Origin of the sequence: Parasphingorhabdus sp. (assembly GCF_036963805.1) — a bacterium.
In the GTDB taxonomy this organism is placed as follows: Bacteria; Pseudomonadota; Alphaproteobacteria; order Sphingomonadales; family Sphingomonadaceae; genus Parasphingorhabdus.
Window position 1 is genome coordinate 57,672 of sequence record NZ_JBALUN010000008.1, and the last position, 57,671, is coordinate 115,342.

Annotated in this window: 51 protein-coding genes (1 of these 51 only partly in view); 36 read left to right on the plus strand and 15 right to left on the minus strand. The window is 53.4% G+C overall.

The window, feature by feature from the left end; all coding sequences use genetic code 11:
* Window positions 1-64 precede the first annotated feature (64 nt).
* From V7676_RS15290 to V7676_RS15325, 8 genes are all read left to right on the plus strand, one after another.
* Window positions 65-496, plus strand: coding sequence for an antitoxin Xre/MbcA/ParS toxin-binding domain-containing protein (locus V7676_RS15290; RefSeq protein WP_335660478.1), 432 nt, complete (start codon window positions 65-67; stop codon window positions 494-496).
* Window positions 493-975 (plus strand): RES family NAD+ phosphorylase, encoded by a 483-nt coding sequence (locus tag V7676_RS15295; RefSeq protein ID WP_335660479.1) that lies wholly within the window; start codon window positions 493-495, stop codon window positions 973-975. Before V7676_RS15290 ends, V7676_RS15295 begins: the two co-directional genes overlap by 4 nt.
* Before the next feature lie 292 nt (window positions 976-1,267).
* On the plus strand, window positions 1,268-5,479 hold the full coding sequence (locus V7676_RS15300; RefSeq protein ID WP_335660480.1) for a strawberry notch family protein: 4,212 nt from the start codon (window positions 1,268-1,270) through the stop codon (window positions 5,477-5,479).
* A 241-nt stretch (window positions 5,480-5,720) separates the two neighbouring features.
* Entirely contained in the window at window positions 5,721-7,766 is a 2,046-nt protein-coding gene (locus tag V7676_RS15305) for a ParB/RepB/Spo0J family partition protein (protein WP_335660481.1), read from the plus strand.
* A 94-nt stretch (window positions 7,767-7,860) separates the two neighbouring features.
* On the plus strand, window positions 7,861-8,802 hold the full coding sequence (locus V7676_RS15310; protein ID WP_335660482.1) for an ArdC family protein: 942 nt from the start codon (window positions 7,861-7,863) through the stop codon (window positions 8,800-8,802).
* A gap of 49 nt (window positions 8,803-8,851) precedes the next feature.
* A complete protein-coding gene (locus V7676_RS15315) occupies window positions 8,852-9,334 on the plus strand; it encodes a hypothetical protein (RefSeq protein ID WP_335660483.1) in 483 nt (160 codons plus the stop codon).
* The gene (locus V7676_RS15320; RefSeq protein WP_162493139.1) at window positions 9,324-9,521 is read left to right on the plus strand and encodes a hypothetical protein; all 198 of its coding nucleotides are present in this window, start codon (window positions 9,324-9,326) and stop codon (window positions 9,519-9,521) included. Before V7676_RS15315 ends, V7676_RS15320 begins: the two co-directional genes overlap by 11 nt.
* Window positions 9,522-9,832: 311 nt before the next feature.
* The gene (locus tag V7676_RS15325) at window positions 9,833-10,336 is read left to right on the plus strand and encodes a hypothetical protein (protein ID WP_335660484.1); all 504 of its coding nucleotides are present in this window, start codon (window positions 9,833-9,835) and stop codon (window positions 10,334-10,336) included.
* Here V7676_RS15325 and V7676_RS15330 read toward each other — a convergent pair.
* Complete coding sequence (locus V7676_RS15330; protein ID WP_335660485.1) at window positions 10,293-10,778, minus strand: hypothetical protein; 486 nt, start codon at window positions 10,776-10,778, stop codon at window positions 10,293-10,295. The genes V7676_RS15325 and V7676_RS15330 overlap by 44 nt on opposite strands.
* A gap of 88 nt (window positions 10,779-10,866) precedes the next feature.
* Here V7676_RS15330 and V7676_RS15335 point away from each other — a divergent pair, with 88 nt between their 5' ends.
* The 5 genes from V7676_RS15335 (at window position 10,867) to V7676_RS15355 (ending at window position 15,105) form a co-directional block, all read left to right on the plus strand.
* Window positions 10,867-11,460 carry a DUF6927 domain-containing protein gene (locus V7676_RS15335; protein ID WP_335660487.1) on the plus strand — a complete coding sequence of 198 codons (594 nt, stop codon included), beginning with the start codon at window positions 10,867-10,869 and terminating at the stop codon, window positions 11,458-11,460.
* 8 nt (window positions 11,461-11,468) lie between these two features.
* Complete coding sequence (locus V7676_RS15340) at window positions 11,469-12,728, plus strand: hypothetical protein (RefSeq protein ID WP_335660488.1); 1,260 nt, start codon at window positions 11,469-11,471, stop codon at window positions 12,726-12,728.
* A gap of 592 nt (window positions 12,729-13,320) precedes the next feature.
* Entirely contained in the window at window positions 13,321-13,638 is a 318-nt protein-coding gene (locus tag V7676_RS15345; RefSeq protein ID WP_335660489.1) for a single-stranded DNA-binding protein, read from the plus strand.
* Between the two features lie 114 nt (window positions 13,639-13,752).
* Complete coding sequence (locus V7676_RS15350) at window positions 13,753-14,271, plus strand: MBL fold metallo-hydrolase (RefSeq protein WP_335660490.1); 519 nt, start codon at window positions 13,753-13,755, stop codon at window positions 14,269-14,271.
* 48 nt (window positions 14,272-14,319) lie between these two features.
* The gene (locus tag V7676_RS15355; RefSeq protein WP_335660491.1) at window positions 14,320-15,105 is read left to right on the plus strand and encodes a rhodanese-like domain-containing protein; all 786 of its coding nucleotides are present in this window, start codon (window positions 14,320-14,322) and stop codon (window positions 15,103-15,105) included.
* A gap of 118 nt (window positions 15,106-15,223) precedes the next feature.
* Here the strand turns inward: V7676_RS15355 and V7676_RS15360 are convergent, their stop codons facing one another.
* The 5 genes from V7676_RS15360 to V7676_RS15380 all read right to left on the minus strand — a co-directional run bounded on the left by V7676_RS15360 (window position 15,224) and on the right by V7676_RS15380 (window position 19,234).
* Window positions 15,224-15,499, minus strand: a complete 276-nt coding sequence (locus V7676_RS15360) for an HU family DNA-binding protein (protein WP_335660492.1) — start codon at window positions 15,497-15,499, stop codon at window positions 15,224-15,226.
* Window positions 15,500-15,636: 137 nt separating this feature from the next.
* A complete protein-coding gene (locus tag V7676_RS15365; protein ID WP_335660493.1) occupies window positions 15,637-16,875 on the minus strand; it encodes a hypothetical protein in 1,239 nt (412 codons plus the stop codon).
* Between the two features lie 328 nt (window positions 16,876-17,203).
* A complete protein-coding gene (locus tag V7676_RS15370; RefSeq protein ID WP_335660494.1) occupies window positions 17,204-17,506 on the minus strand; it encodes a YkvA family protein in 303 nt (100 codons plus the stop codon).
* Between the two features lie 265 nt (window positions 17,507-17,771).
* The gene (locus V7676_RS15375; RefSeq protein ID WP_335660495.1) at window positions 17,772-18,899 is read right to left on the minus strand and encodes a hypothetical protein; all 1,128 of its coding nucleotides are present in this window, start codon (window positions 18,897-18,899) and stop codon (window positions 17,772-17,774) included.
* Window positions 18,896-19,234, minus strand: coding sequence for a hypothetical protein (locus V7676_RS15380; protein ID WP_335660496.1), 339 nt, complete (start codon window positions 19,232-19,234; stop codon window positions 18,896-18,898). The genes V7676_RS15375 and V7676_RS15380 overlap by 4 nt, the downstream gene beginning before the upstream one ends.
* Before the next feature lie 153 nt (window positions 19,235-19,387).
* On the opposite strand from V7676_RS15380, the gene V7676_RS15385 reads away from it, so the two are divergent.
* The gene (locus tag V7676_RS15385; protein ID WP_442955452.1) at window positions 19,388-20,497 is read left to right on the plus strand and encodes an IS110 family transposase; all 1,110 of its coding nucleotides are present in this window, start codon (window positions 19,388-19,390) and stop codon (window positions 20,495-20,497) included.
* Here V7676_RS15385 and V7676_RS15390 read toward each other — a convergent pair.
* The 3 genes from V7676_RS15390 to V7676_RS15400 all read right to left on the minus strand — a co-directional run bounded on the left by V7676_RS15390 (window position 20,492) and on the right by V7676_RS15400 (window position 23,172).
* Window positions 20,492-20,671: a hypothetical protein gene (locus V7676_RS15390; RefSeq protein WP_335660497.1), complete on the minus strand. Its 180-nt coding sequence runs from the start codon at window positions 20,669-20,671 to the stop codon at window positions 20,492-20,494. The two genes, V7676_RS15385 and V7676_RS15390, sit on opposite strands and share 6 nt — an antisense overlap.
* Window positions 20,672-20,827: 156 nt before the next feature.
* Window positions 20,828-21,937: a glycosyltransferase gene (locus V7676_RS15395; RefSeq protein WP_335660498.1), complete on the minus strand. Its 1,110-nt coding sequence runs from the start codon at window positions 21,935-21,937 to the stop codon at window positions 20,828-20,830.
* Window positions 21,938-21,957: 20 nt separating this feature from the next.
* On the minus strand, window positions 21,958-23,172 hold the full coding sequence (locus V7676_RS15400) for a hypothetical protein (RefSeq protein ID WP_335660499.1): 1,215 nt from the start codon (window positions 23,170-23,172) through the stop codon (window positions 21,958-21,960).
* 202 nt (window positions 23,173-23,374) lie between these two features.
* Here V7676_RS15400 and V7676_RS15405 point away from each other — a divergent pair, with 202 nt between their 5' ends.
* The 5 genes from V7676_RS15405 (at window position 23,375) to V7676_RS15425 (ending at window position 29,541) form a co-directional block, all read left to right on the plus strand.
* Window positions 23,375-24,859 carry a lipopolysaccharide biosynthesis protein gene (locus V7676_RS15405; RefSeq protein ID WP_335660500.1) on the plus strand — a complete coding sequence of 495 codons (1,485 nt, stop codon included), beginning with the start codon at window positions 23,375-23,377 and terminating at the stop codon, window positions 24,857-24,859.
* On the plus strand, window positions 24,856-25,395 hold the full coding sequence (locus V7676_RS15410; RefSeq protein ID WP_335660501.1) for an RNA polymerase sigma factor: 540 nt from the start codon (window positions 24,856-24,858) through the stop codon (window positions 25,393-25,395). Before V7676_RS15405 ends, V7676_RS15410 begins: the two co-directional genes overlap by 4 nt.
* Before the next feature lie 37 nt (window positions 25,396-25,432).
* The gene (locus tag V7676_RS15415; RefSeq protein WP_335660502.1) at window positions 25,433-26,413 is read left to right on the plus strand and encodes a FecR family protein; all 981 of its coding nucleotides are present in this window, start codon (window positions 25,433-25,435) and stop codon (window positions 26,411-26,413) included.
* Window positions 26,395-28,800 (plus strand): TonB-dependent receptor, encoded by a 2,406-nt coding sequence (locus V7676_RS15420; protein WP_335660503.1) that lies wholly within the window; start codon window positions 26,395-26,397, stop codon window positions 28,798-28,800. Before V7676_RS15415 ends, V7676_RS15420 begins: the two co-directional genes overlap by 19 nt.
* Window positions 28,801-29,085: 285 nt before the next feature.
* Entirely contained in the window at window positions 29,086-29,541 is a 456-nt protein-coding gene (locus V7676_RS15425; RefSeq protein ID WP_335660504.1) for a hypothetical protein, read from the plus strand.
* 479 nt (window positions 29,542-30,020) lie between these two features.
* Here the strand turns inward: V7676_RS15425 and V7676_RS15430 are convergent, their stop codons facing one another.
* Window positions 30,021-31,361 carry an MFS transporter gene (locus tag V7676_RS15430; RefSeq protein ID WP_335660505.1) on the minus strand — a complete coding sequence of 447 codons (1,341 nt, stop codon included), beginning with the start codon at window positions 31,359-31,361 and terminating at the stop codon, window positions 30,021-30,023.
* A 122-nt stretch (window positions 31,362-31,483) separates the two neighbouring features.
* Between V7676_RS15430 and V7676_RS15435 the strand changes: the two genes are divergently transcribed.
* The 9 genes from V7676_RS15435 to V7676_RS15475 all read left to right on the plus strand — a co-directional run bounded on the left by V7676_RS15435 (window position 31,484) and on the right by V7676_RS15475 (window position 40,961).
* Window positions 31,484-31,831 (plus strand): hypothetical protein, encoded by a 348-nt coding sequence (locus V7676_RS15435; protein WP_335660506.1) that lies wholly within the window; start codon window positions 31,484-31,486, stop codon window positions 31,829-31,831.
* 65 nt (window positions 31,832-31,896) lie between these two features.
* Window positions 31,897-33,147: a TolC family protein gene (locus V7676_RS15440; RefSeq protein WP_335660507.1), complete on the plus strand. Its 1,251-nt coding sequence runs from the start codon at window positions 31,897-31,899 to the stop codon at window positions 33,145-33,147.
* Window positions 33,144-34,382, plus strand: a complete 1,239-nt coding sequence (locus V7676_RS15445) for an efflux RND transporter periplasmic adaptor subunit (protein WP_335660508.1) — start codon at window positions 33,144-33,146, stop codon at window positions 34,380-34,382. The genes V7676_RS15440 and V7676_RS15445 overlap by 4 nt, the downstream gene beginning before the upstream one ends.
* A gap of 14 nt (window positions 34,383-34,396) precedes the next feature.
* Entirely contained in the window at window positions 34,397-37,549 is a 3,153-nt protein-coding gene (locus V7676_RS15450; RefSeq protein ID WP_335660509.1) for an efflux RND transporter permease subunit, read from the plus strand.
* A gap of 53 nt (window positions 37,550-37,602) precedes the next feature.
* A complete protein-coding gene (locus V7676_RS15455; RefSeq protein ID WP_335660526.1) occupies window positions 37,603-38,259 on the plus strand; it encodes a HupE/UreJ family protein in 657 nt (218 codons plus the stop codon).
* Between the two features lie 10 nt (window positions 38,260-38,269).
* Window positions 38,270-38,881, plus strand: a complete 612-nt coding sequence (locus V7676_RS15460; protein ID WP_335660510.1) for a hypothetical protein — start codon at window positions 38,270-38,272, stop codon at window positions 38,879-38,881.
* Window positions 38,882-39,155: 274 nt separating this feature from the next.
* Complete coding sequence (locus tag V7676_RS15465) at window positions 39,156-39,431, plus strand: metal/formaldehyde-sensitive transcriptional repressor (protein WP_335660511.1); 276 nt, start codon at window positions 39,156-39,158, stop codon at window positions 39,429-39,431.
* Window positions 39,428-40,393, plus strand: a complete 966-nt coding sequence (gene dmeF / locus V7676_RS15470) for a CDF family Co(II)/Ni(II) efflux transporter DmeF (RefSeq protein ID WP_335660512.1) — start codon at window positions 39,428-39,430, stop codon at window positions 40,391-40,393. Before V7676_RS15465 ends, dmeF begins: the two co-directional genes overlap by 4 nt.
* Window positions 40,394-40,412: 19 nt before the next feature.
* Entirely contained in the window at window positions 40,413-40,961 is a 549-nt protein-coding gene (locus tag V7676_RS15475; RefSeq protein WP_335660513.1) for a manganese efflux pump MntP, read from the plus strand.
* A 150-nt stretch (window positions 40,962-41,111) separates the two neighbouring features.
* Here V7676_RS15475 and V7676_RS15480 read toward each other — a convergent pair whose 3' ends face one another.
* Window positions 41,112-41,417 (minus strand): hypothetical protein, encoded by a 306-nt coding sequence (locus tag V7676_RS15480; protein ID WP_335660514.1) that lies wholly within the window; start codon window positions 41,415-41,417, stop codon window positions 41,112-41,114.
* Between the two features lie 769 nt (window positions 41,418-42,186).
* Between V7676_RS15480 and V7676_RS15485 the strand changes: the two genes are divergently transcribed.
* Complete coding sequence (locus V7676_RS15485) at window positions 42,187-42,669, plus strand: DUF736 domain-containing protein (RefSeq protein WP_066743772.1); 483 nt, start codon at window positions 42,187-42,189, stop codon at window positions 42,667-42,669.
* 70 nt (window positions 42,670-42,739) lie between these two features.
* Window positions 42,740-43,720 (plus strand): DUF2493 domain-containing protein, encoded by a 981-nt coding sequence (locus tag V7676_RS15490; RefSeq protein ID WP_335660515.1) that lies wholly within the window; start codon window positions 42,740-42,742, stop codon window positions 43,718-43,720.
* Here the strand turns inward: V7676_RS15490 and V7676_RS15495 are convergent.
* Entirely contained in the window at window positions 43,692-43,937 is a 246-nt protein-coding gene (locus V7676_RS15495) for a hypothetical protein (protein ID WP_335660516.1), read from the minus strand. The two genes, V7676_RS15490 and V7676_RS15495, sit on opposite strands and share 29 nt — an antisense overlap.
* Window positions 43,938-44,436: 499 nt before the next feature.
* Here V7676_RS15495 and V7676_RS15500 point away from each other — a divergent pair, with 499 nt between their 5' ends.
* The 5 genes from V7676_RS15500 to V7676_RS15520 all read left to right on the plus strand — a co-directional run bounded on the left by V7676_RS15500 (window position 44,437) and on the right by V7676_RS15520 (window position 51,338).
* The gene (locus tag V7676_RS15500; RefSeq protein ID WP_335660517.1) at window positions 44,437-44,739 is read left to right on the plus strand and encodes a CopG family transcriptional regulator; all 303 of its coding nucleotides are present in this window, start codon (window positions 44,437-44,439) and stop codon (window positions 44,737-44,739) included.
* A gap of 538 nt (window positions 44,740-45,277) precedes the next feature.
* Window positions 45,278-47,146: a type IV secretion system DNA-binding domain-containing protein gene (locus V7676_RS15505; protein ID WP_442955454.1), complete on the plus strand. Its 1,869-nt coding sequence runs from the start codon at window positions 45,278-45,280 to the stop codon at window positions 47,144-47,146.
* Entirely contained in the window at window positions 47,146-50,511 is a 3,366-nt protein-coding gene (mobF, locus tag V7676_RS15510) for a MobF family relaxase (protein ID WP_335660519.1), read from the plus strand. The genes V7676_RS15505 and mobF overlap by 1 nt, the downstream gene beginning before the upstream one ends.
* Window positions 50,512-50,577: 66 nt before the next feature.
* Entirely contained in the window at window positions 50,578-50,787 is a 210-nt protein-coding gene (locus V7676_RS15515) for a hypothetical protein (RefSeq protein WP_335660520.1), read from the plus strand.
* Between the two features lie 68 nt (window positions 50,788-50,855).
* The gene (locus V7676_RS15520; RefSeq protein ID WP_066743822.1) at window positions 50,856-51,338 is read left to right on the plus strand and encodes a thermonuclease family protein; all 483 of its coding nucleotides are present in this window, start codon (window positions 50,856-50,858) and stop codon (window positions 51,336-51,338) included.
* Window positions 51,339-51,987: 649 nt separating this feature from the next.
* Here V7676_RS15520 and V7676_RS15525 read toward each other — a convergent pair.
* Window positions 51,988-53,229 carry a type II toxin-antitoxin system HipA family toxin gene (locus V7676_RS15525; RefSeq protein ID WP_335660521.1) on the minus strand — a complete coding sequence of 414 codons (1,242 nt, stop codon included), beginning with the start codon at window positions 53,227-53,229 and terminating at the stop codon, window positions 51,988-51,990.
* A 6-nt stretch (window positions 53,230-53,235) separates the two neighbouring features.
* Complete coding sequence (locus V7676_RS15530) at window positions 53,236-53,520, minus strand: helix-turn-helix domain-containing protein (protein WP_335660522.1); 285 nt, start codon at window positions 53,518-53,520, stop codon at window positions 53,236-53,238.
* A gap of 734 nt (window positions 53,521-54,254) precedes the next feature.
* Between V7676_RS15530 and V7676_RS15535 the strand changes: the two genes are divergently transcribed.
* Window positions 54,255-55,009, plus strand: a protein-coding gene (locus V7676_RS15535) for an IS5 family transposase (protein WP_335660523.1) whose coding sequence is annotated in 2 segments (ribosomal slippage) — window positions 54,255-54,573 and window positions 54,573-55,009 — 756 coding nt in all. Because the reading frame shifts where the segments join, the coding sequence is not laid out codon by codon here.
* Between the two features lie 319 nt (window positions 55,010-55,328).
* Here the strand turns inward: V7676_RS15535 and V7676_RS15540 are convergent.
* Window positions 55,329-57,671, minus strand: part of the annotated coding region (locus V7676_RS15540; protein ID WP_335660524.1) for an AAA family ATPase (this coding region is incomplete at its 5' end). Its footprint extends 767 nt past the window's final position; 2,343 of its 3,110 annotated nt are in view.

Here is a 57,671-nt window from a genome sequence, read left to right on the forward strand (position 1 = left end):
GTGGAATTTCGCTTGCAAACCAACTGATAGCTACTTTAGTCTCAATTGAGACAAAGGAGCTTTCATGGATCCACAAAGTTATAGCATTGAACAACTTCTAGGTATGTCATCCGATGGAGAAGACCTGCTCGGCCTCGCTCTGTGCATAGAAGAAGGGCTACCAGTGGAGGCAATCGATCATCTTGTAGCCATAGTAGCACCGGGAGATATCAATCTCAAATACCGCTTCCTACCCAAACCGACGCTGGCACGGCGGAAAAACTCGGCCAAGAAGATATTGACGAGCGACGAGGGCAACAAGCTCGCCAGAGTTGCCAAGGTGATGAGCTTTGCCTTGGAGATATACGGTGACATTGAAAAGGCGCGAACATTTATGTCGAAGCCGCATATTATGCTCGACAACAGGATACCCTTGGAGATAGCTCTCGCAACCGGACCGGGAGCGGACTCAGTGATTAACATATTGGGCCGGACCGCTTATGGCGGCGGCGTGTGAGCACTCAGCACACCGACCAAATTCTCACCGCCTACCGGATTGGTGCTCTAAACGGCAAACATCCGCTCTACGGTGATGAAGGATCGCGGTTTTATCCCGGCAGATGGAACAAGCGGACCAGCCCCGTCGTCTATTGCTCGCAGCATTATTCAACACAGATATTGGAAAAACTTGTTCATGCCAACGGAGTGATGCCGCCAGACCTTTATTTTATAACGATCATTATTCCAAAGGGCATTTGCTATGAAAAATTCCAGACGGCTGCCCACTCTGGGTGGGACGGTAAATCGCAACGCATCTGTAAGGAATTTGGGGACAGGTGGGTCCGTGAAAAGCGCTCGGCTATACTGCTGGTACCCTCGATACCTGCGCGATTTGAAACAAACATACTGGTAAATCTTGCTCATGATGCCAGCAAAGCAATCACTTATGAGCGCGCAAAACGAATATCTTGGGATGATCAGCTTTACCGAAGCTAGCAGCGGGCGCTACCTTATGGGATACAAGCTGGTAGGATAACGATGCGACGCGCGAAAGCTTGCCTCTCGATCATGACATAAACCAATCCCCACCGCCCTCTGCCGGCGCATACGCTATGATTTGAATGGGGCACGAGCAATTTATTGCACCGATATTCAGTCCATCTTCTATTTTTCTCATCATTTGAACCATTTTGCTGCTCGAAGGCAGCGCGCCCGCTGGTTGCGCACGGGCCGGAGGGGAGGGGGAAGGGGAGGGTGATCAATTTTGGTCGATATACCGGAGGTTTCCATGCCGATTGACCCATACAGTATTCCCCACCCTAAAGCGTCTATCCTGCTCTCCGCCGGAGTGAACCTGTCCTCAAAGCTTGACGAGCCGCTTACACGAGACAGGCTGATCAAGCATCTTGCCGCAGCAGCCGACACTAGCACAGTTCAATTCACCATCCGCGACGCCTTCGAAATGCTCGAGTGCGCTATTGTTGCCCATATTCAACAGAACAATCGGGCCGCAAGCCAGCAGCTTCCCGGTTTGATTGCGACCTATCCTGGTCTTCCAACGCACACCGTTCGCAGCGAGTTGCAAGTGAGCCGACAGCAATTTTCGACCCCTGCACCGCTCGCACTTTTTGCACAGGCGCGGGCGGCGTTGACTCCCGAGGATTTTGTTCTCGAACCAAGCGCTGGCACCGGTTTGCTTGCCACCGAAGCATTACGGCTCGGCGCAATGCTCAGGCTCAATGAACTGGATGCATGCCGACGCGCGCTGCTCACCGGCCTTTATCCCGGCGCCGCCATAACCAATTGCGATGGAGCCGAAATCGCCGCACGCTGGCAGGGAAGGGCGCCCACCAGCGTCCTCATGAATCCACCCTTCTCGCGCAACGCCGATGGTTATGAAGATCATTTCACTGCGCTCAGACACCTTCATTCGGCCCTTAAAGTGCTGTCCAGCGGAGGAAGACTAGTCGCTATCCTGCCGAGCTGGATAGACCGTCCAGGCCGCAACGCGGCGAGTCTCGCCAAAATGATCACGGGTGCCTCGATTATCGAACGCTTTACGTTGGCCGAAGGCTGTTTTGCCAAGCACGGGACGAATATCGCGACGACCTTGCTTGTTCTGGATAAGCTACCGAATCTGCCGATGATTCATAATATTCACATTGCGGCCTTGGCTGAGCTAACTGACCAGCCAAGGCCCCTGCCACGCCGGGAGATAGAACCACAGACCAGAACCCCATCGCCAACCAAATCAATGTTCGGCGGCTTTATCCGCCCTGCAGAGCCGGTGCAACCCATTCCGGCTCACAGGCCAGTTGAAGACGCCGTCACACCTGTTGTTTACACCGCACTCGAGGAACCTGCTGCGCTAGGCGAGCAAGTTGGTGACTATCTTCCGTATCGTCCGGCACGGATGATCTTCGAGCAAGCCGGCGAACATCCTACAGCCCTTGTCGAAAGTCTTGCCATGGGCTCGGTAGCGCCGCCCAAACCCGATTACCGGCCTATGCTACCAACGCGCGTCGTCAAAGACCGGGTCTTATCGGCCGCACAGCTTGAAACGGTCGCTTATGCAGGCCAGGCCCACGCCGACTGGCTGGCCGGTAGTATTGACGACGAGAACACAGAGGAGGTGATCGAAAAGCGGATCCGCAAGGGGTATTTTCTTGGCGACGGGACGGGAGCAGGCAAGGGGCGCCAGATCGCTGCTACTATCCTCGACAATTGGTTACAGGGACGACGCAAGCATATCTGGGTGTCGAAGAACGCAACCTTGCTTGAAGACGCCCGCCGCGATTGGACGGCAGTTGGCGGAATCGCCGCCGATATCCAGCCTCTCAAAAATTGGCCACTGGGTACAGACATTGCAATGAGCGAGGGGGTGCTGTTCCTTCCTTATGCCACGTTGCGATCACAGCGCGAAGATAGCAGTCGCCTGACCCAAATATTCGATTGGACCGGCCCCGAATTTGACGGTGTTATCGCCTTCGACGAAGCTCATGCAATGGGCGGCGTTGCAGGCGGTGAAACCGCTCGCGGCAAGACCAAGGGTTCTGAACAGGGAATGGCCGGTGTGACCCTGCAGGACAAATTACCAGCTGCACGTGTTCTTTATGCTTCGGCGACCGGCGCGTCGAACGTCAATAATCTCGCTTACGCCGTGCGCTTAGGCCTCTGGGGCCCCAATACGGCCTTTCCGACGCGTGATCTGTTCATTGAGGAAATTGCCGCTGGCGGCATAGCTGCGATGGAAGTGGTCGCGCGCGATCTCAAATCAATGGGACTCTATACCGCCCGTGCGCTGAGCTTCGCCGGCGTTGAATATGAAATGCTTGAACATATTCTTTCCGCCGAGCAAATCGAAATCTACGACCGTTACGCCGAAGCCTGGTCAATCATCCACCAGAATATGGAAGCTGCGCTCGAAGAAAGCGGAGTAATTGATGCTGTATCGGGCGATACACTCAATGCGGGAGCCAAGGGTGCAGCTCGTTCCCGATTTGAAAGCGTCAAACAGCGGTTTTTCCAGCAGCTCCTTATGAGTTTGAAACTTCCGAGCCTATTTCCTGCGATTGAAGCCCATATTGCCGACAAGATGGCGATTGTCATCCAGCTTGTTTCAACCGGTGAGGCTATGCTTGACCGGCGACTGGCAGACCATGACAATGACGCCGCAAACGAGCTTGATATTGATCTTAGTCCGAGAGAATATCTTTTTGACTATCTCACCCGCGCTTTCCCAACCCGACAAATGCAGACCTATATCGATCTCGAAGGCGAAATGCGTTCGCAACCGATGCAAGATGACGATGGTAACCCGGTCCACTGTGCCGACGCAATCGCACGGCGTGATGCATGCCTCGAACAGCTAGGGGCAATGCCGCCAATCTCCTCCGCGCTCGACGCCATTATCACCCGCTTTGGCGAAGACAATGTGGCCGAAATTACCGGAAGGAGCCGCAGACTGTCCACCGCAAGCGACGGTCGCCAGCTCGTTCAGCGCCGTTCGGCGCGGAGCAATGCGGCAGAAACCGATGCTTTCATGGAAGACCGTAAACAAATACTGATCTTCTCTGACGCTGGCGGCACGGGGCGCAGCTATCATGCCAGTCTTGATGTTCCCAACCAGCGCCGCCGCGTCCATTTTCTTCTTGAACCGGGCTGGCGCGCTGATGCGGCTATCCAGGGGCTTGGACGGACCCACCGCACCCATCAGGCAAGTTCCCCCCTTTTCCGGCCCGTCACTACAGATTGCCGGGGTGAACGGCGCTTTATCTCGACCATAGCTCGGAGGCTCGACAGCCTCGGCGCGCTCACCCGCGGGCAACGTCAGACCGGGGGGCAAAATCTGTTTGACCCAGCTGACAATCTGGAAAGCGACTATGCCATGTCCGCGCTCAATGCCTGGTTCCGGCTGCTGCATTCCGGCAAGCTGAAAAGCGCATCGTTCCAGGATTTCCAGAAGCGGACAGGCCTTGAACTCGAAGGCGAGGGCGGTGAACTGCGTATGGACCTGCCGCCCATCCAGCGGTGGCTCAACCGCATCCTCGCACTGCCAATCGCCATGCAGAACGCGGTCTTCGACGAATTTCTCGGGCTAGTAGAACAGCGTGTAGCAAAGGCACGGGAAGCGGGAACGCTCGACCTCGGGGTTGAAACCATCGCTGTTCAAACCCTCGAAATCGTCTCCGAGCGCTTACTGCGGACCGATCGGTGCGGAGCGACAACCAAACTCGCCGAGCTTGCAATCACCCGGAAACGCTTTGTTCGCAGCCACGATGACATCGATTTTCGGCGTAGCTGGGACCAAAGCGCCGAGCCAATGATAAACGATAGGTCGGGCAAGGTCGCGCTTATGGTTAGCCAGCGCGATTCGCTGCTCGACGATGGAACCACCGTCCGGCGCTTCAAGCTCATCCGTCCTGCACGTATCGACCATATCGATGACCAGGCGCTGTCCGAAAGCAACTGGCGGAAAATTCGCGATACCCAATTTGCAAAGCTGTGGAATGCTGAAGCCGAAGAAGCGCGCGATACCCTCGAAAATGACACCCTGTTCATCGCTACGGGATTATTGTTGCCCGTTTGGCGCAAGATTCCCTCGAAGATGCTTTCGGTTGTGAGAATCGCAGCCGCTGACGGTCGCTCAATTCTTGGGCGCGTGGTCGACGCCGGTGATTTGGGCGCGCTTTGCGAAGGGCTAGGTCTTGAAGCGCCCAAACTCACTCCCAATGCAATGATTAAAAGCGCCCGCAGCGGTGCCCGGATCCCGGTCAACGGACCAGACCAGCTAACGCTCAAAACGTCTCGCGTGGCAGGAGCCCAGCGGCTCGAAATTATCGGCGCTCATGCCGCTCGACTTGGCTGGTACAAGTCGAGGGGCTGTTTCACCGAGATTATCGCCTATAAAACACGGCTTTTCATGCCGGATACAGAGGCCGCAACCATCCTCGAGGCGATTTGCGCGAAAAGTCAGACAGAACGAACCAAGGTCGCCTGAGCCGCACCGCTTTCTTTTGATAGCTGAGCAGGTTGTGCAACCGATAGACCGGTTTTCATTACGGCTACGCCCCCAATCCCGGCACACCAGCGCCAGTTCGTTAAATCGAGACCGGTGACCCAAGCAGGCAACCCAATAGCCAGCGGCGCTTGCGCGCCCGCGCGGGCAGGAGGGGAGGGGGAAGGAGAATGGTGGGCCTGAAGGATGGCAATAATGTCATCCGGCTCTGGAGAACTTCGCTATGACCATTCAAATCATTCCACTCAATAAGCTCAGGCTCTCGCTGCATAATGTGCGCAAAAGCGGTGCCGAAACCAATCTGGATTGGCTCGTTGCCAATATCGAAGCCAAAGGCGTGCTGCAGAACCTGATCGGCGGCACAGCCAAGAAAAAAGGCTTTTACGACATTTTTGCTGGCGGCCGACGCCTGCGCGCGCTCAACATACTCGCAGCATCTGGCAAGATTGCCAAAAATCACGGTATTCCAGTGATGGTCAGTGACGAGAGCGCCGAAGGCATAGCTGAAACCAGTCTCGCCGAGAATTTTCTCAGGGAGAAAATGACACCGACCGACGAATGTCAGGCTTTTCTGCACTTTCTGGGTACAGATGGTGACATTGATGCGGTTGCCAAACGCTTCGGTCAAACGCGCCGCTTTGTCGAAGGCAGACTCCGGCTTGCTACACTTGCCGAACCCATTTTCGATATTCTCGCCGTTGGCGAAATGACGATGGAAGTAGCTAAGGCCTACGCCGCAACCGCTGATCAGGCAAAGCAGCTTGCAGTGTTTGAAGAAGTGAAGGGCAGCTGGCTTGAAAACAATGCTCACGAGATTCGCAAGCGTATTCTCGGCGCATCAATTCCAGCATCACATCCTGTTGCTCTCCTCGTCGGCGAAGCCGCCTATACAAAAGCAGGTGGGCGCGTCGCAAGGGACCTGTTCACCGAAGCCGAAGCTGCTGAATGGCTCGATGGTGATCTTGCCATCGACCTTGCCAGCACGTTGTTGCAGGAGGCTGCAGCTATCCATGCCGAAAAAAGCGGCATCGGCACGGTTGTTCCATTGCTCGCCAAAGGCTCAACCTGGACGGACCGCGAGGAACTCACGCAGGCACGGCTTGACCGCGAACCACTGAGTGAAGCAGCCGAGACGCGTATTGCCGAAATTGAAGCCGAACATGGCCAGATAGAGCAGCTTTTCGAATCTACCGAAATGGATGACGAGGAGATCGATGCAATTAACGAGCGGGTCGCCAAACTCGAGCGGGAAGAAGAAGAACTGCGCGATACCAAAGTGCTCATTGATGAGGAACGCAAGGCTTCTCTGACCCAGTTTATGGTGATCGGCGAAGACGGTAAGCCGCGTGTCGAGGCCAATTACTGGGAAGTCCCGCAAGCCCGCCAAAAGGGCGATGGCGATGGCCACAAGGATCCCAAAAAGGTTGCGGCCAAACTTCAGGGTCTCTCCGGCGTCCTTGCCGATGAACTCTCGATCGCCCGTCGCGATATTCTGGCACTCCACGTCGCCAGCAATCCGGCCATCGCGCTTGACCTCGCAATTTTCACGCTCGCCGACCGGGCGGTCGGAAAATATTCCGAGCATGGATGTTCCCTCGAGGTGGCACGGCGCAACGATCCCAGCGTACGCGGCAATCTGCCTGACAGTCTTGCAGGCGCAGCGCTTGGTGAAATTCGCAAACAGCTCGATACCGCATGGGCAGCGCATTCCGCGGCAGCCGAGCGTTTTGAAGCCTTTCGCGAGCTCGACGAAGAGACCCGCGCAACCTGGCTTGCCGTCTGCATGGCTAGCAGCATGGAAGCCTCGCTTGGCGGCAAGGGTCTGCAGCACAGCAACCCCTTCCACGATCATCTGGGTCAACTGCTCGACATCGATGTTGCGGCATGGTGGCGGCCAAGCGCAGGCGGTTACTTCGCCCGTGTCCGAAAAGCCGGGATGCAGCGTGCGCTCGATGCCATCGGAGGACCGGTACTGGCTGCAAAATATGCCAGCTCCAAAGTCGCTGAAATGGCCGACGCCTGCGAAAAGCTCTGTGATGGCAGCGCGATCACAGAGCCGGAAATTCGCGAAGCGGGGATTGCATGGCTACCGGCAGCGATGCGCTTCGATCCCAACCAGGCCGAGGAAACCGGGGCCGAGGGCGAGGAATCCAAAGGAGGAGCAGCGGGTGAGGATAATAGCCACCCCGCCGGCGAAGAGCCAGAAAGCGGGTGCGAGGGTGAAGCGGACGGCAATAGCAAGGCCTCGACCACCAGCGAGAACGCCTGAAAAGGCTGCCTGAATACAAAACCACAAACCTGCATGCATTGCCCCGTTGTCATTCGGCAGCGGGGCAATTGCGCGCGCTCAAAGGATAATACCCATGAAAACCGACATCTCAGCCACGATTACTGCAACTATTATCGCAAAACTTGAAGCGGGAACAAAACCCTGGGTCAAACCCTGGACCGGGCAACCGATCTCGCGTCCGCTACGCCATTGCGGCTCAGCCTATCGCGGGATTAACACATTGATCCTCTGGATGGCGGCGGAAGAACGCGGTTATATTTCGCCCTACTGGATGACCTACCGGCAGGCGATCATCCTTAAGGGACAGGTTCGCAAGGGCGAGAAATCATCGCAGGCGGTCTTCTACAAGACACTGGTCACCAAGGACGGTAGGGCAGATCAGGACAGCATCGATGACAATGCAGTCGGTAGCGGCGATGAAGGACAAACGCGGCGCTTGCTTCGTCAATATGCGGTCTTCAATGCTGAGCAGATTGACGGGCTTCCTGCTCATTTTTACCCGATACCAAAACCGGCTCAAAAGATACCCGAATCCATCCACCGGCCCCGGCTAGAGGCAATATTCGCCAAAATCCCTGCGGCGGTCCGTCACAATGGCAATCAGGCCTATTATAATCGCACCCGCGATGAGATCGTTTTGCCAGTTATCGACCAGTTTCCCAACTTTGAAGTTTATTTTGCGGTACGGGCACATGAGACAGCCCATTGGACAGGCGCAAAACGGCGGCTTGACCGCACTTTTGGCAAACGCTTCGGCGATGCAGCCTATGCCATGGAAGAACTTGTTGCGGATATTGCTGCCGCTATTCTTGGCGCAACACTCGGGCTACCAGAAGCGCAACTCGACAATCATGCATCCTACCTCGCGCACTGGCTCAAGGTCCTCAAGTCCGACAAAACTGCCATCTTGACCGCCGCATCCAAAGCTGACGAAGCGGTCAACTTCATCTTGGGTTTTGCCCAGCAAGGCCCGTGCCGGATCGTTGGTCGCGAGCCCCAGCTTGTTGCGGCCTGAAGCCCGATCCGACCAAAATCCACCATTATGACATGTGAGGAAGACCAACATGGCCAATTATTTCACCCATATTTCGTTCAAGCTCGCTGTGACACGCGAGGAAGCGGAACAGCTTGTTTCAGTCATTGCAAGCGCGGCATCCATCGAAGATGGAAACGGACCCATGCTGGCACCGGAAATCGAGAAGGCATTCCGCACCGACAGTCAGATTCCAGATCAAAACTTCTGCGAGATTATGGACGACTTGATTTTCGGCATTGAGTGCATTTACAATGAAACCAGCAGTACTCTCACCATCTTTGACAGCGATGGCGCGCCCAATCTCTCGGCGCTCGGACAATGCCTCCAACGCCTATACCCAGAAAAGCTGCCGCTCGGGTTCGTTTATGCCGATACCTGCGATAAGGCCCGCGCCGGTGGTTTCGGCGGAGGATATTTCGTCATCACGGGTGACACCATATCCCAACAGACGCTTGCCCATATGCTCGATAATGATCTCACCGCGCTCGCGGAGACCTCTGGTGTCAGCTGACCAGCGCACTGCGGGTCACGTTGCCACGCTCGAGAATGCATACCGCGTCGCCACCCGCGTTGCCGAAGCGACCAACCAGGATATGCAGGTTTCCGCAACCGGCAAACCGGAACAACCCTTTATCGCGGAACCCGCCAACACCGGAACCCAGCGCGTCATCGCAAGGATCCTTGCTGATCGAGACTGATACAAAGCTCAAGGAGTTAGATATATGAGAATTATAGCCTACAAAAGCGAAGCTGCAAGGCCATTGGAGTGCCAATTCCCGTTCGCGATCTTCGCTTTTGCGAAGTTTCCCATTGCAGCAATACTGGTGCATATTCAGTTTTGGTTACTGTGGCAGCCGTTGATTACCTCATCGACATCAGTCAGCATGATTTGCAGATAATGGCGGACGTAAAAGCCAACAAACCCAGCGCATAAGCGCGATTTCAAATTCATCATAGCCGCTTGCCGTGACGGATTCGTCGCGCGCTCAATCAACGAAAGGACGTTATCATGGCAGACCGCTGTTCAGCTTCAATTACCATCGGAGGAAAGCTAGCCGCCGCCGATCTTCCCCAGCTTCTCACCGCCATCAGTGATGAAGGCCTCTCTACCGAATTTGACGGCCCAACATTTGAGCTAAAGGAACTTGTGAGCGGCGAACCATTATTGCTTAGCGCGCATGAAGTTAGCTGGGGCACGTTCACTGAACTGGAAGCCTTCTGCCGCACCCACAAACTCGCCTACACCCGGTGGACCGGCATGTGCGCCGGTGTATGGGGGTGCTTCCGTACCGTTTATCGCGGTGCAGCCGAAACCAGAGAGGGGGATGACGCCGTTGACGAATATGACGTCAGCGAGGACGATCAGATTCTGATCGGCGAACAGCTGGCCCATAGGCTTGGTTCATTTCGTGCGATTGCCGATCATTTTGTCCGTGCCGCGTTCGCCGTGCCGCCGCTGGTTATTGTGGCTAGCGGGCCTGAGCAAAGGGAGCCCATTGCGCCCCGAGCGTAAAGTCGCCCGAAAACACGCCCAGAGGGCCATCAACATCGGCGGTCACATAAGGATCATCGGCAATCACCACGCCGCTGCCAAAAACCGCTCCTTCACGGGCCAGTTGTGCGCGTGCTGCAAGCAGTTCGACCAGACGGCCCAGATCAACAGACGTGCCAAGCGGGTCCCGGCCTGCCAGTATATACCACAGGCACCGCTGATAATCATTGCCGCGGCCGCCAAGAATGGCCGCCAGTGCGGTCTTGGCGTCAGATTGTCCTGCCATCAGACCATTGACTGTGCGCGAAAGCTCGGATGCAGCCGACAATGCATCCTCCGGGTCAACCCCAACCGAAGCACCGGCAAGCGCGCGAAATGTCCAATGTTCGTCGCAGCAATCACGCATTTCGATCAGACCAAGATCCACATCAATATTTTGCAACCAGTTCGGTGCCTTGTTCATATCAAATTCCTTATCGATTGTGGACATAGCGTGAACATCGGCCCCCTGTCAATTTTACCGTGACGACCACATAACAAGGAGAACAACAATGGGATGGCTATTCATGAATTCACTGGGATACCACAAAACGCCAAAAGCCTATCTTGAAGATCAATTCACATTCGAGAACGATGCGGGCAAGAGCGAAATACTGGCCTCTGCAATGATCAAGATGCGCACCTGGTATGCCGCGTGCCGCCAATATAATAACGACACCGGCCAGACCACTGTGTTCGCGCTGGTATGCTTGGTCAAATATAATAAGCGCGCCAGCGACGGGATGGTTTTCGGTTACAAGGATATGAGCGAAACCATGGGACCAAACGAATCCGAATGCCCCGCAAGGATACTTGACATGCTCGGCCCCACGACCAGCGAATATGCCCTGCAGTGGCGCGCCCGCTGCAGGGCGGTCGCAACCCGAAAGCAACGGCCCCCACCCAAGGACGGCGACATGATCGTCTTTGCCCAATCGATCAAATTTACCGATGGAAGCGAAGGGCGGCGTTTCCTTGTTTCCCGGCAGGGACGCAGGACGATCTTCCTCAATCCAGCGGCGGGAACACGCTACCGGATTTCCCGCTGGAAGGAGCTGAACTGGACCACCATAACAAAGATTGATGTCAAGCTGCCAGCAGCTTAAGCAAGGCCATGTGGTTGGTCCCCAGAGGCGCGAAAAACGCAAAAGGCAAAGAGCCGATCGCACCGGCGCTTAGTGACACATTGCGCATCTGGTACACCGGGCGCGGCGATCACCGCGATGAAGAAGCAGCGCTGATGCTTGTGCGCCATGCCCGCAGAAACGGGCAATGGATCGCCTGCGACTGTCAGGGCGAGCTTGCCACACCGATGCTCTCGCCCGCCTTGCTCACCGGGGCCGACACCTATTATCTCAGGCGGCTGACAGCGCGAAGCAGGCCTGAACATGGAATCAAATGTCCATTTTTCCGGGAACAGGCTTTCACCACTATTACCAGCCAGAAACGTCCCGCGCGCAACCAGCCTGAAGGCTATTTTTCTGTGCTGCGTCCACCCGCGCTTTCACTGGCGCAGCATCCCGAAGAGAAGCCGGAGCCGCGCGATGCAGCAAGCCACGGCGCTCCGCGTCTTGCAAAGCTGCTGTGGCGCCTGCTCGAACTGAGCGGGCGCACGATCATTGAAGCAAATGAACAGGACAAACGTGACATTTCGAGCGAATTTGCGGCAGTGCGCCAGCTCGCAGAACGATTGGAGGTTGCACCCGGCATACCGCTGAGCCGCGTCCTCTTCACTCATCCGCGCGATTGGGAATCGCGGCGCATATTTGCAGTGCTACGCGAACTGGCTAAAAGCTGGCCCAAAGGCCATGAGCCGCAGGCCTATCTGCTCGTCTTTGCCCGCAAGGTCCACGAACACAGCATCGAAACCACAGACGGCACCATCGATCTCGCAACCCGACTTCGCCACCCAGGCACGCGGGAAAAACCAATCAGCGGGCCCGACCTGACTTTGGTTGCTATCGGAGAGGATCCCGATGCGCGCGGTTACGGCGCGCTTCGCGCATGCGGACAGCCTGTCCACAACGGCCACCGCTTCATTCCGGTAGATCATGATTTCGACCGGGTCATCGTCGAAGCTTTGATCACCGCGCGTCACGTGCTCGCGCGGCAAGACATTGGCCTTACCGCCACGAAACCCGTGTTCGACTACATCACCCCTGATGGCCCGGTTCATCCGCCCTGGCTCATCTCCCTGCAGCGGGGAAATAATAGCATTTCCGTGGTTTTTGAAACCAGCAGCGCAGACTATGAAGAACCGCGCCGGGCGCGGGCCTTGGGGTTCATTGGCGTTGTCCTTGAATTAGACCGCTCGACACTACCCAACCTCTCGTCCGATCTCGCTGAGATTGCACGGAGCATCCCTTCAGCCTGACGGTGAAGGGGGTCTGGCCGGGCTCCAATTTATTGCGCTGGAAGAGGACGCCGGCGCGTCGGTGAACGAAGGAGTGGCGGACAGAGAATGGTGATACCAAAAAATCATATGGCCTGCCGTTTGGCACGCACACCGTAATTTGCTGTTCCTGGACTCTGCCTGACCAGTGACAATGGCTTGCCCTCTCCCTCGTCTGTGCGCATTTGAACAGCAGCTCGAAAAAGCGGCACATGGTGCTTGGCTTGCAATTGTTCGGTCCTAGCGCGAAAATGTCCCAGATGTCCTCGGGCGAGCCTGTATTCCTGCAGCGCATGAAAGATGGCGGCGCGCAGGGCGCGTCATCCCGTCCGCTGCACTATGACCGGGTTTCAATATCGTCCAAATGGTTCGAAACAACCCCTTCTTCCTCACCTGCCCATAGCCCCGAGCGGGGGGACGCCATGCAACCACAAAATTGGCCCCGTGTTGCTACGCTGCCCGCGCCAGACCATTTTTGCGGTGTCCCTCGGCAAGCCTCGGTGCAGACGCCCCCGCCCGGTTCTCATTCATGGGCAGGCAGAAGGAATTGTCCCAAGCCATAAGGAGAAATGATATGAACCACGTTATTTTATCAGGCCGGGTAGGGGAAACCCCATCGCAGCGCGCCGCCGTCACAAGTTTCAGTCTTGCCACAAGCATCAATAAACGCGCAGAAGGCAAGGCAGTTATCGGCGAAAACGGCCATCCCGAACAATATACTGAATGGCACCGCATCACCTGCTTCAACGGTCTGGCTGAAACCATCGCCAAACATGTCGAGAAGGGCAAGAAGCTCACCGTCATTGGACGTATTCACTATAGCCAATATGAGAAAGACGGCGTGAAGCACAGCGGCACCGAAATCATCGCCGAGCAAATCGAGTTCGGTTAAACCGATGCAGGGCCGGGCATTGAGACCGGCCCTGGTTCTCGATAGCCAGAAACTGAGCGATATTGGGAACTTCAACCAAGTTTGCACGTAGTCTCTTTTAGGCAAGGAGCAATCATGTTATTAAAAAAAATCAAGACGCCGGTTCTATCCCATCTTTCCTATCTCGTCGGTTCAGGAGGCAAGGCTGCCGTCATTGACCCCAGAAGAGACTGCGATATTTATCTGGAGATAGCGCGCGCCGAAGGCTTGGAAATCACCCATATCTTCGAGACCCATCGCAATGAAGATCTGGTATCCGGTGCGCCCATTCTTTCCGGCATGACGGATGCACCGGTCTTCCATGGACCCAATGCTGCGGGAGACGTTGTTTATGCAGAAATTGCCGGTAACGGCGACCGCTTTGAAATCGGGCAACTCGTTCTTGAGGTCATCGAAACCCCGGGCCATACCGACGATCATATAGCTTTTGCTCTCTATGACACGGAATATTCGGACGGCGCTGTCGGTGTATTTACCGGAGATGCGCTCTTTGTAGGCGACGTAGGGAGAACCGATTTCTACCCGGACCGCAAACAGGAAGTTGCCGGGCTTCTTTTCGATTCCCTGCAAAAAATTCTGTCGCTGGGCGACTAGGCGATAATATATCCCGCACATGGGGCAGGGTCGGTTTGTGGATCGGGAATGGCGGAGCGGGAGTTTTCTACACTCGGGCATGAACGGAGAAATAATCCCCGGTTGCAAATCGAGAGCCGGGATGAATTTATCGAGATCAAAATCAACGAGAACCATTATCAACCGCCCTATTTCCGGTTGATGGAGCGCCTCAATCTGGAAGGTGGAGATCCCGCTCCGCGCGTAGCAAAGCCAAAAATTTTAAACCTGCCAGAAATGGAAAGTCATTCTCCCACCCATCTGGTGGATGTCCGCGACCCAATGGCATACGCCTCAGGTCACTTCCCGGGTTCGCTGAGTTTGCCGGTCGGCATGATACCGGCATTTGCAGGATGGTTCATAGGTGAAGGAGACACCGTTCTTCTGATCGGTTCGGACCAAAGCCAGCTTGCCGCAGCAACGGAGCATCTTGTTCGCATTGCCCTTGACGATATTATCGGCGGCTATACCGGCATCGTCCCGGCTGCTGCGGCAGGGAGAATCATGGAGCAAATTCCAATGATCGAAACGGAGGAAATTGAAAAACGGCTGAACGAGGATCGCGGCGATTGGACCTTACTCGATGTCCGTGATGCAGATGAACGTGGAGAGGCATCAATTGATGGTTCAGAGCATATCTATGTTGGTGAATTGAATGAACGCTGGAAAGAACTCGATAGATCACGTCACTATACCATGATGTGCGCGAGCGGCATGCGGGCGACCGTCGCTGCAGGATGGCTTTCCAGTCAGGGGTTTGAAAAAATCGACATTTATCTCGGTTCGATGGGAGCCTGGCAGGCGTCTCTGGCTTAGAGGCATACGCGATTATCGGTGCCACCAAACCATGCAGCGCCATCGCTTGTTAATGAGCGAAACTGGAGCGGTAGCTGACCGACAGCTTCAAAGCTGCGGTCGTCCTCTCGCGGAGGAATTACGCGTTGACAGCGTCTTTCAAGCCCTTGCCTGCTTTAAATTTCGCTTGAGTAAATGCCGGAATCTGCATTGGTTCGCCGGTACGCGGATTACGCCCCGTTGAAGCTTTACGCTTGGATGTCGAGAAGGTACCGAAACCGACAAGGCGAACGTCGCCGCCACCCTTCAATGCACCGGTAATCGAACCGATAACTGCGTCTACCGCTTTGGCGGCATTGTTTTTGCTAAGCCCGCTGTGGTCCGCGACGCTACTGACAAGATCCATCTTATTCATGTGTATAACCCCTTGGTAACGGCAATTCGTCATGAATCGCGCGATCATCGGAGGGCATTAACACCTCAATGTTGCTGTAAGTCAAAAGAAACTCGTCATATTTTGACGATTTTCTCCGCAGGCCGGTAAACAATGTCCTAAGCCTCTGGCCGGGCGGCGTCGCGCAGCTCGGCAATCGCCACCGCGAGTTTTGGTTGCCCGACCTTGCGCAAGCCTGCAACAAGGCCGGCAATGAAGTTGCTCTTTGACAAGATGTGATGGACAAGGGCGATGCGGTTTTCCGTGCGATGATGACTAGTTAGCGTCTGATCAAGAAGACGAGCATATTGATCGCCGAAAAGTCCATCACGGCCTATATAGAAGATGGTTTGTAGCTCGGCGAACTCTTCGATCGAGAGCATTTTTAGAACCGCGCCGTTGAGCTCACGCATATCGTCGCCATATCGCATGATCTCGTCGAAACTTACGCTAGCAGCATTGACTACTCGCGGCTTTTCGTCCGATTGCGCCGGTGGATGCACCTTGAGCCAAATCTCGGCAATCTCCATAATCTTTTCGGATGTGAGATAGCTCAATTCGGTATCGAGGCCGATTAGCACTTTAATTTCGCGCGATGCCTTTATCGCCGCGAGCGCATTGGAAAATCCGTTGCTGCTAAGGTCAAACCGTTCCATCGTGGCTGCCCTGCGCGCAATAAAGGCCTCCTCGGTCCAGGTCGATTTCGCGCCGACTATCCCCGCAATCTCGATGAGATCGGAGCGGGAGCAGTCTTTCGTACTGTTACCTGCAACAACCTCCTGAGAGAGGCGGAATACGCGGTCCATGAGCCGCCCTAGAATATCGCGGAGTTCGACGATGCTCGCCTGCACAAAATGCAGATTGACGACAGCAAGCTGTTCGAGGCTTTGCTTGCCTTCCTGATTTTCGAAATAACGCAGTTCTTGTCCGTCGATATCGTGACGAGTGAAGCTTTCGACGAAGGGTTTGAGTTCGGCTAAGTGGGTTCTGCAGGCGAGGTCGCCGATCATCTGAGCGCTCAGATGATCCCAATAACCCTCGACATCATGGTTGATTGGTCCTTCGCGCTCGCGCGCCATGCCGATCGCCACCAGTTCGCGCAGAATATATTTGAGCGCTAGCTCCAGGCCATGCCGTGCGTTATAAAGGATCGGCATCGCGAGTGTGTCTCGGCTTCCATAGAGTTTCTTCGCGATCAGCGTGTCAGCGAGCAACTGCGCCGCTTCCATATAACCTTCGACATAATTGATCTCATCGCCTTGTTTGCCGATGCATGCATTCCATTCGCCGTCGTTGACGGTTTCGAAAAACGGGTCGTGCACAACGCCATCGCGCAAAAGCTCTCCCATCTCTGGCATGCCCTTTATCTCTCCCGATCACGCGGCTAAGTGCAGGTTGGTTCGGGTGATGGCGCGGCATCGCCCTCCGAAGAGCAATACTGGCGGTTCTACACACGTTCGACAAGAATTGATTTCTGGTGTGCCCGAGGGATGCTACAAACGGTTGCTCACAAACGGCACCACCATTCGCCCTTACCTTGCACTGGGAATGGCAGAATAGCAGAAGCAGTTTATAATTGGCCGATTATCGCAATGTTGAAGGCATAACATATTCTGGACCGCTAGAGGACGTTTGCGATTATCCAACTTGCCAAAGCCAGTAAGGCCGCCGCCCATACAGCGGCTATCAAAGCGGCCGCGACATAGTCACGGGACGATCGGATCTGAGGAGTGCTTCTGCACTGTAATTTGCCATTAACGGAGCAGGGATCAGGCGTATTTCAAGTGTAATCCCTAGTGGCAAAATGAACAGAACATCAAGATACTTAATTACGGAAATAAAGTCTGGTATTAGGTCGATGGGGCTCAATGCGTAAGCGGCCACGCCTGCGGTTACCAGCTTTGCAAGCAAAGGCGTGCGGGCGCTACTACGTGCCGCAATCCCCATAGCAACGACATCGCGCTTCAATGCCCGCGACCACAGTTTCATTTTCTCGATTCGCCTTGCTCAATGTTGATGAATATAACGCTTCATCCACTTTAGCGCCAATCCGCGAAGCGGGTTCGTGCATTGGATGGGAAGCTGACTGACTTCTTCTGGTTCATTGCTAGGAAAAGCTGACATTCCATCATGGCTTAGGTTTTTGCAATTGCACCAAAGTTACTACAGCAGTTCTTCGATAAAAGGGAAGCCAGCATCGACTGACTATTTGTAGTCATCAATCTCAAAAAATGATGACCGAGTCTATAAATTTTCAAGCATTAGCCAGAATTGACATCAACGCATCAGCGGCACGGCGGATGGGATTCCAAGACGGGTCTCCCGTTGCCGCTAAGCAGCCTTTTTCCTGAAGTTCTGCATAGTCTGGGTGACAAAGAAAGGCTCGGTCCAGATTGGCCAGAACTTCTGAAACAGAATAACAAACCGGTCCAAAGGACCAATGCGCGTAATCAGGGTTCCCCTGCCATTGAGTCGTCCGTTTTGTGAGGAAAATACAAGGCTTAGGTTCGGACAGAAATTCATAGACCTGACTACTAACGTCCCCAAGATAGATATCCGCAGCTCTTGTATAGCTCATGTCTGAGGATTTTGAGCTCCCCAAATCAACGTGAATGTTTTCAAATTTAGAATAAACCTCAATCTCGTCTCTTTTAAATTCATTTTGATTTGCAAACAATCGAACATGCGGGGCTACGATGAAGTTCATATCCTTTTTTTTAGAGAAAGCTTCCAGAAGTTCGTGACCAAAATCTTTCCACGACGACAAGCCTCGGCTAAAGTGCGGATTGTATAAAACCGTTGGCCTTTTGATTGGGAAAATTGAGGGCATATCTACCCTTAACTGCTTGATAGCAAAGGGTTTGATATAGCCTGTGACAGAGCAGGTATCTTCTCGAACTAAACCTAACTCAACCATCCTTCTCTTATCTTTCTCTCCCGCGACCAGAACATGATCGAAATGCCGAATACGAGGGTCATAGCTTTTCGCGCGATCCCCTGCACCGTGCGGGATGTGTATAAAAGGTGGCAGGCGTCCGGAGAAATATCTCAGAATTGTAGATGTGCGTTCCACCACGACTATGGCGTTTAAACTGTTCCAAATGTTTAGATGTAGCAACAAAAATGCGAGCTTAGGAGAGACAAGTTTTGCTATCGGGTTAGGGTTCAGGACTCTTATCTTTGTACGTTCCGCGCCGAGTGGTGTCAGAACACGTTGACATGCCTCCGCCTCAAACGTTGACAAAACAAACACCTCTACGTCGATATTTGGGTGTGCCTCTAGTTCTACCGCAATTGGAATAAGATGCAATACATGGTGCAGACCGCCTACGAGCAGAAGTCCTACGGTTTTTCGTTCAAAATGAATTTGAGACTTGGTCACTTAAATCTGACCATTGAGATTTTACTGTGTGTTTGCCCGAGCCAGCGCCAAAATCCCTTCACGATAATTGATAGCGAGGTTAGCAGCGCTTTCCCCATATCTATATCTGGAAAACCATCAGGCCTTGTTCGAAAATAGGTCGGCCGAACTTGCCGAGCCATTTGTGAGTGCGAGCGCAGCTTTTTATCGCATGCGCGCCGCAGCTGCTCCTCACGATCTTTCAAGATGACAATGGCAACCTTTTCTGGCGAGAAGTGAATGTAATCATGAGGCTCAATTCCGCTTTGCGCATTTAGGAAAATGGCTGACCAATCAATTGCCGCATCCTTTTCCATTTTGTATGGGTAAACCTATTTATCCAAAATTGCGATGGCCAATGTGCAAATGTCATTGGGGAGGTTTTCCGTACAGCCAATGTTGGGGAGGTTTTCCGTACAGCCAATGATTGTGCCCTTTCGCGTCTCTTGTAGCTCCGTCTCCGTTATTCGATGCGAAGCGTTTCGATTATTGGTCTGGATTTTGCGAAGTCTGTTTTTCAGGTGCACGGTGTGGATGCGCAAGGCGAGGCTGTTGTTCGGCGGCGCCTGACGCGCGGCCGCTTGCTGAAGTTCTTTGCCGGATTGCCGCCTTGCCTGATTGGCATTGAGGCGTGTTCCTCGTCGCATTTCTGGGCGCGTGAACTGGTGGCTTTGGGGCATGAGGTGAAGCTGATGCCCGCCCAGTATGTTAAGCCCTATGTGAAGCGCGGCAAAAATGATGCTGCCGATGCCGAGGCGATTTGCGAGGCGGTGACGCGCCCGACCATGCGGTTTGTCGGCATCAAGTCACCCGAGCAGCAGAGCGCGATGATGTTACACCGGGTGCGCCTGATCTTGAATCGTCAGAGGACACAACTCTCGAATGCGATGCGGGCTCATCTGGCCGAGTTTGGTATTGTCGCTCCTGCTGGCCGCAATGGCCTGGAACGGTTGCTCGATGTTATCGCAAACCCTGAAGACTTGCGCCTTCCGTCCGACGCCCGGCTCTGCCTGAAGATGCTGGTGAGCCAGCTGCGGATGGTCAAGGAACAGATACTGGAGAATGATCGTCGTATTCTCGCGCAAGCCCGCGCGACGGACGTGGGCCGCCGCCTGATGGAGATCCCGGGAGTGGGGCCATTACTGGCCAGTGCCTTTGTCGCAACCATTACCGACCCTGCCGTCTTCAAATCGGGCAGAAACCTTGCTGCCTGGATCGGCCTTGTTCCGCGCCAGAACTCAAGTGGATCCACGATGCGGCTTGGCGGAATCTCAAAAGCAGGCAATCGCTATCTGCGGCAAATGCTCATTGTGGGTGCCATGGCTGTAATCCGTCAGGCCATGCGTTACGCCGACAAGTATGTCTGGCTTTCGCAGCTTCTGGCGCGCCGAGAAGTCAAGTGTTCCCCAAGCCTATACGTCTATTTCCGCAGCATTGCGGCCTTGGGCCAGAACCCTTCAGTGGCAAATTGTCTGGCGGCTTGTGAAGCTTTGATGATCAGCGAACGGACCATCGGTACCATAACGATATCCGGAAATCTGCGCAATATTGCGAGCATCGTCTGCGAAAACTTCCTATAATAGTACTATGTCCGGCTGTTGTCCTTTTACGCCTAATTGCAGCAGCCGCTCGCCGAACTTTTTTAGGGCATCTGGGCCGCCATTTGCTAGCGGCCAAGGCACGCCTTTGACATTATAAGTAAACACGGACAGTGCGCCGTCAAAAAGGACGTTGCGGGAAAATATTCTGGTCATGGTTTTACGGCGGGCGTAACCGATGAACCTAACACAATGGCAAGCCTGATTGCCCCAATGACGCAACCGATTAAGCCGCAGCTAGACCTTTTTCAAAAATCCGGCACATAACATTTAGACCGGACGAACAACGTTATTCCTCACCTAATGTCTGTGTTAGAACAGGGCGTTAATTTGGGCGATATGGTCGTAAATGCCGTTTTCGATACTATAATTTTGAGCGGCAAGATGCAAAGTATCGCTTTTGGGCCGCGCAAGTGCATGCGCCATCATTTTTGCGATATCATTGGGGATTGTCGATTCAATGATATCGCAGCCTTCCAACGGCCCGATAATTTCCCGTGCGGCTGGAAAACAATCTGTAGTCAGCACAGGGCAATTCGCCGCTAGTGCCTCGAGTACAACTGCTGGTAGTCCTTCATATCGAGAGGTCATGACGAGCATATCTGCTTTGTGCAGCCATTCGCTCACGTCGTTTACAAAACCCGGCATAGAAATCCGCCCCTGAAGCTTCAACCTCGCAACCAATTGTTCGCATTCATACTTTTGACTGCCATCCCCTAGAATGATCAGATCCGTATCAAAACGGTTTAAGGATGCGAATGCCTTTATTAATAGGTCAAACCGTTTCTGAGCCTCGAAACGGCCAATGGCTATTATAGTTTTTCTATTGCTGGAGGCTCGGTCAATGGATGGTTTTACAAGCATCGCCTTGGTCACATACGGGTTGGTAACGGTTACGAATCTGTCCTGCAAAGATGGAAATTGTCGCCGCAACATCTGTGTCTCAGCTTCGCTCAGTGCCAATGTCCGTTCAGCATTTCTGATCGCCAGACTATATCCAAATTTGCGGATGGCGGCATAGAATCCATGATCCTGTTGCCGAATAATCGGGTTCGTCGTTTTGAGTATTGTTTTCGGGTTTGACCGCGCAAACTTTGCCGCAGCGATGGTGAGCCAGTTCATATGATTACAAGTGGATATCAAACAATATGGTTTATGCTTTCCTATCAATTGAACGCAGGCTGGAAACAGACGCACAAGGTCTTTCGTTCGCGCCCCCCGGGACGAGCCCAGATAACAAAGATTGACCTTATTACTAAGCAAGGGAAGTAATACATCCTCCCCGGAACCGTTGTCGCAAAAGACGACCAGATCAACCTCATAGCCCGCTTGCGCAAAACCGTCGGCCAGAAAGCAGGCGACCCTGTCGATACCGCCCTTATCCAATCGGTAATGCAACAAGGATATGCGTTTATTTTGCATACAATAGTTTCTCAAAAAGTTTAGATCGCCACAGCCTGCGGCATGGAGCCAATGGCTGGGGCGTCTGTCCTGCATTCAATATTTTGCCGAGGCAGTCTTTCGATATCCACAAAATCGGCAATCGCTTCGGCAGCACGCTCTCCGGAAGATTTGTTCGCGTCTAGAGAGAATGACTGATGAAAAGCCTCCGCCTGGATTTTGCGAAAATGCAACTTTAGCGGTAACGACTGATGGAGCGTTTCTTGGAACTTACTCATATCGTCCAATACGGGTCCAAATTTCCAACATGCATAGTTGGGGTCGGTTTGCCACTGGGCATTATGCGAATTGAGAAAAATTGCGGGACGCGGGTTCTTGATAAATTCATAGATCTGGCTGCTTACATCGCCAAGATAAATATCGGCGGCCCGGGTATAAGACATATCCACGCTTCGCGGACTGCCGGTATCAATATGGATATTGTCCGCATTCAAATAGCGCTGCGACAGATTGTGCCGGACTTTTAACATCCGGTGTTCAATGGATGCCAGAAGCTTCCGGCGAAACAGCATGACATGCGGCGCAAAAATAAGGTTAAACTCACTCTGGGAAGCGAAATGGTCCAAAATCTGCTCGCCATATTTAAACCATGACGACAATTTTGGATCGAAATGCGGATTATAGAGAATGACCGGTTTGTCGTTACTAAAAAAGCGGCGCTGCGGCTGCTCAGATCGAGCTTCAAATTTCGGGTAGCCCACAATACGGTGGTTGCCAGATCGGATGACTCCAGCATCCAGCATCCGCTTTCTAGTCTTTTCACCGGGCAATAGCACATAGTCGAAGTGGCGAATATCCTTAGAGAAGCCAATGGACCGGTCACCCGCGCCATGCGGGAAAAATATTAATTTCGGTTTATCCATTCCGCATTTAGTCTTCAGAAAAGTTGTTGTTGTTTCGGGTACAACCAGCGCGTCGAAACAGCTGAATAATTCTGTATTGGCCATCAGCCCGCTGATCCGGGTGAGCGGAAGCAAATTACCAAGGGCTTTTTCCGATATCTTGCTTAGCCGATCGGACTTGATCGACCAGAATACTGGTTGAGGCAGATCGGGCGCCAGATGTTGCTTGACTGCCGCTGTTTGGAGTTCGCTGGAAGTAATCACCTCAATCTTTGCTGTCGGAGCCAGACGCTGGAGATGCGATATAATCGGCGCTGTATGCGCAACCTGATGCAACTCATCATGATTGAACAAAAAGCCAATACGCTTTGAAGGCCCACAATCCGGGCCGCTCAATTTTCTTTCATCGGATGTCCGACCTCGCTATGATATCGAACTTAAGGCGGATAAAAAGCGCCAAACCCGCACATGAAAATTTTTAAGTGAGGAAGTTGCCGCATGACTCCGTCAAATAGATATATGTATATCTATTTGACTTTTAGAGCTGGACCTGACCTTGACTGATCCCAAAGTTCGCAAGACTATCGACTCCGCTCGTGATGATATGGGTGACCTGCAGCGGGCGATGCTTGCAGTCTTTTCCAGCTCCGTCACGCGTATCCTTGCTCGTGTTATGCTCATTGTTTTTGTGGTGAAGCTTTATGGCTTGGGCAGCTTTGGTTATCTTGGGGAAACCGCAGCGCTGGTCGAGTTGTTGGCGGCTTTGGCAAGTTTTGGCCTGCCCAAAACACTCTTGGCTTATCTCGATCAGGCCGATGGTGATCCTGTCACAGAAGGAAGGTTGATCAGCAACGCAATTGCGCTTTCCGCGTTGCTTGGAATAATTTTGGGTACGGTTTTGTGGCTGCTATGGCCGCTTATTTTCCCGCCATCTTCGGGCGTGCCCGCCTATGCGGCGGCGGCGGTATTTTTGATTGCGACAACGGAATTAATGCTAACTGTCACGCGATCACGGCGTGTCATACGCTGGGATGCAATGGTGAAAGGATTTGTAAAACCCTGGGGCTTTCTGTTGCTTTGCGTTGGGGGATATTTCCTGCTGGTCAAAACCGGTATATTTTCAGCAGTGGGCGCGCTTTTTGCCGGATATATAGCATCAACTGTACTGGCTTTATTTGTTGCTCTTTTCGGATTGATATGGACGCGGCGTAAAAATAGCTATGCGCTGGTGCTGCCTGATTTAATGGGCATGCGTAGGCTCTTTAAAAATAGCTTCTCTACCGCGATAGTTGATGCAGGAAGCTTCAGTTTTCGGCGGCTCGACATTATATTGCTCGGTGTAATTGCCGGGCCGACTGCCACCGGAATTTATTATCTGGTTCAGCAACTGGCAACCGTCGTCGAGAAAATGCGGCATCTTTTTGAGCCAATGGCAGCGCCGGTATTGGCGCAGGCTAAATCCATGGTTGTTACCAGCGCGCATCTCAAAAAATTATGTTTGTGGATATTTTCTGCCCAGGTCGGGCTCGCGACTGTTTTCGTATCATTCGCGGCGGCGATACTGGGTCTTTTTGACGCAGTTTATATGCATGCCGCCATCCTGATGATGGTGATATTAATGGGTGAAATTGCAGAGGGAACATCGGGTTTGATCGAGCTGCCATTGGTTTTCAACGCTCCTGCCATTGCGTCCCGGAACATCATTATCGCGTTGATATGCGAAATCGGGCTTGTTGCTCTCGGCGCATATAATTTCGGCCTAATGGGAGCAGCCGCTGGCTTTTCTTTAGCAATGATGTTGCTAGCAATATTGCGATTTTCATCCGCTCATACCGCTCTGGGCCTGACAATCATCGACGCGTCCTATGCAAAACCGGTGGGCGCAGCTATTGTTGCTGCCGGTGCTACCATAGGACTGAACATGATCCTTGTTGCCGAAAACAATCTATATCTAGCTTTTTCCGTGGTCGTTTGCTTATTAACTTATCTTCTGGTGCTTCGCTTATTTGGCCTTTCGCTTTGGCTTGCCCGAACGTCATGACGCAATCCATCCAAACCAGTGTAATTTTGTCTGTCTATCTGGATAACCGCCAGAAGCTGGAACGATTTTTAAGCATAAGATTTTCGCACGAGGTTGAAGCGGAAGACGCAATTCAGGAATTATGGACTCGCATCAATGATATGGATGACAGTGCGATTGATGATCCGTTGGCCTATTTATTCCGAATGGCAAATAATTTGGCGATTGACCGCAAACGTTCAGTGCAGATGCGCAAAAAACGTGAGCGAGCGTGGGTTGAGACGCGCATCCAGCGCGTTGCCAATGATATAGTTGATAACGAGCCGAGCGCTGAGCGCATATTGCTATCGCGTGAGAAACTGGAAGAAGTCGATCATGCACTGGACAAGCTGCCGGAGAGAACATCGCGTATTTTCAAGCAATTCAGAGTGGAAGGCGTGCCCCAGAAAATCATAGCTTACGAAGAGGAGATTAGCTTGAGTGCTGTCGAAAAGCACCTCATGCGCGCCTATCAGGCTATATTGAAGCTAAAATCAGATGGGGGATATCCATGGTGACAACGTCTGATAAGATGACAGGAGGATGGGCAATCCAATGAACAACAAAGTCATCCCGAACACTATTTTAAGCGAAGCTTTGCAATGGCACTTACGGGTAAGTGAGCCTGATGCTTCCGCAGAAATCTGGACAGGCTTGGCTGACTGGTTGGCGCAAGACAAGCTGCACAATGATGCCTATGATTATGTCTCTCACGCGGATGCTGATTTGAATGAATGGGCAGAATTGCAAACTGCCGATGTTGAATTGGTACCGGCAAATGTAGACGATGCAGTATTTTCTACCCATAATGACAATGATGATCAAACGCGTCAGCGGTGGTATACTTATGGCGGCCTTGGACTAGCAGCTTCCATCATTTTATCGATTATCTTGTGGCCGCAATTATCCGCTCCCCGCTATGAAACAATCATTACAAAGCCGGGACAGACACAAATTGTGCAGATGGGCGAAGGATCGCGCATTCATGTCAACGGTGACAGCGAAGTTACTATCACCAAGGGTAATAATCGTTTTGCCAAACTGGAGCGCGGTGAAGCTAAATTCTACGTCAAGCATGATGCAAGAAACCCGTTTACAGTTCTGAGCGGTAAATTTGAACTTGTAGACCAAGGTACCATTTTCAATGTAAAAAGAACGCCCCGTGAATTTTCAGTAGGCGTATCGGAAGGCGCGGTTACGTTCAGAAGCGATCAAAAACTCGTCGAAATATCGCGCGGCAAGATGCTGTCCATCGGAAGGACCGGAGGCGCAGTATTGAAACCCATAGATCCAAGCTATATTGGCGAGTGGACCCGTAAACAACTGACCTATGATATCGCGCCAATCGCGACTGTCATTGCTGATATTAATCGCAATACAGGTTTGGTTGTAGCGATTGATCCATCCATTACAGGCCGAACATTTTCGGGGACTATCCAGTTGAATGATGATCCCGAAAAATTAATGACCCAGCTTGAGCAGTTGCTTGATTTGGATGCGCAAGATACAAAGCAGGGATGGTTGCTAACCCAATAAAATTACTCTTAAAACTGGCGATTTTTTCGGCAATCCTTGCTACGCCGATACCGATGCTCAGCCCGGCTGAAGCAGCGGAACGTTATAGCTTGGTTATTCCTTCGGGTAATCTTAGCCAGTCCATTTCACGCCTGTCTTCGCAATCCGGGGCTTCAATCGGATCAGTTGATGTCAGCCTTAATGATTACAGGGCTTCAGCACTTCGCGGAAAATATACTCTGCGTCAGGCTCTGAAAAAGCTGCTCCGCAACACCGATCTTGACTTTGTGGTTTTGAATGAACGCACGGCGCGCATTATACGCAGGCCGGCACGCACAGTAGCAAGGCCAGTTAGCAAAAAACAAGAGCCGGGGCGGGGCAAGTCTGCCGTTCAAGCCCCCCCAACAACCAATATTGAAACCCCGATCATCGTCGTGACGGCTTCCAAGCAAGGTTCGCCGTTAAAAGATTTTGCCGGTAGCGCCGTGATTGTCGATATTGCAACAGCTGGACAGGTTGCAGAATCTGAAGGATTGGAAGGGCTAATCTCCAGGCTGCCCACAACCGCGCAAACCAATTTGGGATTAGGGCGGAACAAATTATTCCTGAGAGGAATTGCAGACAGTAGCCTGATCGGAACCACCCAATCGACAATTGGTTTATATATGGACGAAACCCGGCTTTCGTATAGCGGGTCCAATCCGGATTTGCGAACTTATGACCAAAGCCGTGTGGAAGTGCTGGAGGGGCCGCAGGGAACATTGTTCGGAGCCGGAACCATTGGCGGGATTATTAAAATCGTCACTAATAAGCCCGAACCGGACGCTGTTTCAGGGGCCGTTTGGTCCAGTCTTGGAGCGAGCGAAGGCGGGGGAGCTAGCTATGATCTTGCTTCTATGGTCAACCTGCCGGTCAATGAAAACCTCGCGGTTCGTGCAGTAGGTTATTATCAACATGATGGCGGTTATATCGACGATGTCGGCCGCGATCTTAACAATGTAAACAGCAGTGAAGTTTTTGGAGGCCGATTGGCATTGCGCTATCAAAACCGCGATAACTGGATTGTTGATCTCAACCTCCTCCATCAGTCCAATGAAACGCGCGATGGCCAGTATTCTGAACGAGATCAACTCGAACGCACTCGCTCTTCTTTGGTGGCCCAGCCATTTGATGGGGATTTTTCAAGCGGGTCATTGACTGCCTCAAAACAATGGGACAAGTTTAAACTGATTTCCTCTTTGGCTTATGTCGAGCAACGCAATTTCTCTACATTTGACGCGTCAATATTATCGCCAACAATGGCTGCGATGACCTTTAATGAGGAAATTAAAGGCAATCTGCTGACCCATGAAACCCGGCTTAGCTGGAGGAGCGATAGCGGACATTCGGCGGTGGTGGGCATCGCTTATCTCGATAACAGGGATATCGTCACACTGGAAATGGGTACGCCAGATGCGCCGGAAAGGTTAAGCCAGACTGAAAATGATAATCTGGAAGCAGCTCTTTTTGGGGAAGCCAGTTATCAGGTTTCCGATGACATAACGGCCAGCTTAGGCGGACGTTTGGCCTATTCCAAATCAGTTGCAGAAGTTGTCATTGATGGCGGTCAGGAACTCGATCCCAGTAGAGCCAGAGTGCGCTTGCTTCCAAAGGCTGCTCTTGCCTGGAAACCGGATTCCAACGGACTAATCTATGCCAGCTATCAGGAAGGATTTCGCAGCGGCGGCATTAGCATTGGATTGGGGGCCAATAATCCGATCACGCAATTTGCATCAGATACCATTCAGACAAGCGAGGCCGGTATCAAAATTGGTCGCCGGGCTGATAGCCGTTTTTCAGCCGACTTCGCTTTTTTCTATTCGAAATGGAATAATATTCAGGCTGACCTAATTGATGAAGCCGGCTTTCCGCGCACAACAAATATCGGCAATGGTCTCGTCTATGGGGTCAGCTTAGGCGCAAATTGGGCAGTGACCGATCACCTTAGTGTTTATGGACGTTATTTTGCCAATGAGAGCGAACTAACCGAAGCAGCAGCCAATTTTGTAGTCGGGGATGAATCGCGACTGCCCAATATAGCGGAGATGGGGGCAAATGTCGGTTGGGTATGGGCGCTTGCTTTATCTGATAACCGCGAACTGACTTTCCAGTCCGATATCCGCTATGTCGGAACATCACAGCTTGGTATCGACCCATTTTTGTCACTTGAACAAGGCAAATATGTGCTGGTCAACAGTTCCGCCCAGTATCAAATAAACCAGTGGAAATTTTCGCTTAATGTCAACAATCTGTTCAACTCTGAAGCCAATTCATTTGCGCTTGGCAACCCCTTTTCCGTTGCAGATGGATTGCAAATTACTCCCCTGCGACCACGGACTGTCACATTAGGAGTTAAAGTGAAGCTGTAGGCTGTTCTGGGATTTCGAACCGTGATCCACCCTGCTAAGCTTGCGCAAAAAAAAATCGAATGAACCGGTTCATTGGCATTAAATTTACCTAGCTGGATGCGTAAAGATTTCACCACTGATAGAAATGCGTTGCGTCTGCTACGACTGCTTATCAGTATGGACTAACGGCAATTTGTAGGTATCGCACATCTACGCTGGACAATGTGCATTTTTCTATATGCCACTAAGCTATGCTGCTGAACAAGAGCCATATACCGTCAATACAACCGCAGGATTTGTTACGCCATGAAACTTGCACCAATATTTGGAACGGCTCTCTGCGGACTATTTGTCGCTTCGTGTTCGACAAATAGCGGCGATGGTGAGGCTGTTGGTGACGGTTTACTAATTGCGATTGACCAAGACAACACCCTTTATGCAACGCAAGAGAATAAAGGTATTTTTGAGATCGTTGAAAATTGCATCCGTCTTCGTCTAGACGATGGGCGGGAATATACACCGCTATTTGGAACGAATTTTCGTGCGGAAAACGATAAAAGATTAGTCTCGGAAAATGGGAAAGTCAGTATTCAATTTGGTAAATCCCTCTCGTTTGGAGGGCGGGCGCTACCCGATGATGCGGCTGTTGATAGCAAAGTGAAGCGCGTCGGAGAGCAATGCGGAAGGCCGTTATTTAAAGTTGGACCAGTATCGCAAATCTTGAGCGACCCTCCAGCCCCTCCGCATCCCAAGATTGACTAAAAAAGAGAGCGGTTGTTTAAGAACTATTTGAACAACCGCTCGATCTCGTAGTTCAAATAAACTTAGTTGATTATAGGCTGCCTTGCGTTCCAGCCAATCTTTCGATTTGGCTTCATGTGCAAGCCATGCCTCGAATTAGTTCAGTAGCCCGCCATAGCCGCAAATTCAGTGAATAAAAGTTGTCTCTGCCTTGAGGATTGAGCTTCCATATGAGTTTACTACCTAGCCGGGATGGCCACGAAGAATGTCAGCTTCTAGGGACTAGGAATTAGTCCATCGATGTCTTGGTTGGGGCGCGAAGCAGTCATAAAATTGGTCTCAACTGAACCTCCGCGATTGGGGCGTTTGGCGACTGGCTGTTCACCAGCCTGAAAGCGATTAGGCAGCTTTTAGGAGATCCCGACCGATTGAGTGATTGCGAATGGCAACAACTTGTTGGGTAGTGGAATGTCTGTTTGTCGAAGGAAGAGTCGCGATCCCTATCCTCGCGGCCATTGCGGGTGCAGATCGTCGATCACATAGGCGTGATCGCCAGAAGTCTGCCCTCCATGTTGATCGCGCAGATGCTGGTGGTCTGGCGGTAAATCATCATGACTATGCGCTATGATCTGGGGATCGCCTGCGGGCCAAAAGATAAAGGCTGCAATGATTCCAGACAACGCCAGAAGCGCTAATATGGCAAATGCCGCTGCTTGCCCGAACGCCGCTCCCACTTGACCGGCGAGCGGATAGGCAATCAGCCAGCAGCTGTGACTTAGTGCAAATTGCGCCGCGAAGATGGCAGGACGATCTTCGGCATGAGCCGACCGCCGTAAAAGGCGGCCTGATGGTGTGACGCTGGCAGAATAGCCTATCCCCAGCGCGAACCATCCGGTCAGAACGATTTGCCAATAATAAGATGACTGTTGCAATAACGATGTCATCATTGCCATTATAGCTAGACCGCCAAATAATCCGGTTGCCGCTGTCATCATCACTTTTCGGTCGCTCAATCGGCCCAGGATGCGCGGCAATAATAGTGCAGAAAGCATGGAGCCTGCCCCATAGCTTGCCAACGTCAACGCGACCGCCTCATCTCCCAAACCGAGCTGATCGCGCACGATCACGATGGTGTTGACGATGACCATTGCGCTTGCTGCTGCTGAAGCCAGGGTTAGTGCAAGCAGTCCTTTCAGCCTGGGTGTTTTAAGATAAATCCGCAGACCTCTTGTGGTATTGGCGAAGATACCGCCAGTGCGCGTGATCGCCTTGGTCGCCGGTAAAGTGACCGACAAGACAAACAGTGCAGAAGCAATAAAGCCGATGCCGGTGCCTGCGAAAAGCCAGTGAAAGCTGACTACAGACAGCAAGGCAGCGGCGAGCATCGGACTCAGCAGATTCTCCAGATCATATGCGAGCCGCGAGAAGGAAAGTGCTTTTGTGTAGTCATCCTCGTCTGGCAAAACATCCGGAATAGTCGCCTGGAAGGTGGGCGTGAACGCTGCCGATGCCGATTGCAGAACGAAGATCAACAGATAAATTTGCCAGATCTGATCGACAAAAGGCAACATGAATGCAACGCCCGCCCGCACTGCGTCCATTGCAACCAGAAACGCACTTCGCGGTAGCCGATCTGCATAGGCACCGACGATGGGAGCAACAAAAATATAAGCGATCATCTTGATAGCAAGCGCTGTACCGAGCACGGCACCAGCGTTACTGCCAGCAAGATCATAAGCGAGCAGAGCTAGCGCGATGGTCGCAAGTCCTGTCCCGATTAGCGCAATAATCTGGGCCGAGAGAAGGTTGCGGTAGATGTTGTTGCGTAGGATCTGGAGCATTTGTTACGAGTAGGTTGCGTTTTCATACGACTGCAAGTGAAAACGCGTCACGCACGCAAATATTCATTGTGATTCAGCAGGTCCATTGCTACTGCACCGTCATGTTCGCTCGATTTTCCCTAATGTTGATAGCTATCGCCCTTGTTTTCGGGAGCGTTCATGCTGGTCCGGGATTGGTTGAACATCATCATGATCACGATGCGGCGAGTTTTGCTTTTGATCATCACGAAGATAGCAATATACCCGCTGTGCAGCAGGACATTGCGCTCAACAGTCAGCCTGCTGATCAGGAAAACACCGGCGATCTGGAAGGTGATACGCATCAGCATTTTTCGCCGACGGTAGACCATTTGAGCGGCACCAAAGTTGAACCAATCAACCATGATGGTAGCAGCTTGGTCTTTGCGTCCGCTCCCGCTTTTATGCGGTCTGTGAAGCAGAAACCACCGATTGAGCCTCCTTTAGCCTGATTTATTAGCTGCAGCGCGAAGATTTCTGCGCGCTGTAATTGTTATGGATCAGGAGTTTACAACAAATGTTAAGATATTCACGTGCCGCCCTTCTGGCGGGTGCGTTGCTTGTGACCGGTGCACCAAGCCTTGCGGAGACCGTTTCGCTCGACCAGGCGGTTGCAAAGGCGCTTGAGACAGCGCCGCTATTGCGCGCCGAGGAAGCTGCGATTGCAGCAGCCCGCGCTGGCAAGGTGCAAGCTGACGTGCGTCCCAATCCATCGGTTACCGTAGAAGCAGAAAATTTCGTCGGCACTGGCCCTTATAGCGTGCTGCGCCGCGCGGAGGTTACCGCTACCTATAATCAACCTATTGAACGCGGCGGCAAACGAGCGGCGCGGGTTGCACTGGCTGAGCGAGATATTGGTGTGGCGATGGCATCTGCCAATGTAACTCAGCTGGAACTGGCCGCCGCTGTGCAGCGCTCGTTTCTGAATATTTTAATAGCCCAGCAAATCGAAGCCATTGCCAAGCAGCAGCTATCTATCGAGCAGGGCTTGCAGAGTGAAGCCTTACGGCGGGTGCGCGGATACAAGGACCCGTTATTTGTTGAAACGCGTGCCGCCGCACGAGTGGCGCAGGCCCAGATCGCGCTAGAACAATCTCAGGCAAAGTTGCGCAATGCGCGCAATGTTCTGGCCTCCTTTTGGGGTGGGGACGGCGATGATCTTGATGTGGTCGGAGAATTGGTGCTTGGCGGCAATCAAAAGACCGAACTGGCAGAGGCTGATCGCGCGCTCGAAGAAGCCAGGGTGGCGCGGGCAAGCGCAGCGGTTAATGTGGAACAAACCCGCAAGACTCAGGATTATACCGTCAATGGCGGCACGCGTTTTATCAAGGGAACCAATGATATTGCGCTGGTCGCCGGAATCACCATTCCGATCGGGCGTTTTGACCGCAATCAGGGTAATATCGAACGCGCGCGTGCCGAACGCTTGCGGCTTGAACTGACTGCAGAAGCCAATCGTCTGGAAAGATTACGCAGACGGGCAAGCCTGGGAGCCGAAGCAGCGCTCGCGCTCAGCCGGGCGAATTCTATCAAATCCGAAGTTTATCCGCGCGTGGCCAAGACGTTGGCGCAGGTACGTGACGGTTATAATCGCGGCGGTTTCAGCTTCCGGGATATGCAGGATGCCGCCGACGCTATTATTGCGGCGCAGGACGATTGGCTGACGGCCATGATCGAATATCGCGATCTCCAAACCGAATTAGACCGGCTTACCGGACGCTTTGATGCGTCCATTGCTGCAATTAATGAAGGATATACACAGCCATGAAGACGAACTGGAAAATTGGTGCAGCGGTGGCGGTTTTTCTGCTCGTGCCGATGGCCGCATGTAGCACAGATGTACCGAATGAAGCGGTCGAAGGTGAGGCAGCCGAAGAAGAAAAAGGCCCTCATCGCGGCAAGATGCTTCGTGACGGCGATTTTGCGGTCGAAATGACCGTCTTTGAAGACGGCGTGCCACCGGAATTTCGTGTCTATCCGACACGCGATGGCAAGCCTATCGACCCAAAAACTGTCAAGCTGACAGTCACATTGAAACGCCTTGATGGAGAAATTGAAAAATTCGCGTTCAAAGCAGAGAAAGATGTTCTTGTCGGGCAAGGCGTAGTGGTTGAACCGCACAGCTTCGATTACGAGGTTGTCGCAGTCGAAAACGGTAAGCGTCATGTCTGGAAATATTCCAGCCCTGAAGGCCAGACCAAGATCAACGCGTCTGCAGCAAAGGATGGCGGAATTGTAATAGAAACTGTCGGACCGCAAACGATCAGCGAAACACGGGAAGTCGAAGGTGTTGTCCAGTTAAACACCACGGCCCGCTCAGAGGTTCGCGCACAATTCCCTGGCAAGGTCATGCAGGTGACAAAAGCGGTGGGCGATTATGTCAAAAAAGGCCAGCTGCTGGCGCGGATTGAATCGAGTGAATCGCTTCAAATTTATCCGGTCTATTCGCCTGTCAGTGGCGTGGTTGCAGAGCGCAACGCCAATGTCGGCAATGTTGCCTATGACCAGCCTATTTATGTGATTACTGATCCAAGCAGCACAAGCGTTGTCTTTAATATCTTCCCTCGTGATTTGGGCACAATCCGGCCCGGCCAGAAAGTGATCATTGAGACGCTTGATGGGAAGATCGTCGCAGAATCGACGCTTGGGGGATATTTGCCTGAAGGCAATGCAGCGGCAGGAACTGCGCTGGTGCGCGCAAACCTGCCCAACCGCGATGGACGCTGGCGTCCGGGCATTGCTCTGCACGGCAAGGTAATGGTGAGTGCGGTAACAGTGCCGCTTGCCGTTCGAACCGAGGCGTTGCAGCCATTTCGTGATTTTACCGTCGTCTACGCCAATTTTGGTGAAATGTACGAAGCGCGCATGCTCGAACTTGGCCGGAAATCTTCTGAATGGACCGAGGTTTTGAGCGGTATCAAGCCCGGCACGAAATATGCAGCCAAAGGATCATTTCTCATTCGGCAGGACATTGAAAAGTCCGGCGCGTCTCACGATCACTGATGGAAAACCAAACTATGCTCGCTAGAATAATAGGATTTTCCATCGCACAGCGTTGGCTTGTGCTTGCCGTTGTCGTGATACTGATGGCGATTGGTGTGTGGAGCGCAACGCGTCTGCCTATCGATGCCGTGCCCGACATCACCAATGTTCAAGTCCAGATCAACACCGAGGCCGAGGGGTTCTCTCCCCTTGAGGCCGAACAGCGCATTACCTATCCGATCGAAACGGCGCTCGCGGGTATTCCCAAGCTGGACTATACCCGTTCGGTATCGCGCTATGGCCTCAGCCAGGTGACAGTCGTTTTTGAAGACGGCACGGATGTATATTTTGCGCGGCAGCTGGTGAACGAGCGCTTGCAGGCAGCGAAATCACAATTGCCACCGAACATCGAACCGCAAATGGGGCCTACTGCGACCGGCCTTGGCGAGATTTTTATGTATTCTGTAACCCCCAAAAAGGGTGCGCGCAAGTCCGATGGTTCAGAGTGGACTCCGACAGATTTACGCACATTGCATGACTGGGTAGTGCGACCACAGATGCGCAATGTTCGCGGGGTGGCCGAGGTAAACACCGTCGGCGGTTACACCAAGCAATATCATGTGACCCCTAATGCCGAGCAACTGGCGTCGCTGGGCATATCGCTGACCGATGTGGTCGATGCGCTGGAAGCGAATAATGCCAATGCCGGTGCAGGCTATGTAGAGCGGGCGGGCGAGCAAGTTCTGATCCGAATACCGGGGCGTGTAGAAGATCAGAATGATCTGTCACAGATCATTGTCGCAAAACGCGGCGGGATTCCGATCCGCGTTGGTAATATTGCTGATGTGGTTATCGGTTCTGAATTGCGCAACGGGGCGGCAACGGAGAATGGCAAGGAGATTGTGCTTGGCACGATCTATATGCTCACCGGTAGCAACCCGCGCATTGTCGCTCAGGCTGCTGCAGAAAAACTAGAAGAAGTGAACCGCTCGCTTCCCGCTGGCGTGCAGGCCGTGCCGCTCTATGATCGGACAGAATTGGTAGAGCGGACCATTGCAACAGTTGAGACAAACCTCCTCGAAGGCGCTTTGCTTGTAATTGTCATCCTGTTTCTGCTGCTCGGTAATGTTCGTGCTGCGCTGATTACCGCAGCGGTCATACCGATTTCCATGCTGATGACGCTATCCGGCATGGCGGCAGGGCGTGTCTCCGCGAACCTGATGAGCCTCGGCGCGCTCGATTTTGGTTTGATCGTCGATGGCGCTGTTATCATCGTCGAAAATTGTCTCAGACGGTTGGGGGAAGCACAGCAAAAAGCTGGTCGCCTGCTCGACCGTGAGGAACGTTTTAGCCTTGTTGCCCGCGCCAGCAGCGAAGTGATCCGTCCGTCGATATTTGGTGTTATCATCATTACCGTTGTCTATTTGCCGATCTTCGCGTTGACTGGGATTGAAGGCAAAACCTTTCACCCCATGGCGATTACCGTCATGCTTGCACTTACGGCAGCGCTGCTACTTTCGCTGACCTTTGTTCCTGCGGCGATTGCGATGTTCGTCACCGGCAAGGTTGAGGAGAAAGAGAACCGTGTCATGGCTTGGCTGCGGAAAGGCTATGCGCCTTTGCTCGACTGGTCGATGCCCAAGGGCAAAATCCTGATTGCCGGGGCAGCCTTGCTGGTTGCGGTCAGCGGATGGGGCGCAACGCGTCTGGGCTCGGAATTTATTCCAAACCTCGATGAAGGCGACATTGCCATGCACGCACTGCGCATCCCGGGCACCAGCCTGAGTCAGGCGATCCAGATGCAACAGTCGCTGGAAAAACGGATTAGCGAATTTCCAGAAGTCGAGCGGGTATTTGCTAAAATCGGGACAGCCGATGTGGCAACCGATCCGGTGCCGCCGTCGGTTGCCGATAATTTCATCATGCTCAAAGACCGCAAGGATTGGCCCGACCCGCGCAAGCCGCGCGAAAAACTGGTCGAGGAACTGAACGCAGCAGTGCAGCAGATTCCGGGCAATAATTATGAATTTACCCAGCCTGTGCAGATGCGGCTCAACGAACTGATTGCGGGTGTCCGCGCCGATGTTGCGGTGAAGCTATTCGGAGAGGATCTCGATCAACTGCTCGAAACGGGCGCCGAAATTGAAACGATCGTGGAATCGATACCCGGCGCGCAGGATACCAAGCTGGAACAGGTGACGGGGCTTCCCGTTCTGTCGGTGACGCCGCGCCGCGAACTTCTGGCGCGTTTTGGCATAAATATCAGCGATGTGCAGGATGCAGTGGCGACCGCTATCGGCGGGCGCAATGCGGGGCAGGTTTTTGAAGGGGACCGGCGCTTTGACGTCGTCGTTCGTTTGCCAGAAGAAATCCGCACCGATATTGAGCGGCTTGGCCGCTTGCCAATCCCGATTACAAGTGGGGGCAGCGGTGAGTTCGTGCCCTTGTCAGAAATTGCCAATATTGAACTGTCCGTTGGCCCTAACCAGATCAGCCGGGAAAACGGCAAGCGCCGCGCGGTCATTACCGCCAATGTTCGCGGACGCGATTTGGGATCGTTCATCACCGAACTGAGGTCAAAGATCGATAGCGATGTCGCACTGCCGGAAACCTATTATGTTCAATATGGCGGGACATTTGAACAGCTTCAGTCAGCAGCCACAAGATTGCAGATTGTCGTGCCTATGGCGCTCCTGCTTATCTTTGGCTTGTTGTTCATGCTGTTTCGTTCGACCCGCGATGCTGCCATCGTGTTCTCCGGGGTGCCCTTGGCACTGACTGGAGGAGTGGCGGCCTTGGCACTTCGCGATATCCCGCTTTCAATTTCAGCAGGGGTTGGCTTTATCGCTTTATCCGGCGTGGCAGTGCTCAATGGTGTCGTGATGTTATCCTTCATTCGCGATTTGCGGGAGCGCGGCATGGCGCTGGAGGAAGCCATTCGGGAAGGCGCGCTCACCCGGCTTCGTCCTGTGCTGATGACCGCGCTGGTCGCATCGCTCGGCTTTGTGCCGATGGCTCTGAACGTCGGGGCCGGATCAGAGGTCCAGCGACCACTTGCCACGGTCGTAATCGGAGGAATTATTTCCTCGACCATCCTGACGCTGATTGTGCTGCCTGCATTATACAGGCTGATCCACGGACGCGCCGAAAGAAGAGAGAAGAATATGCAAGCAGAACCAGCAACATGAGGAAATGTATGAAAATATCCGGACATAAATTTTCGGTCCAGGCTTTTCTGGGTATGCTATTGTGCCTGGCCTTCGCGACCACTGCCTATGCCCACGGGGTCGCAGAGGGAGATCAGGGCTATATCGAACAAACCAGCGGACCGCAGATCATCGCGTTTCTGTATCTGGGCGCTAAACATATGGTCACCGGCTATGACCATTTATTGTTTCTGTTCGGGGTAATTTTCTTCCTTTACCGGGCCAAGGATGTCGCAACATATGTGACTTTGTTTGCAATCGGTCACAGTACAACACTGCTTGCCGGTGTTTATTTTGGAACCAATGTCAGTTCCTACGCTGTCGATGCAATTATCGGGCTTTCGGTAGTTTATAAGGCACTTGACAATTTAGGTGCATATCAACGCTGGTTCGGCTTTCAGCCTAATACCAAAGCAGCGGTACTGATATTCGGCTTCTTCCACGGTTTCGGTCTTGCGACGAAATTGCAGGAATTCTCGCTTTCGCCTGACGGCCTGCTCACCAATTTGATTGCCTTCAACGTTGGTGTCGAAATCGGCCAGTTACTGGCGCTTGGCGCGATCCTGATTGCTATGGGCTATTGGCGGCGCACGGCGAGCTTTGGCCGTTATGCTTTTGCCGCCAATGTCGCGTTGATGACAGCAGGGTTTGTGCTGTTTGGCTACCAACTGACTGGATATTTTGCTGCTTGAAAGGACGAATATGACTCAGAACCCAAATCAGAACACGGCACATTTGCCGACACTGCATCAACTAAATCGGGCCACATTGCTTGCGGTTGTGGTCGCAAGCGGCTTGTTGGTAACAACAGTTCTACCTGCTGAATATGGCATTGACCCGACCGGGGTCGGCAATGCGCTGGGACTCAAAGAAATGGGTGATGCAAAGCGTGCTGAGCATCTAGCGGGCGATCGTGCTGTCACCGAGAAGGCGGACACATCAACCACAAACGCTCAGGCTGCCAATGCGACAGCCTCAACAGCAGATGGCGTTCAATCAGGTAAAGTATCGCTAACGTTGCAACCCAATGAGGGGCGCGAAGTTAAAGCAACAATGAAAGCGGGTGAGGTGTTTGACTTCATTTGGTCCACCGACGGCAAGGCGGTCAACTATGACCAGCATGGCGAGGAACCTGGGGCTGCTTCAAACGAATATACCAGTTACGACAAAGGGACCAAATCGTCAGCAAGCGGCAAGTTCCGCGCTCCATTTGATGGCACTCATGGCTGGTTTTGGCGCAATAGGACCGAAAGCCCAGTCATCATCACCGTGTCCGCAACCGGACAATTCTCGAAATTTGAACTCAAGGAATAGGAGCATAAAATATGCGTCATTCTCTAATCGTACTTGCCGCCTTCGCCACTATCGCCCGTCCAGCCTTGGCTCATCCAGAGCATGACGCACCAAGATAACTGAACATAGACGCGGTATGCGAAGAGCTCAGAAAGGGAATTATGGCAAGCAGGACCATACTTTGCACCAACGAGTTTCTGCATATTGTATAGTCAACCACTGCTAAGTTGAACTGTCAAAAATCACACACACAGAGTCTTTACACGGATCTTAATATAGGGTAGCCCCCTATCCTATGTCACATACATCAGATGATAAAAAACTGCTGTCCCGCGTCAGCCGCCTTAAAGGTCAGCTCGAAGCTGTTGAGCGGGCTTTGGAAAACAAGGCTCCTTGCGGTGAGATACTCAATCTAGTTGCCTCGGTGCGAGGGGCTGTAAATGGGCTTACCGTGGAACTGATCGAGGATCATGTCCGCGAACATGTCTCGAACCCTGAAACGGACACTGATGAAGGGCGCGCTCAAGGCGCGACAGATCTGATCCAGGTGATCCGGACATATTTGAAATGATCGCCTCCGAAAGTGCAACGCAAACCGGTCACGAACATGATCACGTATTTCTAGGCCAAAATCACGAGCGCAACGAGCGCCGAACCTGGTTCGTTATTGCCCTGACCAGCGTGATGATGGTTGTCGAGATTGCAGCAGGGACCATCTACGGTTCGATGGCGCTGGTCGCCGATGGCTGGCATATGTCCACGCATGCCGCTGCGATGCTGATAGCTGCGCTTGCCTATCTTTATGCGCGCCGCAATGCCAAAAACCCCCGCTTCACGTTTGGCACCGGCAAGGTGGGGGACCTTGCAGCTTTCGCCAGTGCAATTGTTCTGGCGCTGGTTGCGCTACTGATAGGATGGGAAAGTGTCGTTAGATTGGCAAACCCTGTCCCGATTAGTTTCCCGCAGGCCATTGTCGTCGCCGTTATTGGCCTGATTGTGAATTTAGTCAGCGCTTGGCTGCTCCGCGAAGATCATGACCATCATCATGGGCATAGCCACCATCACGATCACAGTCATGATGAGGACGACCACCATCATCATGGTCATCATGGACGGGATCAAAATCTGCGCGCCGCCTATCTCCATGTGCTGGCCGATGCCCTAACATCGGTTTTGGCGATTATCGCCCTGATAGCGGGCAGCGTCTACGGATGGATATGGCTTGACCCGCTCATGGGTATAGTTGGCGCGCTTGTCATCGCGCGTTGGTCATGGGGCCTGATGCGCGATACCGGCGCGATGATGCTGGATTACCGGGAGGCGGGCGATCCCATTGCTGCGAAAATCCGCTCCGTCGTCGAGGAAGCTGGAGACAAAATCACAGATTTGCATGTCTGGCAGCTGGGTCCGGGTCATCATGCCGCCATTATTGCCGTTAGCACGGCAAGTGAGATGAACCCCGTGGCTTACCGTGAGAGGCTGGCCCAAACCGCCGGGCTTTCTCATATCACCGTAGAAGTGAATGCTGCTTAGGGATTGAGGGAACGCGAGGGTGGAAAGCCTGTTTCTCATTGTGGCTCTGGCGGCGGGCTTGGCGATGGACGCCTTTGCGGTAGCGGTAGCTCAAGGTGCCGCAGGGCATAATTCACTGTTTCACGCCACTCGGACGGGAGCGGCTTTTGGCGTTGCGCAGGGCGTCATGCCATTTCTGGGATGGGCGCTTGGAATAGCCTTTGTTTCGCAGATCAGCGCTTATGATCACTGGATTGCTCTCATTCTGCTCAGCGGTTTAGGGATAAAAATGCTTTGGGAAGCGCTGGGCAGGAATGGAAACGATCCTGCTCCCAGTCTCTCAGGATGGGCATTGGGAGCAGCTGCGATAGCAACGAGCATAGACGCCTTTGCTGCCGGCATCACCTTACCGGCACTTGGGCTTCCGGTTCTGCTAACTTGTATTGCTATCGGGATACTCACCGCGCTGCTTTCCGGTTTGGGCGTGTTAATCGGCGCAATGGCAAGCTCGCGCATCGGAAAATACGCCGAGGTCGCAGGAGGTGTCCTTCTCGTCGCTCTGGGAATTAAGATTTTCGTCGAACACTAGCTCAGGAAAGATGCCTATTTTCCCTCAGTGTTTGAGTTATGCTGACCCGCTGGCACTCTGAAAGCGCGCCGGGCTACGGCGCTCTATCCGGCGCGTTTGCAGGGTACAGTCTTTGTTGGCGCGCCGAACTCACCTGCTGGCAGCGCGGCGCTATGCGCCTTGCGCCAGTTTCAGTATCTCGGCTTCTGTCCAGAGTTTTCCGGTGCCGGTATCCTCCAGCGTGACATCATCGCCCTCATTCAAAGCCAGACACGCCATTTCGATCGCTTCTGAAAGGGTTGCCACTTCCATGCCCATCTGAAAACCGCCGCTGTCACGTTTCAGGCTATACCGCATCAATAATGGACAATCATCGCCAATATCAATGCTATTGCGCCCAAATATCGCTTTTGCCAGCGCCGGTTCCGCCGGGGGTATATATCCTCGGCATTTCTGGCTGAGCCGGCAGCGCGCCATCAATCGTCATCATAGTGGTTATCTCCGCGCCATGGCTGCGCCAGCGACTGGATGAGGCGGGCATGAATGGTTTCAATGCTCAAGATTATGGGCGTCCCCCGGCGCGAGGCCGGGGCGGGCTGTCGTCTGCGCTGCGCTCCGAACGAGCCCCGAGGTCTCGTCCCTGCGGGCTTCCATCCCTGACGCAAGGGCAAAGGAAACGAAAGAGGACGGGAAGGGGAAGAGCAATGCCCGCGAGGGCGCGGGCATTGCGCCGGACGCGCACCGATGTTCGATAACCCCCTATGCCACATTCACCAGATGTCCCTGCGTTGCCCTTGCGGTTTCAAAGGTCAACGAGTTGCGTCGGGCAAGCTGCGTTAGGCAGATGGGGGTCGCCGGCGTTTGCTTCTCTGGCGAGAAGCGCCGACCCCCATCTGCCAAACTTCACTAGCCCTCCCGTGCCTGTTGACCTTCAAGAGCCCGAAGGGCGTCTTGCGGCCACTGGCGAAGGTGGCTCCGGGTGTGATCGAACACCGAGGATATTTGTGTGCGCGGCCGACCAGGAGGGAAGGGGGCGCTTCGCGTCCCCCTGTGTTTCTTATTGTCGCTGACGCGACGTGCTGGCTCAGGTTCACCAGTTATGATCGGAAAAGTGTCAAGAAAACAATGAGATAGGCTAATATCAGAGTATCTATTATAAGGGTATTTGTCAGGCGGAAAGGCCGCTTTGACAATCAACCGGCGAGGGACAGCTAAACATCCCAAGCCAAAAACTAAGGAACTGAAAATGTCTAATATCGGAGAACTGACCAAAAACACGAACGGCTTTTATATCGGTAAAATCGATACGCTGGCCGTAGCTATGACCCTTGCCCTGCGCGAGGTTCACAGCACCAACGAAAACGCGCCAGTCTATGAAATCCACGCACGAAGTGCAGCAGGTTCATGGGTAAAAGTTGGCGCGCTTTGGGAGCAAACGTCTAACGGAACCGGCGAGGCATTCTTGCAGGGCTCGATTGACGACCCGTCTATGGTCAAGCCTCTCTATATCGCTTGTTTCCGGCGCGAAGATGAAAGCTATGCAATCGCATGGAGCAGACCGCGCCGCACTCGCAACGATGTGCCAGCACCCGCTAATCAGGGCGAAGGCGACAGCGAAAACGGCGAACAGGACTTTGACGGCAGCCCCGCAAAGCAGGGAAAGACCCAAGGAAAAGCCAAATCCAAAAAGGCTGACCTTGGCGAAACCACCAGCGATGCAGCTAGCTAGTCTGAAATGAACAAGGGCAGGGAGCGGGGCTTAGCCGCTTCCTGCCCTCTTTTTGTCCAAAGGAACTGAAATGCCCAAGAACCCGAAAACCGTTAGCAGCTTTGCCGACCTTGGCCAAGTATATGAAGAAGAGACAGCCTCACCGGCCTATCACAGAGCATTCACCAGCGACCTTGCCCAGGCACAGCTGAACATTGCCGAGGAACCGAGCAGCGCCGATATGCCTGGCCCCTTTGAAGCAGAACAATGCGTCAAATCCATGATGAGCGAAATTTTTGCCCTTATGAGCGATACCCGCATGGAGCCAATCGCCCAGCGTATCGCATGGGGAATTGTAAACAGCTTCCATGTTGTTGCCCGTCAGATCGAAGGCGAGGAAGACAGCGCCGCCGTGAAACTTGGCGAACTTGCCCGCATCTCCGACCCGAGCGAGGTTTTTGCAAGCGAGGTTGAAGAAGCACAAATGCGTTGCCAGAGCCTTGCAGAAGCCCGCGAGGCTTTGGAATGTATGCGCGACCATGCCGGCGAAGTTTACCGCGCAAATAGCGGGCATCCGTTCAGCGCTTTAAGAGGCTCGCGCGTTTCATCCGTATTGACCGCCAGCCAGATTGACGCGCGGGAATTTCTGGCAGCACGAACCAAAATCAGACGCGAACAGCTAGCACCATCAGGCCCGATTGTCATTATTTCCGGCGGTCAGGATTGGGAAGATTACCAGCGGATTTGGGACAGGCTCGACTTGCTAAAAACCCGTGTCCCGACAATGACACTTGCGACCACAGCGCAGGGCAAAGGCGTTGACGCTATCGCGGCAGCATGGGCGGCAGCGCAGGACGTGCCACTAATCGCCTTTCGCCTTAATCGCGGCTATGGCAATGCCGCGCCGTTCAAACGCAATAAGCTACTTGCCAAGCTGGACCCCGTTGAAGCAATCGTTTGCGAAGGTTCAGGCGTGCAAGCAAATCTGGCGCAGATAATGCGCGAGGCTGGCGTGCCCGTAACCGTTTTTCATCAGGTGGAAATCAAGACAGAAGAAAGCCGCGCAGCTTGAACCAGCGCCGAGGAAATGCAGCGCGCCTTGAAGCCGAGGCGCGCTGGTAAACCTGAAATATTCCAGCACCAGAGGGGAGGGTAAATCTTCTCGCAGCGTGTCCGAGCGTGAGGCGGTAACCCGTCTCGATAATCATCTTGAGCCAGTAGCTGGAATCGCGATCTGTCAAGATCGTTTCTTTGTCCAAATGATCGCGCATTGCTGATCCGTTTTTCATTTCCAATGCTTGATTGTTTTTGCGATTCCCAAAGCTCCAATTCGTTTCGCGAGCTGGTTGATCGATCAAGCGGAAATCGCTTAATCAATCTCGTGATAATGCCTGGAGTACATAATTGCGTTTCGCGCTGCCCCACCGGAAAACCCAAAATTCTGAAACCGGGAATGAACAATCACCCTCAATCAATATCGCTAACATGGGGAAAAAAGTGGCACACCGTATGCACTGCCGTGCGGATTTTATGGTGTAAATATAGATAGTTATAAGAAAGGTCATGTGCGTCAGAGTGACGCGTTTGGGAGCGGAACCGGCGGTTTTTCATTTAATTTTGAAATATCAATGGCTTAGCAGGACGGGCCCGCGATCTGTTTTGAGTCAGACTGCCGCCGTTTTGACAGGCACCGCCAAGGTGAGTTGACACCCGGCAGGGCAGGGCGCATATCGCTATCTGCTTTGCGTAGGTCTCACCAGCGCCGTTGTCCAAACGGAAGTTGGTAAATTGACAGACACTATTCGCACGACGGTTCGATTACCGTCATCCATTCAGCAGCAAATAGAAGCCCTTGCGCGTGCGCGCGGTATCTCCGGCGTCGATGTCGTTCGCAGCGCGATCGAGGAATATCTTCAGCGCGTTGAAACCGACCGCGAGAGCGGCGGCATCAACCTCCAGCGTCTCGCTCTCATTACAGAATTTTCGCAGGCAGGGGTGGATGTTTTGCTGCGCCAGCTTCCCGCCAATAAACGTGATGAGGTCATCCGCACCGTGGAGCAGCGAATGGAGCAATTTCATGGCCAGAAGTGACCTCAGATTTGATCGCTCGCCCGTTACGCTGGAGCATCATTCGGCAAGGGGGCGGGTGCTCAGAAACGCTAGTGAATTTACCCGCGGATCGCAGCTGATCGGGCATCAGTTTTTCATGTTCATGGCGGGGGCACGAGTGCCTCTTCTGATCTGGCTGGCCTGCTTCATCGCGGTGTACTGGATCATGCTTTACTCAGTCATGGGCGAACATGAGATCCAGCTTTGCGCGTGGCGGATCTGGTCGGCCATATCGGGCTGGATGGAGTTCGATGCCATGAAGCCAATGAACATCGTGCTGTCCGATGACGCGCTGCGGCAGGTGCCGATAGGCTATATTCCATTGGTCCCCGATGTGCAGGTTGCATGGGCCAAGGCAGTACGCGCTCTGTTTGGCGCGCTATGCGCCGCGACACTGTTTGCGTTGCCGGTCATCTGGTGGTTTATAACCCTGGCACAGGGGCGCGGATCATCCATCCTCGAGGAGCGGCATGAGCGCGGCGCAATGCTGGTGTCGCGCGACATCCTGCTCGCCGATGTCATGGCCCATAATGAACGCGAATTTGTCACATCAGCAGCGCAGCTGTTTCCCGGCAAGACCGCCCCGCAGGTCATCGCTTTGCCGCTAACCGAACGGATCAAGGCCGGGCTGCATCATCCCTATAGTCTGGCCGGAATTCCCTATCCTTACGGACTGGAAGCGAGCCACACAATCCTGGTTGGTACAACCGGTGCGGGCAAGACGACACAGCTCAGGAATGTCGTTGCCGAGGTTCGCGCGCGCGGCGGCAGCGCGGTTATCTTCGATCTGACGGGGGCATTTATCGAGGCCTTTTACGACGAGCGCACTGATATCATTCTCAATCCCGGTGATGCGCGTTGTCCCAGCTGGTCGCTGTTCGATGAATGCTCTACGCAAGCAGAGTTTACGGCTGCCGCGCAGGCGCTCGTTCCCCATGATGGCGGCGGCTCCGATCCGTTCTGGGTGCTCGCCGCAAGGATGCTGTTCGTGCAGATGTGCTTGAAGCTCACGCAGCATGGTCAAACTACCAACCGCGCGCTCGCTGAGAATCTGATGACAGCCGATCTGAAGCGTGTTCACCGGATCCTTCAGGACACAACCGCCGACCCGATTACTGCACCTGAAGCCGCCCGCATGGCCGAATCCATCCGGGCAGTGTTTAACACCAATGCCGAGGCTTTGATGTGCCTCCCTGAAGATGGTGAAATTTTCTCGATACGCGAATGGGTGCGCCGCGAGAAAAAGGAGGGGAGCCTGCTATTCGTTTCCGCGCGCCACGTCGATCTCCCACTCTACAAGGCGTTGCTGACTTTATGGCTCGACCTTTCTGTCAATACACTGATGACACTGCCGCGCACGCGGTCCTTGCGCACATGGTATCTATTTGACGAGCTTGGCGCATTGCACCGGCTTCCTGCTATCGAGAATGGGCTGCAGACTGCACGCGGGTTTGGCGGGGCGATCGTACTGGGGCTGCATTCGATTGCGCGTTTGCAGGCTGTTTATGGCCGCGAGGGCGCCGAAAACCTGACCAGCCTTGCGCGAACGAAACTGATTCTGGCGACCGCCGACCGCAAGACCGCCGAAACTTGCGCTGAATTTATCGGCAACCGCGAGGTTCGGCAGATGGATGAAGCCTATAGCTATGGCTATAATAATTTGCGTGATGCCTCGACGCTTACGCCCAAAAAGGAAATTGCGCCGCTGGTCATTCCTGATGACATTACCAATCTTCCCGCGCTCCACGGGTTTGTGAAGTTTCCCGATGGCTTTCCGGCGGCGCGAGTGGTGCTCCAGTTCAAGGATTACCCCCAGGTAGCGCTCGGCTTCGAACCGCGAACAGACGCAACATTATCTGGCAAACCCGCTCGCGCCGCATCCAAATTGGCTAAGGTGCTGCTCGGTGGGGAGGATGACGACGAGGGCGAAGGGGAGGGGGAAGCTGGCGGCCGCGAAGCGCAGGACAAGGCTAGTTACAAAGCTGGAAAGCTGCCCGGCGATCAACTTGAGGACAGCAGCAATGCGGCGGGAGAGGACGCCAGGCAAGCGGCGGCACGCCGGACCAGCGCAGTTGCTGCAGCGCTTGAACTTGTCAATGATGTCAAGCCGGATGAGCCGGGGCCGGACATGAAGCCGGCAGGTGATGAGGGAGTCGAAGCGGTATTGATAGCCTCCCAGAACGAAGCCACGCGCGAAGTATCCAGGCAAGGGGTTGATGCAGACCAACAGCCTGAAGCGGGTAAAACGCCCGGAGCGAAGCCCGGGCTTGCGGCGCACGGTGCGCAGAGCCAGCGCGATCCCCGTTTCGAGGCCACCGCCAAGGATCTTGCGACCGCTTACGGCGTTGATGGCGATCATATTGAAGACGACGGGATGGAGATCGAATAATGATTTCCATGGCTCCTGTTGGCAGTGCAGGCGGTGCAGCGAAATATTTTGCTGCCGATAATTATTATACGCTTGAGGAATCGGCCGAGGAATCGATCTGGTACGGTGAAGGCGCGGAGTTACTCGGTCTGGCACCCGGTGAAGACCATGAAGCTGAATCGGGGGCAGGGGAGGGGAAGGATCAAAATGTTCCTGGCGATGCTGAACCGGAAGAAGATGCTCCAGGTGAGGCGGAAGCGGCAGGCGGGGAGGACGGTGCCGGAGAGAAAGACCATGGTGAAAAGGGCGCGGGCAAGGAGAGCAAGGAAAGCCCCGCAAGAGCTGCTGAGAATGGCGCTTTGGCGAGCCCAGAGAGCGCCGAAGCGGACGGGGCCTCATTTAATCCCGAGCTGCCGGGCGGCGGGACAGAAAACGGCGCTGACACTTTTGCCGGGGCTGAAAAACCGGCAAAGATGCCGCTATCAAATCCCACTGGCAAGGTTGACGCAGGAACTTTCGAAAATATTCTCAATGGCAAGCTGCCGGACCGATCACAGGTTGGTGAACCCGGTAAACGCGCGCTGGGGATGGACCTCACATTCTCGATGCCCAAATCAGCCTCACTGCTCTCACTCGTCGGCGGCGATACACGTATAACCCAAGCCCATATGGGTGCGGTTAAAACGGCAATGCGCTGGGTAGAGGCCAATCTTGCCGAAGGTCGGCAGAAGATCGATGGCCGTGCAGTACCGGTGCGGACGGGAAATCTGGTCTATGCCCTGTTTCAGCATGACACGAGCCGGGCGCTCGACCCGCAGGGCCATGTCCATGCCGTGATAGCGAATATGACGCGGATGCCTGACGGGAACTGGCGCGCGCTTCATAATGGTGAGATCTGGCGCAATAATACGGTGATCAGCTCAATCTATCATGCTGCGTTTAGGGATTCGCTCGAAAAGCTAGGCTATACAGTCCAGCTGCAGGGCAAGCATGGCACGTTCGAGATTGCCGGTGTGCCTAAAAATGTGCGCGAAGCCTTCAGCCAACGCCGCGCGGATATACTGGCCAAAGCGACCGAGCTTGGCACCGCGACAAAGCAAGGATTGCGTGAAATCACCAAACGCACACGTGACGACAAGATTGCTGTCGAAGATAGAGGCGCGCTGACACAGGAGTGGAAAGCGCGCGCAGCTGACCTCGGTTTTGTGCCGGAGAAGCTGATCGAGCAGGCAAAGGTGTCAGCCAATAAAGAGGATGGGCTATTGGAGCGCGGGGTTGGAGCAATCGAAGGCGGATTAAAGGGCGCGCGCCAATTCGTTCTTGATTCACTGCAAAAACCAAGTGACCCGCTCGTTGATACCGCGCTGAAACGCGTGATGATGACAGGGCCGGTCGCGAGGACCCAATTGGCAACGGCGAGCGCGATCCGCATTCTTTCACAGCGCGAAGCCGCGTTCGAGGTGCATCAGGTTACGAAGACAGCGGTTGATCTTGGGTTAAATGGCGTAACGCCGGAGCTGATTGACAAACGCCTGATCGAACTCACCAACCGGGGCGAACTGGTGCCGGGAGATAAAACGCGGTCAGACAATGTGGTCGAGATGGTGACGACGAGAGATGCGCTTGAAACAGAAGCGGGGATTCTCGGTGAAATTGAGCGCGGCAAGAACAGCGTACTGCCGCTGGTCAGGCCGGAACGGGCGGTAGAGGTTCTTTCGGGAGCCTCAAAACAACCCCCGCTAAATGATGGGCAGATGGCAGCTGCAAGCACGATCATTGCTTCAAGTGACCGCATTGTCGCCGTCCAGGGACTTGCAGGAGCTGGCAAATCGACCATGCTCGGCGCGGTTGCCAATATTCTCGACTTTGAAAAAGTGCCGAGCCTGGGCCTTGCTTTCCAGAACAAGATGGTTGCCGATCTCAAAGAGGGAACCGGTCTGGAAGCAAAGACGGTGGCGAGCTTCCTTATGCAGCATGATGCGCTGCTGACCGGTGATAATCCGCAGCGGGCCAAAGAATCTCGCGATTTGCTGAACGGCTCGTATCTGATCGTTGATGAAACATCGATGCTCTCCAATGACCAGATGCACGGTCTCACCCAAATCGCCAATATAGCCGGTGTGGAGAAGCTTGTGCTGGTTGGCGACCGCAAGCAATTATTATCCATTGATGCCGGTAAATCCTTCGCGGTTGCACAGGCAGGCGGCGTTTCCACAGCGGAAATGAACGAGAATTTGCGCCAGCGAACGCCGGAACTGCGCGCCGTTGCAGCGCTTACCAATGTTGGGCGCGCGGGTAACGCGCTCAAATTGCTGGGCGACCGGGTAATCGAGACGAACGGCCGCGTGGAAACGGCGACCGAATACTGGCTTAATCTACCAGAGAATGAACGCGACAAAACCATGTTGTTTACCAGTGGGCGCGACACCCGGGCCAATCTCAATGAACACATTCAGACCGGCCTCAAAGACGAGGGCAAACTGAAAGGCGACGGTCTCAAACTGACAGTGGCAGACCGGGTTGACCGAACCCGCGAGGAGCTACGCTATGCGCATAGCTATCAGCCGGGGCATCGGCTCGAAGTCTGGACCCGCCTTAAATCTGTCGGACTTGAGCGCGGGGAGTACCGGGTGTCGCGTGTCTTTCAGAACGGCAAGGTCGAAGTGGAGCGCAATGGCAAGCGCAAGACGTTTGACCCTCAAAAGCTGGCGTCTGGCGTAAAACTCGACAAGCTTAACTTGACGGCCACCAAGGATATTCAAATCCATGAAGGCGACAAGATACGTTGGACCGCAAATGATAAAACACGCGATTTGCTGAACAGCTCTATTGGCCGCGTCGTGGGGATCGATGGAAGCGGCGTGATGGTCGAGCGGAGCGACAAGAGTGTTGTGCGGCTTGGTCTGGACGATCCGATGCTGAAACGCATCGATCTGGCATATGCGCTCAATATGCACATGGCGCAGGGTATTACCACCGACAAGGGTTTGGTGGTGATGGGATCGGAAGAGCGCTATCTGTCCAACCAGCGACTGTTCAATGTTGCTGTGACCCGTGTCCGCGACGATGTGAAGGTCATTACCGACGATAAGGAAAAACTCGGCCGTCAGCTTAATCGTACCACAGGCGATAAATATTCTGCCCTTGAAGAAGCTGGCAGGCTTGATGTCGATAAGCATAAAATTGCCGCTCGCGATCCAGACAAACCCTTTGATCCCGGCAGTCTTGAGGGACTTGGCCTAGCCGACGACAAGCTGCGCGCCGGTCCCATTTCTGAAACCAAAGCGGAGCCGCCGAGGCAGCAGACGTCAGCCACGCAAGGAAATGATGAAAAGGCGGACCAGCCCCTCTCATTGCCTGAAAAAAGCAAGGGAATGGAACTATGAGCAAGTGCGATTTCGTTCGAAGGTTTACAACTGACTACAACCTCTATCCAAACAAGGAGAATTAAGATGAGTAACTGGCATTTCAGGAAAATTGGTTCATTCAACAGCGAAGCAGAGGTCGACCTGTGGGCGCGCCAAAACCGTGTCAGCTTAAGCGATCTTAAAACCCGAAGGGGTCGTGATGGAACCGTAGAGGCCGAGGTACGCGAAAGCGCCTATGACGAATCAAATAATCACATCTTTGGTGGTTTTGATCGGGGCAGCGGCTTCCGGTGATTATTTATCTGTGCCGCTCAGAATTTGGAGATGCGGCTGAAAGGTCGAAAATGACCGTGTTTAAAAGAATGATTGGCCCCATAGCTGTAGCCGCTTTTCTGCTGAATTCCTGTTCGGCAGAGGCTGAGGCACCTATTGTAGCTGCGGGCGAGCAGTTTCAATGCACACCCATCGCCGTCTGGGACGGTGATGGGCCAGTTTGGTGCAGGGAGGGCATGAAAATTCGGCTTGCAGGCATCGCCGCGCGTGAAATTGATGGTTCGTGCAGACCGGACCACCCATGTCCAGTGGCAAGCGGCATCAAGGCGCGTGACCGGCTTGTTAGTCTGTTCGGCGGAGCAAAGGGTAGCCACAAGCAGGGCCATGTGATTGTTAGTGCTCCGGCTATGCAATGTCTCTCTGCCGGATCAGGAAAGGGAGATCGAACAGCCGCATGGTGTCTGCTCGCTGATGGCCGCAACGTTTCTTGCGAGATGATTACCAGTGGTACCGTATTACGTTGGAAAACCTATGACCTGGAAAATGTCTGCGGCCGAAAAAAGCGCCCTTAACAGACTTAAAGTTATCAACCGTTTGGAAATGGTTCACCCTGTTTGATATTTTGAGCATGGGGCTACATTTCTAACTAAATGTCAAAGAGGGCGAGATCCCTCCAAAACGAATCCGGTCTTACCATCTACCGTAGCAAGAATATCATCGTCAAAGTAATGTATGGGGGGATAGACTACGTTCTGGCCGAAACTATCAATCCAAAGATTCGGCAGTTTTCTTATTATGTGCAATCCTCGCTCCGAGGGGCAATTATGATGAAATCTATTGTTGTATCTTTTGCGCTTGTCGTTAGTTTGCTTGGGCCTACGGAAATCAATCCTTGCGCGTCCGGGGCCGCCTTTGCGCAAACCAGCGCTTGCTGCAAGATGTGCAGCAAAGGCAAGGCTTGTGGGGATAGTTGCATAGCTCGAGATAAGGTCTGCCACAAAGGTGAGGGCTGTGCCTGCAACAGTTGATGCGCCTTCGTTTGGAATTTGGGTTGCTATTAGCCTTCGCGCTGTGGGGCCTTTGGGTATCTGTATTAGGTCTGTTGCGGTTTTTTTAGATGTGAAGGTTTAGAGATCCGCCGATACGGCAACTAACTTGGTGGTCGGCATAAAGGCGGTTTAAAAAAATCTGTTTGAGAAATTGCACATTGGCACCCACCGGTTAGCTTGCTTGGGCCTCTCTAAAGCAAGTCGCAAACCGTGCTATATCCGCTGCATTGATACTGGCCTCACGGAATGCTTTTTCCCATCCATTGGCAACAGTTCCAGCAAGCTCGGCGGTAACAGTCTTTGCTTCTTCAAGCGAAAGATCAAAATCGGGCGCGCCGGCAATGGCGTTGACTAGGGTTGCGTCCCGGCCTTGTGGGCCAACTCCCAAGACCAATCGCCGCTCAAATCCAATTTGCGGTTTGGGGACAACGTCATACAAAGGTGACAACCTCCAGCCATCGCCATCATATAAAAACCCGTGATTGCGTAGATGATCATCATCATTAGTCACCAGAATGTTGAACACCATCCGCTTAAAAAGCTCGTTCAGATCGGTTTTCACCATTGTCCCGTGTTGTCGCAAGACAGCGGCCAAATCGCGATAATTATACTGGCTAACCTCACTTTCATGGGCCGCCAGCATCGTTAGTCCGGAGGCAAAAGGAGTGCGATGTTGCTTATTCATGCTCCTGTCGAACCGCTTAATCATATATATGTCACGGCCAAGTATATTTTCAAATCCAAGAGCTGGCACGTCGAGCCCGCAATCTTTTGCTAAACGCATTGTTGCCAGCTCAACCCGGCATTCAGGGAAAGTGTCTTTTTGTGCTTGGAACTTCGCGATCCAGGGCTGGCCATCAATCTCAGTTGCGGCTTTTGGGCGAGCACCGCCAAGTGATGATCCGGCGGTTAGCAATTTGCGTAAGTTTTCATCAAGCAGGTCAACCTTTTGGGCGCGTTCGGCCGCTTCAGCGAGTTCGGCTAAGTTGAAATGCTCGCCAGGTGCATCGCCTTCCCCCCAAGGCGTAATGCGCTTTGGCTGTGCCGGCGTTGGACCAAAGGCCAATGCGCCAACCCGGTAATCGCCTGATGCTAATATAAGATCGGCTTCCGTTGGCGTTCTGTCGCCCATTGCCTTGTACATCAAATATTGGCCCCAACCATCAGGAGCTGCATCGCGAATGCCGCCAAATACAGCTAATCCTTCTTCGGTTCGAAATGTCTGGTCCGCCGACCCTCCGGTCAATGACAATGCTACAGGGTCGACGGGAATCCGGTCCGGGCGCTCGAGATAGCGGCGGCCATAAGCGAAAGTTGAAAACTGTGTCCGCTGCTCATCTGTCATTGTCAGAAGTCCTGCGGGCACTGGTCCCTCTGCCAAATGGACAAAAACATAGGTCTCGATCACAGCCATAAGCGCCTAGAAATCCATATCTTTAGAGGATCCACTATGTGTTTTCTTTGGCAATCGAGCCAGATGTTCGCGCATACCAACTTGGTCGCTTTCTGGAGCTGCCAATCCTGCAAGTCGCTTGGTAAACCCGAGAACGAACAATGCGCTGGCAAGGACTGCAATGCCTACAGTAGGGTCACCAGATTCGAGCCGCTGGACTGTTTGGACCGACACAAACATTCGTTCGGCCATGAGTTGTTGACTAATCTTGCGCCGTTTGCGGGCTACGGCAATGTCCTTGCCCAACGACACAAGCGCTCGCTTGCTTTGTGGTGGTAGACCCGATGTGACTCTTGAGGCGCGCGGCATTAAAAATACATGACATATCATGCGTATAATGTCAATAGACATGATATGTCATGTATTTAGGATAAGCGATCTGACAATAGTGGCTAACCTTTTGGTCGCAAGATGGCGAGTATCATCAAGCACTTTCAAAATCTCGTCGAAATCCTACATAAATTGCGAAAAATCGGAAAAATGGCTTCTTAACTAACGATAAATCGGTATAATTGGCAAAAGGAGCACGTTAATGCCCGAATTATCCATAGCAAATATGCCAGAAGTGTTTGTATCGAACACGGAAATCACGAAGGCTGTTTATGACGCCGTCGAGGCAGGCCGTCTGCGCAAGATTGGAACCCGCCTTTAGGCGACACGTGCGAGCAGGAAGAATCTGAATCTACTCTGTCTGATTATTCTGAAGCGATCAAGAAATTGGCACCCAGAGCGAACGTATCGGGTTACCGTCTCGAATCAGCGTTGATGACAATTGATGAGCGTATCGGGCATATTGAAGAAAATTTTGTGCCGGTTGCCAGCCCTTCAACAATTCCAACTTCATCCTCCGCGGAGGATGAAAAGTTCGACGACGGGGCGTTGAACGCTCTGTTTACCAGTCTTAGAGCCTAGGCTCAGGACCTATTAAAGGGATTCCCAACGTTAGGTTTTTATGATTCAATGACGACATCGAAGGAGGTGTTGTCATGGATGATCTGTTTTTGCTGAGTGAGGCGCAGATGCGCCGGATAGAGCCATATTTTCCTTTGTCCCACGGGATACCGAGAGTGGATGACCGCCGGATCGTGTCGGGTATCATTTATGTGATCAAGCATGGACTGATGTGGCGTGATGCGCCGAAGGCTTATGGTCCGCATAAGACCATCTACAACCGCTTTATCCGCTGGAGCAGGCTTGGCGTGTTCAACCGCATTTTTGCCGAGCTGGCGGGCAAGGCGGGCGAGCCTGACCGGATCATGATCGATGCGACCCATCTCAAAGCGCACCGGACGGCGGCCAGTCTGTTAAAAGGGGGGCTTTACCCAGACGTATCGGGCGCACCAAAGGTGGGTTGAACTCAAAACTCCATGCCGTCTGCGACGGCGAAGGTCGCCCCATCATCATGCTGCTGACGGAAGGACAGATGAGCGATCACAAGGGTGCTGCCCTGCTGCTTTCATCGCTACCACAGGCAAGGGAACTGCTGGGGGACAAGGGATATGACAGTGACTGGTTCCGGTCCGCTCTGGCCGAACGTGGTATTACGGCGTGCATTCCACCACGCTCCAACCGAAAGGTGCAGCACCATTATGACAAAAGCCTCTACAAACAGCGCCACAAGATCGAGAATATCTTTGGCCGGATCAAGGACTGGAGACGCGTCGCCACCAGATACGACAGATGCGCCCACACCTTCTTCTCTGCTATCTGTATCGCAGCAACCGTCTGCTACTGGTTGTGATCAATGAGTCCTGAGCCTAGTGATTTATCAGCATATGATTGATATCAAAGGCGATGAAAATCTATTCCCCGTATAATTAGAGATCCCTAATTGAGTAATTTCTTGATCGTTTTCGAAGTGACGAAGGTTTGGACAATCCTATCAGTGCAATATTGCAGCAGTCAATTGTGTGCGGAAACTGAGAATTGGCTATCGATCTGGCGATGCGTGGCCGATGCGACAATGTTGGCGAGATGGCTTTAGTCGAACCATCACAGCGACGTTCAGCAGAGGTGGGCTCAATTGCGGATGGTTTCTTTGTTTTAGCAAACGCAGATATCTAAACGCGTTCAATCTCGACGATGTTTGCTAACCCCTTAGCTTCTAATCGGTTAGCATCGTCACGCACTCGGCTATGATGGGTGAACAGCAATACCTGGTTGGTTTTTGCAAACTCTGCGAGCAGATCCAGCGTAGCTGCGCTGCGCTCATCATCGAAATGCACCAAGATATCATCTGCAATGAACGGTAACGGCTCGGTCGAAGCGGCATAATTCTCGAGACTTGCCAGCCTGAACGCTAGGAACAGCTGATCACGTGTTCCATCGCTCATGTTCGCAACCGAAACCGCAGAACCTGTTTTTCGCCGACCAACCACAACAGGCTGGCCTTTGTCATCAATATCGGTGTCGATTCCCGCAAATTCCCCGCTCGTCGTGAACGCAAAAAGTTCACCTGCACGGCTAACTAGCGGATCTTGCTGCTCGTTGCGAACCTTCTCGATTGCCTTAGTAATCAGCGCGCGCGCTACAGTGAGTTCGACATAGCGTTCGATAGCGATCTGCATGGCAGCGGCCGCGCTTTCGCGCTCAGCGATGGCATGATTTACACCTGATTCCGCCGCAAATTGACCGAGAGCATCCTGTGCAGTCTTTTGTTCAAGTATCGTAGCCTCTAGTTCAGTTTCCAACTGTTTTGACTGCTCCTGAGCAGTGCTCAGGGCGCCTCGAAGCACATCTATATCGCGTTCTGCCCATTGATCACGCAAGGCGGCAATGGAGAGTCCATCGCTCACATTCGCTATCGACCGCTCCGCTTGTGCTTTCTCCTCCATAAGCTGAGACCGGATCGCACATCGCTTCTCAATGTCACGCAAAGGAGCAACTTCAGCCGGAATGCCAGCGCGCTTGGCAAGTGTTTCCAGCGCTTTCTGTGAGTTGCGATCGGCCGTCTCCAACAAAGCGCAATCAGCCTTGATTTCCTCGACATCGGGAGCGAGTGCTACGCGCTGTACTCGAATTGCGTCATGTTCTTGCCACCGCGCCGCGATCTGATCGGTGGCCGCAAGAAGATCTGCTGGCAATGCGAGGTCGAGACTTTCACCCAAAGCGTCAACTGCCACCTGCAAGGCCGCTTCATCTTCATCCATACGGGTAAGCCGCGTTTGGGATTGTGCTATCGTCCCTAGTGTCGCACGGGCTCCGGACCATTCGCTGACTAGCGCGCCAGCTTGCTCGGGGGCAAGATTGGAATCGAGCCCTAATTTGACCAGCGCAGCGCTCCATTGTTGGTCCCAAGTTTTTTGATCCGCCAACAGATCTGAAAGTTCCTGTTCCGCTCGGGTCGCTTTTGGCCCTAGTTCCTCATAATCACGCAAATCGCGCCGATAGTCCTCATGCCCACTTTCATGTTTGCCGAGCGCCGCGCATAATGCGTGTACTTGGGAAACAAACGTTTGCCCTTCCGCGGGCGTAGTCTTCATTAAGACTTGCGCGCTCTCGAATAGCGCGCGTACTGGCTCTAGGTCGGCTTCTTGGCGATCAACATCAACTTGGAGTGCGCGTGCAGTGGCGAGCGCGGCCAGAGCCAGTTCTCGGCGTTCGGCAAATTCGAGCAGGCTTGAAAGCTGGGGGTATTGTTCGGTTGCACTTGGAAAGGCGGACGCGAAGACGCTGGTTCGCTTTTCGAGCTGATGGCCAATATCTTCAATCAGCACAATGCACCCTTCGATCTCAATATTGCTGCTTTCGAGCTGCTTACGGGCGAGCGCAAGATTGGCTGCATGCTTCGCCTCTGCCGCCCGCCGATCTGCCAAATCATCGGCATCCCGGATTTGATTTTCATAGACTTCAACCTCCTTGCGCCGGACTACCGTGTCTGCGGGGATGGCATCATCAAGATAAGCAGCGCGCAGAGGCGACCAGGTATCACTGCGTGCACTGCGCGCATCGGCTAGCGCACTGTCTGAAGCCACTGGGCCGGTTGCCTCGAACTCTGCAATGGCATTAATTGCCGTCTTTGCCTTCTTTTCGGCCGCGACCTTTTGTTCAAGCTGGTCCGCTAGGGACTTTTCGAGGTCTGAGCACGCGACTTGTTCAGCGCGGATGGCTTCTGATGAAGGGGAATCGAAAGAAGCGAGCGCGTCGGAAGTTGGAAAACCAAGGAAACTAACTGTGTCTGCCACCTCGGTCATTGCTTCGAGCGCTTGGCGCCGGGCGGTTTCAGTTGTCCCTACCTGCGCTGCCAGGTTAGAAAATTGTACCGGGCTAAACTCTACCGGCGTTTGATGGCCGGCAGCGATAGCTACATCGAGCCGATGCTTTAATACCTCAAGACGGTCGGTGAGGTCGGCTTTGCGTTCCCGAGCCGCAACGACAGCGGCACCGCGCTCGATCGCCTGTGT

What these genes read in the sequence shown, in the direction of transcription:
- V7676_RS15350 (WP_335660490.1), top strand. Translation starts at nt 13,753, where the DNA reads ATGTTATTAAAAAAAATCAAGACGCCGGTTCTATCCCATCTTTCCTAT.
- V7676_RS15465 (WP_335660511.1), top strand. Translation starts at nt 39,156, where the DNA reads ATGTCACATACATCAGATGATAAAAAACTGCTGTCCCGCGTCAGCCGC.
- V7676_RS15380 (WP_335660496.1), bottom strand. Translation starts at nt 19,234, where the DNA reads ATGGAAAAGGATGCGGCAATTGATTGGTCAGCCATTTTCCTAAATGCG.
- V7676_RS15390 (WP_335660497.1), bottom strand. Translation starts at nt 20,671, where the DNA reads ATGACCAGAATATTTTCCCGCAACGTCCTTTTTGACGGCGCACTGTCC.
- V7676_RS15440 (WP_335660507.1), top strand. Translation starts at nt 31,897, where the DNA reads ATGTTAAGATATTCACGTGCCGCCCTTCTGGCGGGTGCGTTGCTTGTG.
- V7676_RS15450 (WP_335660509.1), top strand. Translation starts at nt 34,397, where the DNA reads ATGCTCGCTAGAATAATAGGATTTTCCATCGCACAGCGTTGGCTTGTG.
- V7676_RS15420 (WP_335660503.1), top strand. Translation starts at nt 26,395, where the DNA reads ATGGTTGCTAACCCAATAAAATTACTCTTAAAACTGGCGATTTTTTCG.
- V7676_RS15345 (WP_335660489.1), top strand. Translation starts at nt 13,321, where the DNA reads ATGAACCACGTTATTTTATCAGGCCGGGTAGGGGAAACCCCATCGCAG.
- V7676_RS15330 (WP_335660485.1), bottom strand. Translation starts at nt 10,778, where the DNA reads ATGAACAAGGCACCGAACTGGTTGCAAAATATTGATGTGGATCTTGGT.
- V7676_RS15485 (WP_066743772.1), top strand. Translation starts at nt 42,187, where the DNA reads ATGTCTAATATCGGAGAACTGACCAAAAACACGAACGGCTTTTATATC.
- V7676_RS15335 (WP_335660487.1), top strand. Translation starts at nt 10,867, where the DNA reads ATGGGATGGCTATTCATGAATTCACTGGGATACCACAAAACGCCAAAA.
- V7676_RS15355 (WP_335660491.1), top strand. Translation starts at nt 14,320, where the DNA reads ATGGCGGAGCGGGAGTTTTCTACACTCGGGCATGAACGGAGAAATAAT.
- V7676_RS15425 (WP_335660504.1), top strand. Translation starts at nt 29,086, where the DNA reads ATGAAACTTGCACCAATATTTGGAACGGCTCTCTGCGGACTATTTGTC.
- V7676_RS15395 (WP_335660498.1), bottom strand. Translation starts at nt 21,937, where the DNA reads ATGCAAAATAAACGCATATCCTTGTTGCATTACCGATTGGATAAGGGC.
- V7676_RS15325 (WP_335660484.1), top strand. Translation starts at nt 9,833, where the DNA reads ATGGCAGACCGCTGTTCAGCTTCAATTACCATCGGAGGAAAGCTAGCC.
- V7676_RS15340 (WP_335660488.1), top strand. Translation starts at nt 11,469, where the DNA reads ATGTGGTTGGTCCCCAGAGGCGCGAAAAACGCAAAAGGCAAAGAGCCG.
- V7676_RS15315 (WP_335660483.1), top strand. Translation starts at nt 8,852, where the DNA reads ATGGCCAATTATTTCACCCATATTTCGTTCAAGCTCGCTGTGACACGC.
- V7676_RS15505 (WP_442955454.1), top strand. Translation starts at nt 45,278, where the DNA reads ATGGCCCATAATGAACGCGAATTTGTCACATCAGCAGCGCAGCTGTTT.
- V7676_RS15310 (WP_335660482.1), top strand. Translation starts at nt 7,861, where the DNA reads ATGAAAACCGACATCTCAGCCACGATTACTGCAACTATTATCGCAAAA.
- V7676_RS15515 (WP_335660520.1), top strand. Translation starts at nt 50,578, where the DNA reads ATGAGTAACTGGCATTTCAGGAAAATTGGTTCATTCAACAGCGAAGCA.
- V7676_RS15365 (WP_335660493.1), bottom strand. Translation starts at nt 16,875, where the DNA reads ATGCCAGAGATGGGAGAGCTTTTGCGCGATGGCGTTGTGCACGACCCG.
- V7676_RS15305 (WP_335660481.1), top strand. Translation starts at nt 5,721, where the DNA reads ATGACCATTCAAATCATTCCACTCAATAAGCTCAGGCTCTCGCTGCAT.
- V7676_RS15495 (WP_335660516.1), bottom strand. Translation starts at nt 43,937, where the DNA reads ATGAAAAACGGATCAGCAATGCGCGATCATTTGGACAAAGAAACGATC.
- V7676_RS15415 (WP_335660502.1), top strand. Translation starts at nt 25,433, where the DNA reads ATGAACAACAAAGTCATCCCGAACACTATTTTAAGCGAAGCTTTGCAA.
- V7676_RS15300 (WP_335660480.1), top strand. Translation starts at nt 1,268, where the DNA reads ATGCCGATTGACCCATACAGTATTCCCCACCCTAAAGCGTCTATCCTG.
- V7676_RS15490 (WP_335660515.1), top strand. Translation starts at nt 42,740, where the DNA reads ATGCCCAAGAACCCGAAAACCGTTAGCAGCTTTGCCGACCTTGGCCAA.
- V7676_RS15435 (WP_335660506.1), top strand. Translation starts at nt 31,484, where the DNA reads ATGTTGATAGCTATCGCCCTTGTTTTCGGGAGCGTTCATGCTGGTCCG.
- V7676_RS15410 (WP_335660501.1), top strand. Translation starts at nt 24,856, where the DNA reads ATGACGCAATCCATCCAAACCAGTGTAATTTTGTCTGTCTATCTGGAT.
- V7676_RS15430 (WP_335660505.1), bottom strand. Translation starts at nt 31,361, where the DNA reads ATGCTCCAGATCCTACGCAACAACATCTACCGCAACCTTCTCTCGGCC.
- V7676_RS15370 (WP_335660494.1), bottom strand. Translation starts at nt 17,506, where the DNA reads ATGAAACTGTGGTCGCGGGCATTGAAGCGCGATGTCGTTGCTATGGGG.
- V7676_RS15460 (WP_335660510.1), top strand. Translation starts at nt 38,270, where the DNA reads ATGACTCAGAACCCAAATCAGAACACGGCACATTTGCCGACACTGCAT.
- mobF (WP_335660519.1), top strand. Translation starts at nt 47,146, where the DNA reads ATGATTTCCATGGCTCCTGTTGGCAGTGCAGGCGGTGCAGCGAAATAT.
- V7676_RS15290 (WP_335660478.1), top strand. Translation starts at nt 65, where the DNA reads ATGGATCCACAAAGTTATAGCATTGAACAACTTCTAGGTATGTCATCC.
- V7676_RS15385 (WP_442955452.1), top strand. Translation starts at nt 19,388, where the DNA reads ATGCGAAGCGTTTCGATTATTGGTCTGGATTTTGCGAAGTCTGTTTTT.
- V7676_RS15520 (WP_066743822.1), top strand. Translation starts at nt 50,856, where the DNA reads ATGATTGGCCCCATAGCTGTAGCCGCTTTTCTGCTGAATTCCTGTTCG.
- V7676_RS15360 (WP_335660492.1), bottom strand. Translation starts at nt 15,499, where the DNA reads ATGAATAAGATGGATCTTGTCAGTAGCGTCGCGGACCACAGCGGGCTT.
- V7676_RS15445 (WP_335660508.1), top strand. Translation starts at nt 33,144, where the DNA reads ATGAAGACGAACTGGAAAATTGGTGCAGCGGTGGCGGTTTTTCTGCTC.
- dmeF (WP_335660512.1), top strand. Translation starts at nt 39,428, where the DNA reads ATGATCGCCTCCGAAAGTGCAACGCAAACCGGTCACGAACATGATCAC.
- V7676_RS15525 (WP_335660521.1), bottom strand. Translation starts at nt 53,229, where the DNA reads ATGGCTGTGATCGAGACCTATGTTTTTGTCCATTTGGCAGAGGGACCA.
- V7676_RS15455 (WP_335660526.1), top strand. Translation starts at nt 37,603, where the DNA reads ATGCTATTGTGCCTGGCCTTCGCGACCACTGCCTATGCCCACGGGGTC.
- V7676_RS15480 (WP_335660514.1), bottom strand. Translation starts at nt 41,417, where the DNA reads ATGGCGCGCTGCCGGCTCAGCCAGAAATGCCGAGGATATATACCCCCG.